Annotated in this window: 47 protein-coding genes, 1 tRNA gene, 1 pseudogene and 1 riboswitch (2 of these 50 only partly in view); of the genes and pseudogenes, 20 read left to right on the forward strand and 29 right to left on the reverse strand. The window is 70.5% G+C overall.

Translation table 11 applies throughout. The features are described 5' to 3' along the window. From ACZ4S3_RS26350 to ACZ4S3_RS26395, 10 genes are all read right to left on the reverse strand, one after another. Positions 1-408, reverse strand: partial view of a class I SAM-dependent methyltransferase gene (locus ACZ4S3_RS26350; protein WP_467938232.1) — the start only. Its footprint begins 912 nt before the window's first position; 408 of the gene's 1,320 nt are visible here — the first part of the coding sequence; the start codon lies at positions 406-408; its stop codon lies off the left edge, out of view. A gap of 199 nt (positions 409-607) precedes the next feature. Next, positions 608-1,996, reverse strand: coding sequence for an NAD(P)/FAD-dependent oxidoreductase (locus ACZ4S3_RS26355; protein ID WP_467938234.1), 1,389 nt, complete (start codon positions 1,994-1,996; stop codon positions 608-610). A 616-nt stretch (positions 1,997-2,612) separates the two neighbouring features. Beyond that, on the reverse strand, positions 2,613-3,617 hold the full coding sequence (locus ACZ4S3_RS26360; RefSeq protein WP_467938236.1) for a Ppx/GppA phosphatase family protein: 1,005 nt from the start codon (positions 3,615-3,617) through the stop codon (positions 2,613-2,615). After that, entirely contained in the window at positions 3,614-4,174 is a 561-nt protein-coding gene (locus ACZ4S3_RS26365) for a DUF501 domain-containing protein (protein WP_467938238.1), read from the reverse strand. Before ACZ4S3_RS26365 ends, ACZ4S3_RS26360 begins: the two co-directional genes overlap by 4 nt. A 135-nt stretch (positions 4,175-4,309) precedes the next feature. After that, positions 4,310-4,777: an FtsB family cell division protein gene (locus ACZ4S3_RS26370; protein ID WP_467938240.1), complete on the reverse strand. Its 468-nt coding sequence runs from the start codon at positions 4,775-4,777 to the stop codon at positions 4,310-4,312. Positions 4,778-4,989: 212 nt separating this feature from the next. Continuing rightward, entirely contained in the window at positions 4,990-6,270 is a 1,281-nt protein-coding gene (gene eno / locus ACZ4S3_RS26375; protein ID WP_467938242.1) for a phosphopyruvate hydratase, read from the reverse strand. A gap of 307 nt (positions 6,271-6,577) precedes the next feature. After that, complete coding sequence (locus ACZ4S3_RS26380) at positions 6,578-7,222, reverse strand: transglycosylase family protein (protein WP_467938244.1); 645 nt, start codon at positions 7,220-7,222, stop codon at positions 6,578-6,580. A 6-nt stretch (positions 7,223-7,228) separates the two neighbouring features. Continuing rightward, a riboswitch (cyclic di-AMP (ydaO/yuaA leader) is annotated at positions 7,229-7,397 on the reverse strand. Positions 7,398-7,650: 253 nt separating this feature from the next. Next, positions 7,651-8,859, reverse strand: a complete 1,209-nt coding sequence (locus tag ACZ4S3_RS26385) for a transglycosylase family protein (RefSeq protein ID WP_467938246.1) — start codon at positions 8,857-8,859, stop codon at positions 7,651-7,653. A 70-nt stretch (positions 8,860-8,929) separates the two neighbouring features. Beyond that, positions 8,930-10,243: a cytochrome P450 family protein gene (locus tag ACZ4S3_RS26390; protein ID WP_467938248.1), complete on the reverse strand. Its 1,314-nt coding sequence runs from the start codon at positions 10,241-10,243 to the stop codon at positions 8,930-8,932. A 65-nt stretch (positions 10,244-10,308) separates the two neighbouring features. Then, positions 10,309-11,193, reverse strand: a complete 885-nt coding sequence (locus tag ACZ4S3_RS26395) for a LysR family transcriptional regulator (RefSeq protein ID WP_467938250.1) — start codon at positions 11,191-11,193, stop codon at positions 10,309-10,311. A 153-nt stretch (positions 11,194-11,346) separates the two neighbouring features. Here ACZ4S3_RS26395 and ACZ4S3_RS26400 point away from each other — a divergent pair, with 153 nt between their 5' ends. Further along, entirely contained in the window at positions 11,347-12,609 is a 1,263-nt protein-coding gene (locus ACZ4S3_RS26400) for an MFS transporter (RefSeq protein WP_467938252.1), read from the forward strand. On the opposite strand, the gene ACZ4S3_RS26405 is transcribed toward ACZ4S3_RS26400, so the two are convergent. Continuing rightward, positions 12,552-12,776, reverse strand: coding sequence for a DUF397 domain-containing protein (locus tag ACZ4S3_RS26405; RefSeq protein ID WP_467938254.1), 225 nt, complete (start codon positions 12,774-12,776; stop codon positions 12,552-12,554). The two genes, ACZ4S3_RS26400 and ACZ4S3_RS26405, sit on opposite strands and share 58 nt — an antisense overlap. After that, a complete protein-coding gene (locus tag ACZ4S3_RS26410) occupies positions 12,763-12,975 on the reverse strand; it encodes a Scr1 family TA system antitoxin-like transcriptional regulator (RefSeq protein ID WP_467938256.1) in 213 nt (70 codons plus the stop codon). Before ACZ4S3_RS26410 ends, ACZ4S3_RS26405 begins: the two co-directional genes overlap by 14 nt. Positions 12,976-13,289: 314 nt before the next feature. Between ACZ4S3_RS26410 and ACZ4S3_RS26415 the strand changes: the two genes are divergently transcribed. Continuing rightward, positions 13,290-13,787, forward strand: coding sequence for an anthrone oxygenase family protein (locus ACZ4S3_RS26415; RefSeq protein WP_467938258.1), 498 nt, complete (start codon positions 13,290-13,292; stop codon positions 13,785-13,787). Here the strand turns inward: ACZ4S3_RS26415 and ACZ4S3_RS26420 are convergent. The 5 genes from ACZ4S3_RS26420 to ACZ4S3_RS26440 form a co-directional block, all read right to left on the reverse strand. After that, positions 13,784-14,797 (reverse strand): nucleoside triphosphate pyrophosphohydrolase, encoded by a 1,014-nt coding sequence (locus ACZ4S3_RS26420; RefSeq protein WP_467938260.1) that lies wholly within the window; start codon positions 14,795-14,797, stop codon positions 13,784-13,786. The genes ACZ4S3_RS26415 and ACZ4S3_RS26420 overlap by 4 nt on opposite strands. A gap of 79 nt (positions 14,798-14,876) precedes the next feature. Further along, a complete protein-coding gene (locus ACZ4S3_RS26425; RefSeq protein ID WP_467938262.1) occupies positions 14,877-15,515 on the reverse strand; it encodes a SurA N-terminal domain-containing protein in 639 nt (212 codons plus the stop codon). Between the two features lie 175 nt (positions 15,516-15,690). Beyond that, positions 15,691-17,331: a protein kinase domain-containing protein gene (locus ACZ4S3_RS26430; protein WP_467938264.1), complete on the reverse strand. Its 1,641-nt coding sequence runs from the start codon at positions 17,329-17,331 to the stop codon at positions 15,691-15,693. Then, positions 17,328-18,056, reverse strand: a complete 729-nt coding sequence (locus ACZ4S3_RS26435; RefSeq protein ID WP_467938266.1) for a hypothetical protein — start codon at positions 18,054-18,056, stop codon at positions 17,328-17,330. The genes ACZ4S3_RS26430 and ACZ4S3_RS26435 overlap by 4 nt, the downstream gene beginning before the upstream one ends. A 284-nt stretch (positions 18,057-18,340) precedes the next feature. Next, positions 18,341-20,431 carry an N-6 DNA methylase gene (locus ACZ4S3_RS26440; RefSeq protein ID WP_467938525.1) on the reverse strand — a complete coding sequence of 697 codons (2,091 nt, stop codon included), beginning with the start codon at positions 20,429-20,431 and terminating at the stop codon, positions 18,341-18,343. A gap of 278 nt (positions 20,432-20,709) precedes the next feature. Here ACZ4S3_RS26440 and ACZ4S3_RS26445 point away from each other — a divergent pair, with 278 nt between their 5' ends. Beyond that, positions 20,710-21,474 (forward strand): DUF4190 domain-containing protein, encoded by a 765-nt coding sequence (locus ACZ4S3_RS26445; RefSeq protein WP_467938268.1) that lies wholly within the window; start codon positions 20,710-20,712, stop codon positions 21,472-21,474. A gap of 149 nt (positions 21,475-21,623) precedes the next feature. On the opposite strand, the pseudogene ACZ4S3_RS26450 reads toward ACZ4S3_RS26445, so the two are convergent. Continuing rightward, positions 21,624-21,887: pseudogene (locus ACZ4S3_RS26450) on the reverse strand (HNH endonuclease family protein); the annotation flags it as partial. A 39-nt stretch (positions 21,888-21,926) separates the two neighbouring features. Between ACZ4S3_RS26450 and ACZ4S3_RS26455 the strand changes: the two are divergent. Genes ACZ4S3_RS26455 through ACZ4S3_RS26470 form a run of 4 tightly spaced genes read left to right on the forward strand, consistent with a single transcriptional unit; the run spans position 21,927 to position 27,866 of the window. Next, on the forward strand, positions 21,927-23,459 hold the full coding sequence (locus ACZ4S3_RS26455; RefSeq protein WP_467938270.1) for a tyrosine-type recombinase/integrase: 1,533 nt from the start codon (positions 21,927-21,929) through the stop codon (positions 23,457-23,459). Next, positions 23,456-25,264 carry a hypothetical protein gene (locus ACZ4S3_RS26460; protein WP_467938272.1) on the forward strand — a complete coding sequence of 603 codons (1,809 nt, stop codon included), beginning with the start codon at positions 23,456-23,458 and terminating at the stop codon, positions 25,262-25,264. Before ACZ4S3_RS26455 ends, ACZ4S3_RS26460 begins: the two co-directional genes overlap by 4 nt. Beyond that, complete coding sequence (locus ACZ4S3_RS26465) at positions 25,261-27,387, forward strand: hypothetical protein (protein WP_467938274.1); 2,127 nt, start codon at positions 25,261-25,263, stop codon at positions 27,385-27,387. The genes ACZ4S3_RS26460 and ACZ4S3_RS26465 overlap by 4 nt, the downstream gene beginning before the upstream one ends. Continuing rightward, a complete protein-coding gene (locus tag ACZ4S3_RS26470) occupies positions 27,384-27,866 on the forward strand; it encodes a hypothetical protein (protein WP_467938276.1) in 483 nt (160 codons plus the stop codon). Before ACZ4S3_RS26465 ends, ACZ4S3_RS26470 begins: the two co-directional genes overlap by 4 nt. 33 nt (positions 27,867-27,899) lie before the next feature. Here the strand turns inward: ACZ4S3_RS26470 and ACZ4S3_RS26475 are convergent, their stop codons facing one another. The 3 genes from ACZ4S3_RS26475 to ACZ4S3_RS26485 all read right to left on the reverse strand — a co-directional run bounded on the left by ACZ4S3_RS26475 (position 27,900) and on the right by ACZ4S3_RS26485 (position 30,102). Continuing rightward, a complete protein-coding gene (locus tag ACZ4S3_RS26475; RefSeq protein ID WP_467938277.1) occupies positions 27,900-28,631 on the reverse strand; it encodes a hypothetical protein in 732 nt (243 codons plus the stop codon). Between the two features lie 79 nt (positions 28,632-28,710). Then, complete coding sequence (locus tag ACZ4S3_RS26480) at positions 28,711-29,487, reverse strand: HNH endonuclease family protein (RefSeq protein ID WP_467938278.1); 777 nt, start codon at positions 29,485-29,487, stop codon at positions 28,711-28,713. Between the two features lie 105 nt (positions 29,488-29,592). Further along, on the reverse strand, positions 29,593-30,102 hold the full coding sequence (locus ACZ4S3_RS26485; protein WP_467938280.1) for an HNH endonuclease family protein: 510 nt from the start codon (positions 30,100-30,102) through the stop codon (positions 29,593-29,595). Between the two features lie 100 nt (positions 30,103-30,202). Here ACZ4S3_RS26485 and ACZ4S3_RS26490 point away from each other — a divergent pair, with 100 nt between their 5' ends. Beyond that, positions 30,203-31,693, forward strand: a complete 1,491-nt coding sequence (locus ACZ4S3_RS26490; protein WP_467938281.1) for a DUF2079 domain-containing protein — start codon at positions 30,203-30,205, stop codon at positions 31,691-31,693. Between the two features lie 17 nt (positions 31,694-31,710). After that, positions 31,711-32,268, forward strand: coding sequence for a chloramphenicol phosphotransferase CPT (cpt, locus tag ACZ4S3_RS26495; RefSeq protein WP_467938282.1), 558 nt, complete (start codon positions 31,711-31,713; stop codon positions 32,266-32,268). Positions 32,269-32,280: 12 nt separating this feature from the next. Here cpt and mfd read toward each other — a convergent pair whose 3' ends face one another. After that, a complete protein-coding gene (gene mfd / locus ACZ4S3_RS26500) occupies positions 32,281-35,922 on the reverse strand; it encodes a transcription-repair coupling factor (protein WP_467938284.1) in 3,642 nt (1,213 codons plus the stop codon). 292 nt (positions 35,923-36,214) lie between these two features. On the opposite strand from mfd, the gene ACZ4S3_RS26505 reads away from it, so the two are divergent. Beyond that, positions 36,215-37,867 (forward strand): MFS transporter, encoded by a 1,653-nt coding sequence (locus ACZ4S3_RS26505; RefSeq protein ID WP_467938286.1) that lies wholly within the window; start codon positions 36,215-36,217, stop codon positions 37,865-37,867. 45 nt (positions 37,868-37,912) lie between these two features. Here the strand turns inward: ACZ4S3_RS26505 and ACZ4S3_RS26510 are convergent, their stop codons facing one another. The 4 genes from ACZ4S3_RS26510 to ACZ4S3_RS26525 form a co-directional block, all read right to left on the reverse strand. Further along, complete coding sequence (locus ACZ4S3_RS26510; protein WP_467938288.1) at positions 37,913-38,917, reverse strand: cellulose-binding protein; 1,005 nt, start codon at positions 38,915-38,917, stop codon at positions 37,913-37,915. Between the two features lie 155 nt (positions 38,918-39,072). Further along, on the reverse strand, positions 39,073-40,119 hold the full coding sequence (locus ACZ4S3_RS26515; protein ID WP_467938289.1) for an LCP family protein: 1,047 nt from the start codon (positions 40,117-40,119) through the stop codon (positions 39,073-39,075). 187 nt (positions 40,120-40,306) lie between these two features. Further along, positions 40,307-43,186 (reverse strand): SUKH-4 family immunity protein, encoded by a 2,880-nt coding sequence (locus ACZ4S3_RS26520; protein WP_467938291.1) that lies wholly within the window; start codon positions 43,184-43,186, stop codon positions 40,307-40,309. Between the two features lie 7 nt (positions 43,187-43,193). Next, positions 43,194-44,174, reverse strand: coding sequence for an HNH endonuclease (locus ACZ4S3_RS26525; protein ID WP_467938292.1), 981 nt, complete (start codon positions 44,172-44,174; stop codon positions 43,194-43,196). A 319-nt stretch (positions 44,175-44,493) separates the two neighbouring features. Between ACZ4S3_RS26525 and ACZ4S3_RS26530 the strand changes: the two genes are divergently transcribed. Both ACZ4S3_RS26530 and ACZ4S3_RS26535 read left to right on the forward strand, forming a co-directional pair. Then, the gene (locus ACZ4S3_RS26530) at positions 44,494-45,012 is read left to right on the forward strand and encodes a YwqJ-related putative deaminase (RefSeq protein ID WP_467938293.1); all 519 of its coding nucleotides are present in this window, start codon (positions 44,494-44,496) and stop codon (positions 45,010-45,012) included. A gap of 8 nt (positions 45,013-45,020) precedes the next feature. Beyond that, positions 45,021-45,569: an SUKH-3 domain-containing protein gene (locus ACZ4S3_RS26535; RefSeq protein WP_467938295.1), complete on the forward strand. Its 549-nt coding sequence runs from the start codon at positions 45,021-45,023 to the stop codon at positions 45,567-45,569. 21 nt (positions 45,570-45,590) lie between these two features. Here the strand turns inward: ACZ4S3_RS26535 and ACZ4S3_RS26540 are convergent, their stop codons facing one another. Both ACZ4S3_RS26540 and ACZ4S3_RS26545 read right to left on the reverse strand, forming a co-directional pair. Further along, positions 45,591-46,310, reverse strand: a complete 720-nt coding sequence (locus ACZ4S3_RS26540; RefSeq protein WP_467938296.1) for a class I SAM-dependent DNA methyltransferase — start codon at positions 46,308-46,310, stop codon at positions 45,591-45,593. A 100-nt stretch (positions 46,311-46,410) separates the two neighbouring features. Then, positions 46,411-47,796, reverse strand: coding sequence for a sensor histidine kinase (locus ACZ4S3_RS26545; protein ID WP_467938297.1), 1,386 nt, complete (start codon positions 47,794-47,796; stop codon positions 46,411-46,413). Between the two features lie 156 nt (positions 47,797-47,952). On the opposite strand from ACZ4S3_RS26545, the gene ACZ4S3_RS26550 reads away from it, so the two are divergent. The 7 genes from ACZ4S3_RS26550 to ACZ4S3_RS26580 all read left to right on the forward strand — a co-directional run bounded on the left by ACZ4S3_RS26550 (position 47,953) and on the right by ACZ4S3_RS26580 (position 53,714). Continuing rightward, positions 47,953-48,834: a hypothetical protein gene (locus tag ACZ4S3_RS26550; protein WP_467938299.1), complete on the forward strand. Its 882-nt coding sequence runs from the start codon at positions 47,953-47,955 to the stop codon at positions 48,832-48,834. 8 nt (positions 48,835-48,842) lie between these two features. Then, positions 48,843-48,913: transfer RNA gene (locus ACZ4S3_RS26555), tRNA-Gln, on the forward strand. A gap of 133 nt (positions 48,914-49,046) precedes the next feature. Then, the gene (glmU, locus tag ACZ4S3_RS26560) at positions 49,047-50,504 is read left to right on the forward strand and encodes a bifunctional UDP-N-acetylglucosamine diphosphorylase/glucosamine-1-phosphate N-acetyltransferase GlmU (RefSeq protein ID WP_467938300.1); all 1,458 of its coding nucleotides are present in this window, start codon (positions 49,047-49,049) and stop codon (positions 50,502-50,504) included. Positions 50,505-50,603: 99 nt separating this feature from the next. Further along, on the forward strand, positions 50,604-51,578 hold the full coding sequence (locus tag ACZ4S3_RS26565; RefSeq protein WP_393908514.1) for a ribose-phosphate diphosphokinase: 975 nt from the start codon (positions 50,604-50,606) through the stop codon (positions 51,576-51,578). 217 nt (positions 51,579-51,795) lie between these two features. Further along, positions 51,796-52,392, forward strand: coding sequence for a 50S ribosomal protein L25/general stress protein Ctc (locus ACZ4S3_RS26570; protein WP_467938302.1), 597 nt, complete (start codon positions 51,796-51,798; stop codon positions 52,390-52,392). 113 nt (positions 52,393-52,505) lie between these two features. Further along, positions 52,506-53,096 carry an aminoacyl-tRNA hydrolase gene (pth, locus tag ACZ4S3_RS26575; RefSeq protein ID WP_467938304.1) on the forward strand — a complete coding sequence of 197 codons (591 nt, stop codon included), beginning with the start codon at positions 52,506-52,508 and terminating at the stop codon, positions 53,094-53,096. 93 nt (positions 53,097-53,189) lie between these two features. After that, a complete protein-coding gene (locus ACZ4S3_RS26580) occupies positions 53,190-53,714 on the forward strand; it encodes a hypothetical protein (RefSeq protein ID WP_467938306.1) in 525 nt (174 codons plus the stop codon). Between the two features lie 95 nt (positions 53,715-53,809). Here the strand turns inward: ACZ4S3_RS26580 and ppc are convergent, their stop codons facing one another. Then, complete coding sequence (gene ppc, locus ACZ4S3_RS26585) at positions 53,810-56,584, reverse strand: phosphoenolpyruvate carboxylase (protein WP_467938308.1); 2,775 nt, start codon at positions 56,582-56,584, stop codon at positions 53,810-53,812. A gap of 350 nt (positions 56,585-56,934) precedes the next feature. Between ppc and ACZ4S3_RS26590 the strand changes: the two genes are divergently transcribed. Beyond that, positions 56,935-57,671, forward strand: the 5' portion of a protein-coding gene (locus tag ACZ4S3_RS26590) for an acyl-CoA desaturase (protein WP_467938309.1). The gene runs 244 nt beyond the window's last position; only the first 737 of its 981 coding nucleotides appear in the window; the start codon lies at positions 56,935-56,937; its stop codon lies beyond the right edge, outside the window.

The following is a 57,671-nucleotide window of genomic DNA, read 5'->3' on the forward strand; positions in this document are numbered from 1 at the left end:
GCGTCTGGCCTCTTCGGCGGGCGGCGCGGGCGGCAGGGGGGCGCCGGCCAGAGACAGCAGTTCCTTGGCGGCGGCGCGGATCTCCGGGCGGGCCAGGGCGCGCAGCGCGGCGGCCCGTTGCGGCTTGGCAGCGGGCTCGGGCCGCTCCCAGATCATCCCGGCGAGCCGGTCCAGCGCCTGATAGAGGTCGCCCTCGATATCGATGTCGCCGGCCACCCAGGCGCGGGCCAGGCCCAGCTCGCCCGGCTTGAACAGCATGCGGCGCAGCGCCCGGCGGTTGCGGATGACGAGTGTCGGTGCCCCCGGCGGGCCGGACTCGCTGAGGTCCCAGGCGCGGATACGGACCGGGAGCGGCGCTCCCAGCACCTCCTCGGCGAGCTTGGTGAGCCGTCCCGCGGCGTCGGCCATGTCGCACACCTCCGTGTTGACGAGTCGGGCAAAGAAGATTCACCCACCACGTAAACGCCAAGTGGGCGCCCAGTTAGTCCCGTTCGCACGTAAGAGAACCGCAAACCGCCCGCTTTTCGCCAGTGCGGACACGCCAAAGGGCGCCCGCCCCACGGATGGCGGACGCCCTTCGGGCTGGTCGGAGTACCCGACCGGGGATTCAGGAAGCCTTGGCCTTCGGCTTGTCGCCGGAGCCGGCCGCGGCCGGAGCGGGGGCCGGCTTGGCCGCCTCGTAGAACTCCTCGCGGGGGTTCTCCATGGCGCCGAGCGAGACGACCTCGCGCTTGAGGAACATGGCCAGCGTCCAGTCGGCGAAGACCCGGATCTTGCGGTTGTACGTCGGCATCGCCATGCCGTGGTACGCGCGGTGCATGTACCAGGCGAGACGGCCCTTGAGCTTGATCTTCATCTTGCCCATGACGATCATCGCGACGCCCTTGTGCAGGCCCAGACCGGCGACCGCACCCTTGTTGGCGTGGCTGTACTCCTTCTGCGGGAAGCCCCGCATACCGGAGATCACGTTGTCGCCGAGGACCTTGGACTGCCGCAGCGCGTGCTGGGCGTTCGGCGGGCACCAGGCGTTCTCGTTGCCGGCCCGGCGGCCGACCATGTCCGGAACCTGGGCGTTGTCGCCCGCGGCCCAGATGTAGTCGGTGCCCTGCACCTGGAGGGTGGCACCGGTGTCCACGTGGCCGCGGGGGCCCAGCGGCAGACCGAAGCGGGACAGCGCCGGGTTCGGCTTGACGCCGGCGGTCCACACGATGGTGTTGGAGTCGACCTCGAGGCCGTTGTTCAGCGCGACGTGGCCGTCGACGCAGGAGTCCATACCGGTCTTGAGGTAGACCTCGACGCCGCGGCTCTCCAGGTGCTCCTTGCCGTAGGCACCGAGCTTGGGACCCACCTCGGGGAGGATCTTGTCGGCGACGTCGACCAGCAGGAAGCGCATGTCCTCGCGCTTGACGTTCTTGTAGTACTTGGCGGCGTCGCGGGCCATGTCCTCGACCTCACCGATGGTCTCCGCACCCGCGAAGCCACCGCCGACGAAGACGAAGGTCAGCGCCTTGCGGCGGACATCCTCGTCGGTCGTGGAGTCGGCCTTGTCCAGCTGCTCCAGGACGTGGTTGCGCAGGCCGATGGCCTCTTCCACGCCCTTCATGCCGATGCCGTTCTCGGCCAGGCCCGGAATCGGGAAGGTACGGGAGACCGCACCCATCGCGATGACCAGGTAGTCGAAGGGCAGCTCGTACGCCTCGCCGACCAGCGGGGCGATCGTGGCGACCTTGCGGTCCTGATCGATGGTGGTGACCCGACCGGTGAGGACCTCCGCCTTGGGGAGCACGCGTCGCAGCGGGACGACGACATGCCGAGGGGAGATGCTGCCGGCGGCGGCTTCGGGGAGGAAGGGCTGATAGGTCATGTACGACCGCGGGTCGACGACCGTGACGGTCGCCTCGCCGTAGCGCATCTTCTTGAGAATGCGCCGAGCTGCGTACAGGCCTACGTACCCACCGCCTACTACGAGGATCCTGGGACGCTCCGTGGTGCTCATGCAATCGAGTATCCACCCCCACATGGGGGGTCGCTCGTGAGCCCCTTCACAAGCACCCCGGGGGCATCTGCTACACTCCGCCAGCTTCGTGACCGACGCCATAGCGTGGAGGGGGAACCACGGTATATGGCGAGGCGTTGAGACCCCTGCTGATCAGGGATTGCGGGCCTACGGGCGGCCGAACCACACCCCACGGAAGCGCGCCCGCAACACGCGTGAAACCGCGCATCCCCTGGGTCGATGAGTCCTAGGACCTTCGAATGAGCGCCCCTCGGCGGGAATCTTCAGTCGTGAGGCGGTTTTTTCATGTGAAGGATTTCACGAACTTTTTTTCCGGACGCCCGCGACACCCCCTCCCGAGCCCCCCGAAAGCCGCTCAGAAAGCATTCCTCCCGCTCAAAAGCCACGACGCCAAAGGGCGTTGCCGGCGTTTTCGCATGGCTTGGCGTGCCAGGGCTGAACTCATCGATCGTCGGAGGCCGTTGGGCGGAAGCGGTCCTCGCGTTTCGGTTCAGCACAGCGGCACAGCGGCACAGCGGCAGCTCCGAGCCATCGACCGGCCTGCCGCCATGCGCGCGACGTCTACCGCAACATCTGAGAGCGGGCCGCCGGAGGCTTACTCGTCATCCAGCGCGGCGTGCCAGGCGATGCCGTCCAGGATGTCGTGCTCGCTGACCACGACCTCCTCGGCGCCCATGCGTTCCATGATCGACAGGAGGACGAGCGCGCCGGCGGCGATCACATCCACCCGGCCGGGGTGCATGACGGGGTTGGCCGCGCGTTCGGCGTGGGTGGAGGTGAGGAGGCTGCCGGTGATGTCGCGGACCTGGGCGAGGGAGATCCGGGAGTGGTGGATGGCCTCGGAGTCGTAGTGGTCCAGGCCCAGGGCGATGGCGGCGACGGTGGTGACGGAGCCGGCCAGGCCGACGAGGGTGGCGGCCTGGGTGAGGGGGACGGTTTCCTCGGCGTGGTCCAGGGCCTTGGCGATGTCGGCCTTTATGGCGGCGATCCGGTCGGGGGTCGGCGGGTCGCTGATCTTGCCCTCATGGACGAGGTGGCGCTCGGTCATACGGACGCAGCCGACATCGACGGAGCGCGCGGCCCGCACGGAGCCGTCGCCGAGGACGAATTCGGTCGAGCCGCCGCCGATGTCCACGACCAGGTAGGGCGGCGCTACGCCCACCCGTCGCCCGCCACCGCCCTTCGCGGGAAGGCGCTCCGCGCCTGCAGCCTCGTTGCCGGCCAGTTCCTTCGTGGCGCCGTTGAAGGAGAACTCGGCCTCCTGGTCGCCGGTGATCACCTCGGGCTCGACGCCCAGGATGTCGACGACACCGCGGACGAACTCCTCGCGGTTCTCGGCGTCGCGCGAGGCCGAGGTGGCCACGAAGCGGATCTTTTCGGCACCCAGTTCCTTGATCAGCGCGGCGTACTCGCGGCAGGCGGCGAAGGTGCGCTCCAGCGCCTCGGGGGCCAGGCGGCCGGTCCGGTCGACGCCCTGGCCCAGCCGGACGATCTGCATCCGGCGGTCCAGGTCCTTCAGTTCACCGGTCGCCGGGTCCAGGTCCGCGACCAGCAGCCGGATGGAGTTCGTACCGCAGTCGATGGCGGCGACCCGCTTCACTTGGCGTCTCCTTCAGGGGTGTCCTGAGCTTCGGAGGTGTCCTGGCAGGGGCTCACGCACGGGCCCTTCTTCCACCATTCCGGGAGCATGGCGATGGCCTCGTCACCCAGCGGGTTGACGCCGGGGCCGGCCGCGAGCGAGTGGCCCACGAGCACGTGCAGGCACTTGACCCGGTCGGGCATGCCGCCCGCGCTCGGGAAGCCCTTGAGCACGTCGATGGCGTCCCGGCGCCGGATGTAGTCCTCGTGGGCCGCGCGGTAGGCGGCGGCCAGCTCCGGGTCGGTCTTCAGCCGCTCGGACATCTCCTTCATCACGCCGTTGGCCTCCAGCGTGCCGATCGCGGAGGCCGCACGCGGGCAGGTGAGGTAGTAGAGCGTGGGGAAGGGCGTGCCGTCCTCCAGGCGGGGCGCCGTCTCGACGACGTCCGGCTGCCCGCAGGGGCAGCGGTGCGCGATGGTGCGCAGGCCGCGCGGCGGGCGGCCCAGCTGCTCCTTGAAGGCGGCGATGTCCGCGGCGGTGGGCTCGGTGGGCTCGGTCTGGGGCGGGGCGGTGTCCATGTGCGCTTTCGATGGGAGAAGGGAGTGGGGAGAGAGGGGCCGGGAGGTGAGGCGGGCGGGTGGCGGGGACGAGCCCCCGTTGTCGACAGTACGGCTACGGCGATGGCCGGGGCCACGGCTCCGTGACCGTACCGGCTACCGTCTGTCCGCGGAGTCGACCGAGGCCCACAGGTTCTCGTACCAGGGGCGCCGGGCGGCCTGGGGCGCCCGCTTGGCCGTGCCGGTGCCGGAACCGTCCTGCACGATATAGCCGGTCTCGCCCGGCATGACGAAGTGCAGATGGCGCCGGGCCTGCTGCTCGACGTACGCGGGGTCCTGCCAGCGGGCCTTCTGGTCGCGCAGGTTGTCCAGCGTCCGGGCGGCGTTGTCGGCCTTGCGGCGCTGGTCGGCGATGTCCGAGCGCTGGGAGACGTACTGCCTTATGGGATAGGCGAGCGCGACGACCAGCGAGCACATCACCAGGGCCAGCAGCGCGGCGCGGCCGGTGAGGCGGTTACGGCGGGCCGGGCGGGCGCGGTAGACCCGGGCGGCCGCCCGGGACTCGACAAGCGCAGTGCCGAGCGCCTTGAGCCGGGTCGCGGTCGAGAACCGGTCCGCGGGCACGTCGCCTCCCCTTCCGTTCCGACGCCTTCCGGTGCCGGCGTCCGCCGTCCCGGCGTGTGCCGGCCCGACCTCTGCCGTCCTGGCGTCCTAACCACGTACGTCCCCGGCAACGGTACGGGACCGTTGCCGGGGACGCAGGAAGCTGGAGCTCTTGGCCGTTGGCCGAGCGCCCTCAGCCCTTACTGTGCTTACTGGTTCGCAGAGCGCTGCATCTACTTACCGAAGCGCGGGAAGGCGCTGCGGCCCGCGTACACCGCGGCGTCGTCGAGGATCTCCTCGATGCGCAGCAGCTGGTTGTACTTGGCGACGCGCTCGGAGCGGGCCGGGGCGCCGGTCTTGATCTGGCCGCAGTTGGTGGCGACGGCGAGGTCGGCGATGGTGACGTCCTCGGTCTCACCGGAGCGGTGCGACATCATGCACTTGAAGCCGTTGCGCTGGGCCAGCTCGACGGCGTCCAGGGTCTCGGTCAGCGAGCCGATCTGGTTGACCTTCACCAGCAGCGCGTTGGCGGAGTTCTCCTCGATGCCGCGGGCCAGGCGCTCGGGGTTGGTGACGAACAGGTCGTCGCCGACGAGCTGCACCTTGGCGCCGAGCTTCTCGGTGATGACGTGCCAGCCGGCCCAGTCGTCCTCGAACAGCGGGTCCTCGATGGAGACCAGCGGGTAGGCCGCCACCAGCTCCTCGTAGTACTCGGTCATCTCGGCGGCCGAGCGGTCCTTGCCCTCGAACTGGTACTTGCCGTCCTTGTAGAACTCGGAGGCGGCGACGTCCAGGGCGAGCGCGATGTCCTGGCCGGGGGCGTAACCGGCTTCCTTGATGGCCTCGAGGATGAGGTCGAGGGCCTCGCGGTTGGAGCCCAGGTTCGGGGCGAAGCCGCCCTCGTCGCCCAGGCCGGTGGCCAGACCCTTGGCCTTCAGGACCTTCTTGAGGGTGTGGTAGACCTCGGTGCCCCAGCGCAGCGCCTCGGAGAAGGACTCCGCGCCGATCGGGGCGATCATGAACTCCTGGATGTCCACGTTGGAGTCGGCGTGCGACCCACCGTTGAGGATGTTCATCATCGGGACGGGCAGGACGTGCGCGTTCGGGCCACCGAGGTAGCGGAACAGCGGGAGGTCGCTGGCCTCGGAGGCGGCGTGCGCGACGGCGAGGGAGACGCCGAGGATGGCGTTGGCGCCCAGCGAGCCCTTGTTGTCGGTGGCGTCCAGGTCGAACATCGCCTGGTCGATCAGCCGCTGCTCGGTCGCGTCGTAGCCGACGAGCTCCGGGCCGATCTGCTCGATGACGGCCAGGACGGCCTTCTCCACGCCCTTGCCCAGGTAGCGGTTCGGGTCACCGTCGCGGAGCTCGATGGCCTCGAAGGCGCCGGTCGAGGCGCCGGACGGCACGGCGGCACGGCCGGTGCTGCCGTCGTCGAGGCCGACCTCGACCTCGACCGTGGGATTACCTCGCGAGTCGAGAATTTCGCGGGCTACGACGACGTCGATGGACGGCACGTTGTCTCCTTCATGAGTGTCTGGAGTTCTGCAGCACGAGCCTAACGGCCCCGGGCAGGTCCGCTTGCCGTTGGCCCGCTTCGTGGGACGAAAAGAGGCCCAAAGGCCCGGTTCACGGGACGTTTGGGTGCATTGTTCGCCAGACGGTTAAAAGCACGGGAAGCCGCTGGTGGGCGCGGTGCCCCGGATTGGCGTACGGAGAAGCCCCGCCCGGCGCGCTGGGGGGAGTGGCGCGCCGTGACGGGGCTGTCCGGGGGAGGAACGGGCCCGTCGCCCGGGCCCGCGGGAGTCCCGGTCCGGGGACGGCTCAGATGCTGAGCTGCTGACCCGGGAAGATCAGGTTCGGGTTGCCGCCGATGACGGACTTGTTGTTCGCGTAGACCGACTTCCAGGTGGTGCCATGCGCCTTGGCGATCTTGGCGAGGGTGTCACCGGACTTGACGGTGTAGTTGCCCTTGCCGTGCGACGGCTTGGGGGCCGGCTGGACCTTCTCCTGCTTCGGGGCCTGCTGGGTCTGCTTCGGCGCGGGCTGGGCCTTCTTCACCTCGACCTTGGAGGAGGTGTTGAGGTCGGGCGAGGGGCCACCGGCGGTCAGGTTGCCGGCACCGGCGCAGGACCAGGCACCCGGGCCCTGGATGGCGAGGAGCTTCTCGGCCGCGGCGATCTGCTGGGCCTTGGTGGCCAGGTCGGCGCGCGCCGCGTACTGGGTGCCACCGGCGGCGGCCCAGCTGGAGTTCGAGAACTGCAGGCCGCCGTAGTAGCCGTTACCGGTGTTGATCGACCAGTTGCCGCCGGACTCGCACTGGGCGACCTTGTCCCAGGTGGCGACGGAGGCGGCGGAGGCGGAGGTGGCGCCCATCATCGGGACGGCGACAGCGGCACCGGCGACACCGGCGAGGGTGGCGATGCGGACGGCCTTGGACGGACGACGGTGCTTGCCCTTGATCAGCATGTTCGTTCGTTTCCTCACCGACGCCTGCGAGGTGAGCTGTCGGGTTCGGGCCGTGTGAGTGCCCGGCCGCGTGTGCTGTACACGCGGCTTCACCCCAAGCCGGTTGACCCGCTTTCGCGGGCGGGGCCGGCGCTTACCTTGGGTCCCCCGCTCCTGCCTTCGGCGCTTGCGCGTCAAGTGCCTCCGACCACCGGCAGGATTCGGCGTGTGATCGAAGGGCCCGCTTTGGCGAGCGGTCCCGACCGTAAGCAGTAATCCCCTTGGTGTTCAAACCCCACTATCTGAACCCAGTTGACCGTTTTTGATCACTAGAGATTCATATTTCCGCAGGTCGGCCGTGGTGCGGAATCCGGCGGACCAGCCGGACACCGCACCACGGAACGAGACGCTTGTCTCACTTTCGCCAAAAGGGGCCAAACCGGCGGTAACTACCCTGCCACGTGCCCGAGATCGAGCAGCTGACCGGGCTGGATCAGGTCCGCGTCGGACCCGATCGTCTTCTCGTTGCGGTCATAGAGCGCGGGCCAGCCGCCGGGCAGATCGTGGGCCTGGGCGATGGCTGACAGGCTGTCACCGGCGCGGACGGTGTAGTCGCCGGCGGGGGCGGACGGGTCCGTACCGGGGTCCGTACGAGGCGCGTCGCCGCCGCGGGAGGCGTGGCGGCCGGAGGGCCGGTCGCCGTCGCCCGCGTCACCCTCGCCCTTGCCGCCCTTGCCGTCCTTGCCGCCCTTGCCGTCGCCGCTCTCGTCGGCGTCGCCGCGGTGCTTGCCCTTGGCGGGGGTCTGGGTGGGCGCGGGGTCGTCGGAGCCGTCCCGGCGGCCACTGTCGTCACCCGAGGGGTCGGACGGGCCGGACGGATCCGCGGGGTCCGACGCCTCGGGGGACGAAGGGGACGGCGTCGGCGTCGCGTCATCGGACGGGCCGGCGGAGGGGTCCTCGGACGGTCCGGCGGACGGGTCATCGGACGGGTCATCGGACGGGGCGGACGGATCGGAATCCGACGGGTCCGTGGAATCCGACGGCGCGGGCCGCGGCGTGCTCGTACTGCCCGGGTTGACCTCCGGCGCACGGCCGTCCTTGGTCAGCCCGGCATTCACCGCGCAGCTCGGCCAGGCGTCCGGGCCGCGGTCGTCGAGCATGGACTCGGCGACGGCTATCTGCTGGGCGCGGCTGGCGAAGTCGGGGCGCGAGGCGTACGAGATGCCGCCGTACTGCTCCCACATGTCCTGGGTCAGCTGCAGGCCGCCGTAGAAGCCGTTGCCGGAGTCCGAGCTCCACATCCCGCCGCTCTCGCACTGCGCGACCCTGTCCCAGGTCGCGGTGTCGGCGGCGTGCGCGCCGCTCGCGCCGAGCAGCGGCAGTGCGATGCCGGCGCCGGTCACTCCCGCCGTGACAAAGATGGCCGGTGCCTGACGGGGGCGACGGTGTCGGCCGTTCCCGGAGCGCATGCGGTTGCCTTTCGAGCGGCGGTTGAGTTGTCGGCCGAGCCGGTGTGGTACGTCGAGCACGTCGAGCATGGCGTGTACGACGAAGAGGTCGGGCACGTCGAGCACGTCGCGTACGCCGGATACCTCGCGTACGTCGAACCGGTGAGCGACTCGGTGGGTCGAAAGGTAGCCGGGGTTACGGGTAGTCACAAGTCGGTGTAGCGGAGATCACGCAAAGGTCACGTGACTGACGCCTCGTCAACTCTTTGGTAATCGCTGGTCAGCCCCGCTCCGGTGTGAACTCCACCGGCAGGGACCGCAGTCCGCGCATGATGAGCCCGCCACGCCAGCGCAAATCGTCAGGTTCCGCGGCAAGCCGGATGTCCGGGAGCCGGGTCAGCAGCGTCGCGAGGGCGGCCTGCCCCTCCAGCCGGGCGAGCGGTGCGCCCAGGCAGTAGTGGATGCCGTGCCCGTAACCGAGGTGCTGGTTGTCACGGCGGGTGAGGTCGAGGACGTCCGGCTCGGCGAAGCGTTCGGGGTCGCGGTCGGCGGCGGCCAGGACCACCAGGACCGGGTCGCCCTCGGCGATCCGCTGCCCGCCCAGCGTCAGTTCCTCGGTCGCGAACCGCCAGGTCGCCAGCTCCACGGGGCCGTCGTAGCGCAGCAGTTCCTCGATGCCGGTGGCGAGCAGATCGGTGTCGCCCGCCGCCATCGACTTCTGCAGCAGTTCGCGCTGGGCGGGGTGGCGGAGCAGCTGATAGGTGCCGTTGCCGATGAGGTTGACGGTGGTCTCGAAGCCGGCGAAGAGCAGGATGAACGCCATCGCGGCGACCTCGTTCTCGGTGAGGTGCTCGCCGTGGTCCGAGGCCCGGATGAGCCCGGAGATCAGATCCTCGTCCGGCTCCGCGCTCTCCCCCAGGGACTCGCGCTTGCGGTGGATCAGCTCGGCGAGATAGCCGCGCATCTTCTTCACGGAACGGGCGACTCCGCCGCGCGGCCCTCCGCCGTGCCGGATCATCATGCCCGCCCAGTCGCGGAAATCGTCCTGGTCCTCGCGCGGTACGCCGAGCAGATCGCAGATCGCGTAAATGGGGAGGGGGAAGGCGAACTCATGGATCAGATCCGCCTCCCCGCGCTGCGCGAACCCGTCGATGAGGCGGTCGGTCAACTCCTGTACGCGCGGGGCGAAGGCGGCGACCCGGCGCGGGGTGAACGCCTTGGAGACCAGGCGGCGCAGACGGGTGTGGTCGGGCGGGTCGATATTGAGCAGATGCGTCATGAGATTGGCGCTGCGCTCGCCGGGGATGCCGACCTTGCCCTTGCCGTGTGCCGCCTCGCTGTGATGCACCGGGTTCTTGGAGAGCCGGGCGTCGGCGAGCGCCTGGCGCGCGTCCCCGTAGCGGGTCACCAGCCAGGCCTCGACGCCGCTGGGCAGCTCGGTCCGGTGCACCGGCGCATGCTCGCGCAGCCAGGCGTACGCGGGGTACGGGTCGGCGGCGAACTCCCAGGTGAACAGCTCGGGCCGGTCGGCGGGGCAGCCGGTGGCCGCGGCGGCGGTGGTGGCGGGGACGGTGGCGTCTGGCTTGTCGTGCACGTCCCGACCGTAACCCGTGCCCCGTCCGGCGCATGCCGTCCCGCAGGGCCCGCGCTCACCTGAGGTCACCCCGGATCCACGCCCAGCCCCTCCAGAAATGCCGCGGCCGCCGGCGACGGTCCGAGTCCGCTCCACACCACCCGCTCGGTACGCTCCGGTGCCGGCCGTACGCGGACAACGGCCAGCCCCGCCAGCCTCGCCAGCTCCGAGGCGACGGCCTCCGGCACCATCCCCACCCCCAGCCCCGCGCGCACCAGCTTCGCCAGAAACTCCGCGGTGGTCACCTCGAACGCCACCTCCGAGGTCAGGCCCGCCGCACGGAATGCCTCATCGCGCTGGCGCCGGGCCGCGGACCCCGCCGTGAAGTCCACGAAGGTCTCCCGCGCCAGCCGCGACAAGGTCGTCCGCTCCCGCCCGGCCAGCGGATGCTCCGGCGCCACCACCGCGACCAGCTCCCCACGCGCCAGCTCCTTCTCCCGTACGCCGGTGGTGCGCGCACTGGGCGCCAGCCCGACGAAGGCGACGTCCAGCGCCCCTTCCCGCACCTTCTCGATCAACGCATCGCTCATCTCCATCAGCAGGCTGATCCGCACCCGGGGGTAGCGCGCACGGAACGCGCCCAGCTCCTGCGCGAGATCGACGGCCGCGACGGTCGAGATCGCGCCCACCGCGAGCCGCCCGCGCACCTCCCCGGTCGCCGCCTCCACCTCCGCGCGGGCCCGCTCGGCCGCCTGCAGCGCCTGCCGGGCGACGGGCACGAAGGCCTCGCCGGCGACGGTCAGCCGGACGCTGCGGCTGGTCCGGTCGAAGAGCCGGGCACCGAGCTCCTTCTCCAGCCGGGCGATCTGGTGGCTGAGCGCGGACTGCACGACATGGCAGCGCTCGGCGGCCCGGGTGAAGCCGCCGGTCTCGGCGACGGCGACCACATAGCGCATCTGCTGAAGCTCCATGCCGGCCGATGGTACGGCTCATCCATCTCATTTCACGATGGATGCGATGAAAACTATGTGTTGGACTCATTGATGGGGTGGGGCGCAGGGTGGGTTGTGCCCGCCGCCGCAGTGGCCGCGGGCGGCGTGACAGAAGTCAGGGGAGGACCCACGATGAGATCCGAGCAGCTCGGCTCCGGAGGGCTGGGACGCGGCACGCTGCTGCTGATGTCCATAGCCGCCGGACTGTCCGTCGCCGGCAACTACTTCGCCCAGCCGCTGCTGGACCTCATCGGCCGCGATCTCCATCTGTCCGCGTCCACCGCCGCGCTGGTGGTGACCGTCGCCCAGACCGGCTACGGCCTCGGCCTGCTGCTGCTCGTCCCGCTCGGCGACCTGCTGGAACGACGCCGGCTGACGGTGACCCTGTACGCGCTGACCGCCGCCTTCCTGACCGTGACGGCGAGCGCGCCGAACGCCGCCCTGCTGCTGGCCGGCACCGCGCTGACCGGCCTGACCTCGGCGTCCGCCCAGATCGTCGCCCCCTTCGCGGCAACCCTGGCCACCCCCGCCGAACGCGGCCGCACCATCGGCACCGTCATGACCGGCATCCTGCTGGGCATCCTGCTGGCCCGTACCGCCGCCGGCCTGCTGGCCGAACTGGGCGGCTGGCGCACCGTCTACTGGGTCAACGCCGGACTGATGCTCCTGATGGCCGTGTTCCTGCGGCTCCGGCTGCCCGCGCTGCGGACCACGGCCGGACTCCGCTATCCGGCGCTGCTGCGCTCCACGCTGGCGCTCTTCGGCCAGGAGCCGGTACTGCGGTGGCGGGCGGTACTGGGCGCGCTGACCTTTGCCGGCTTCAGTGCGCTGTGGACGGCGATGGCGTTCCTGCTGTCGGGACCCGCGTACGGCTGGCAGGAGTCGACGATCGGACTGCTGGGGCTGGTCGGGGCGGCCGGTTCGCTCTCCGCGTCGGCGGCCGGGCGGCTGTCGGACCGGGGGCTGGCGCACCGGGTCACGGGCGTCATGGCCGTGGTGCTGCTGGGGTCGTGGGGATTGCTCGCCCTCGGCGGCGGGGGCGGGGGCTGGTCACTGGCGGCGCTGCTGGGCGGGGTGGTGCTCCTGGACCTGGCCGTGCAGGCGGTGCATGTGAGCAACCAGAACGTGGTGTACGGGGTGCGGCCGGAGGCGCGTAACCGGCTCAACTCGGCTTACATGACCAGTTACTTCGTAGGCGGGGCCATGGGGTCGGCGCTGACGTCGGCGGTGTGGAGCGCCGGCGGGTGGGGCGCGGTGTGCGCCCTGGGCGCGGGGCTGGCGGGGGCGGCCTTGGCGGTGTGGGTGGCCGAGCGGGTGTGGCATCGGCGTCCCACAGCTCAGCCGGGGAACTCCCCGCGCTTTACCGCCGAGACGAACGCGGACCAACTCTCGTAAAGGAAAACCAGTGCGGTGCCGGTGGGGCGCTTGCTGTCGCGTACGGGCACGCCGACGTGGCCACGGGCGACCTCAAGGCATTCGCCCTGATCGCCGCCGCTGTAGCTGGACTTGTACCACCCGGTGAGGGAGGACGAGTCGGAGACGGTGTGCTCACTGCTGACCATGTGCGTGTTCCTCTGCTGCCGCCCTGACGAGGGCCAATGACTCCTGCTGCGACAACGCGTCGCTCAGGGCGAGAGCGTAGGCCGTCTGGCTGGCGCTCACCAGAGCCGGATCATCCATCAGGTTCCCGGTCAGGAAGCCTTCGACATAGGCCACTGGGGCGGAATCCTCGAAGCTCATGAGCGTGAGCAGGCTCTGCATGTGGCCACGCGCTACGACAAACGCGGCTACGTCTACCTCGGCACCGCGACCGTCGCGGCCCTTGGCATCTGGCTCCGTACATGATCGACCGGACGCAAGTCCCAGGGCTTGCGTTCGGCGCCACAGTGGCGAATTACCCCCGCTGCCGATGGTTCAGAACAGATGGTTCTGGATGACAGAAGTACAGGATCTTGGACTTCTGACGGATACCCGGCCACCCTCGAAGCCAGCCTCGGCTCCCGGCTCATCGCCTATCGGGGCCGACCCCATGGGCAACTCATCCGCCCCAAACCAATGCACCGGAGCCGACGAACATGCGCATCAGACTCGTCCATGGATTCGCCCTGCTTTCCACCGGCCTCCTCGCCGGCGCGTTCGGCTACGGCGCAGCTAATCTCGTCCCCACCTTCAACGCCGTACCACTTGCGATGCGGCTGTCATTCCACGCCGAACTGATGAAGATGAACGGCATCACCATGCAGGCGGCGATGGGCGCGTCGATCCTGAGTTCCCTCACGCTCGCCGTCCTGACAGCGGGGCGCACCCGACTGCTCGCGGGTGCGGCAGGTCTACTGGGCCTCGCGTCCTTCCTGATAACCCGGTTCGGCAACGTGCCGATCAACGGACGGATCAAGCAGTGGGCGCTCACCTCGGCCCCGGCCGATTACGCGGAGATCCTGCGACGCTGGGAGCTGTTCAACAACATGCGTACGCTCACCGCCTTCGCAGCGTTTGTTCTACTGATCGCCCTCGCCGTCGGCAGACTGCGAGTGGCTGTCCGCCCCGTACATGATCGGGCGGACAGGTCCTAAGCGGCCCCGCCCTCAGCAGCCAAAACCGCATCCCGATAAGCACGGGCCGCCGCCCGCAGCGCGGCCTCCGGGTCGACCCCGTCCCGCTCGGCCCGCACCGCCATCCCCAGCAGCTCGTATCCGATCCCCTCCCCCACCGGCAGCGCCACGTCCAGCCCCGCCGTCCGCACCCGCGACGCCAGCTTCGCGGCCAGTGCCAGACCGGGCTGGCCCAGCGGTACGCCTTCGGTCACCGAATCCCGCTGCTTTTCCTCCGCCTTGGTGCGCTGCCAGTGCGCCTTGACGTCCTCGGGGGTCTCGGCCGCCTCCTCCCCGAAGACATGGGGGTGGCGATGGACCAGCTTCTCGACGATCGTGCCCGCCACGTCGTCGATGGAGAACGGCTCCTCCGGATCGTCCTGGGCGATCCGGGCGTGGAAGACGACCTGGAGGAGCACATCCCCCAGCTCCTCCCGCAGCTCCTCCCGGTCGCCCGCCTCGATCGCCTCGACCATTTCGTACGCCTCCTCCAGGCCGTACTTGGCGAGGTCCTGGTGCGTACGGATGCTGCTCCAGGGGCATTCGGCGCGGATCTGGTCCATGACCTGGACGAGATCGAGCAGCCGGGCGCCGGGCAGGTCGTAGGAGCCGGGCAGCAGCTCCAGGTCGGGCATGGTCTCGCGGCCGGAGCCGGCCAGCCGGGCCAGGCCGTCGGTGAGCGCGCTCTCGCCGTCGGCAGAGGTGATGACGACGGCGGTACGCGCCTGCGGGACGCAGTAGTCGACCAGCTCGCGGGCGGCGGGGGCGGCGATCTCCACCTGGATGCCGGCCTCCCGCAGATAGGGCAGCTGCGGATGGTCCGGGTCGGCACACAGCACCCGGTCGCCCGCATGCAGGATCTGCCAGGCGGGCCAGGACAGCAGTCCGGGGGCGACCCGGTGGCTGGTGGTGAGCAGGACCAGGCGTCCGGTGCCGGTGCCCGCGGGGCGGGCGTCGGCGCCGGAGTCGGCAGGAGAGGCGTCAGCGTTCACGTATCGAACGTAACGCACCGCACTGACAACGCCCGGCGCCGGTGGAGCGGGCCCGGTGGAACACGGCCCGGCCGGTCGGTCAGGTCTGCTGCTTCGCGGGCTGGGTGGTGATCCACGGGTCCTTGGTCTCGCCCAGGATGACCTGCTTGTCGTCCCACTTGCCGAAGCGGGGGTTCACGTCGATCCCCATGGACCGGGACGTCTTGGCCAGCGCCTGGGCGAGCTGCTGCTGGCCCTGCGGCTGACCGCGGTCGGCACCGAGGTGCTTGGCGAGGCCGTCCAGCAGCAGCTGGTTACGGACCATGGCATCGATGTCGTCGGGGGCGATGCCCTGCTGGAGCCACATCGCCTTCAGCCGCTCGGCGCCGCCGGCCCGCTCCTCGGCCGTCGCCCGCCACTTCTGGATGCCGTGCCGGGTGACCGTGACCCCGGCGTCCTTGGCGCTGCGCGCCAGCACCTCGTCGAAGATCATGCCGTTGAGGGTGGCCAGGCTCAGCCGCCCGGTGTTCATGATCAGCTGGGCGCCCTGCGGGGACTTCCCCTGCGCCTGACGCACATCCTTCACCTTGGCCTGCAGCTGTGCGACGGTGATCCGCTTCCCGTCCACAATGGCCGCGGCACCGGGATGCGCGGCGCTGCCACAGGCGGCCAGCAGGGGAACCGCGGCCACCAGGGCGGCGGTGGCGGATACGGAGAGCGCTGTCCTACGGCGGAACACTGGGCCTCCCGGCAGATCGTGCGACGGACTTGCGATGGAGTCTCGAAGAGTCGACCTTGAGTGATCGATGCTATGGATTCGGCGTGGCTCGGGCCACTGCTTCGGGCAACGATCTGCCGCGATGACGGTTCCGCCCCGGTCCGCCATCGTTGCCGTCACTCCGGCACCTCCTGCCTCACCCCTGCATCTGCCCCAGCCACTGCAGCGTCCGCCGTACCTCCCCCGGAAACGCATGATGCGGGCCGTGCAGCCGTTCGGCGTCGTACAGAAGGCGCGCGAGGCATTCCTGGGCCGCGCCGCGCTCGCCCTGGGCGAGGAGCAGATGGCCGATGGCGCGGCGGATCTCGAGGGGGCGGGCGGGGTCGTCGGGGTAGCGCTCGAAGTACGGGAGGAGGGCGCGGTATTCCTCCAGGGCCTGCGCCACCTCACCCAGCTGTTCCAGGCACTGGGCGGCCTCGTAGTGGAACTGGAGGGCCTGGCGGGTGGCTCCCGGGCCGGTTTCCTTGGCGAACTCCTCGGCCAGCAGGCGGAGTTCGGGGAGTGCGCGGCGGTACTGGCCGTCGTCCATGAGGGTGGCGGCGTACTGCTTGCGCAGGGTGCGCACCACCGGGGAATTCTGGCCGTGGCGGGCGGCGGCGGCCGGGAGGATGCCGCCGAGGATGTCGACGGCGCGGGTGATCCGGCCCTGGTCGAGCAGGCTTTTGACCTCGTCGACGGCGGCGGCGACGTCCGGTCCGGGGGAGGGAGAAGAAGCCGACGATGACGCTCCGGCCGGTCGGCTCGGGGTGGGCGGGGCGGTTCGGGGGGCGAGGGCGGCCAGGGAGGTGCGGGGGTCGGCGGCCGGAGGCGGGGGTGCGGCGGCCGGGGGCGGCGGTGTGACGCGTACGGGCCAGGGGGCGTGGGGGCGGCGGAAGGGGCGGGTGGGGTCCATCGGGGCGAGCGAGGCGGGCGGCTGGTGGGCGCCGTGGGGGCCGGCCTCGGAGGGCGGGAGGAGGGGCGCCAGCGTCTGGTAGACCTCCTGGGCGTCGGCGGGGCGGGCCGCCGGATCCTTGCGCAGCAGGTGGAGGACGAGGGCTTCCAGGGGTTCGGGGACGTCGGGGCGCAGCCGGCGTACCGGGACCGGGTCCTCGTACAGATGGCGGTGCAGGACGCCGAGGGCCGTGGAGCCGGCGAACGGGACCTGGCCGCTGAGCAGTTCGTGCAGCAGCACCCCGAGGGCGTAGAGGTCGGTGTGCGGGCCGACGGTGCCGCCCATGGCCTGTTCGGGCGCCATATAGGCGGGGCTGCCGATGGGGGATCCGGTGTGGGTGAGGCGGGTGGTGTCGGTGTCCAGGGCGGAGGCGATGCCGAGGTCGAGGACGACCAGGGTGCCGTCGGGGCGGACCATGACATTGCGGGGTTTGAGGTCGCGGTGGACGATCGGCACGGCGTGTACGGCTGCCAGCACGGCGCAGAGCTGGGCGGCGGCGCTGACCGCCCAGGGCCACGGGTACGGGTCGTGCTCGGCGAGGTGGTCGGAGAGGTCGGCGCCCTCGACGTACTGCATGACGAGGAAGAGGTCTTCGTCGTCGCTGCCGGCGTCGTGGACGGTGACCAGTCCGGGGTGGTCGACCTGCGCGGTGACCCGGCACTCGCGCACGAAGCGGCGGCGCATCTCCTCGCCGTCGGGGGTGCCCGCCACCCGGTCCGGGCGCAGCAGTTTGACGCCGACCCGGCGGTCCAGACGGCGGTCGTAGCCGATCCAGACCTGGCCCATGCCGCCCTGGCCGAGCAGTACGGAGAGTTCGTAGCGTCCGGCGATGACCCGGCCGTTCACCGTTGGTCCTCCTGGCGGAGGTAGTCGCTGAGCTCATCGAGCTCGGCCCGTACCTGGTTGATGCGCTGCGGCCGCGGGCGACCCTGGGGCGGTGGGGCGGGCGGGGTGTGCGGGACGGGCGGGGTGTGCGGGAGGGGTGCGCTGTAGGGGTTCTGGGTGTACGGGTGCGCCTCGTTGGCGTACGGGCGGGTCTCCTGGGCGTGCAGCAGCGGGGCCGGGGCGGGCGGCTGCGGCGGACCGTACGGATGCGGGGCGGCCCCGGTGGGCGGCGGCGCGGCCGGGCGGCCGGGCGGGGTGTGGACCGGGCCATACCCCTGCCCGTGCCCCTGCCCGTGCCCCTGCCCGTGCCCCTGCCCCTGCCCGTATTCCTGTCCGGGTCCCTGCCCGTATCCGGTTTTCGCGGCCGCGCGGATGTCGACGACCAGGTAGTACGCGATCGCGCCCGCTATCTGGAGCAGCAGGAGCGCCACCCCGATATTGGGGCGCCAGTCCGTCTCGGGGAAGGAGACGATCAGGACGCAGGCGCCGATCATCGCGATCAGGTCGGCGCCGAACAGCCACCAGCCCAGCGGCCGTCGCTGCACGATCGCGGCCCGCAGCATCGCCACCCAGGCCAGCAGGCCCAGGCTGCACACCGCGGTGGCCACGAAAATCACGCGCAGCAGGACCACCACCCCCGTCGCCGGGGGACGGTGCGGCGGGGGAGCCGGGGCGGGGCCGTGCATTGCTGCTCCTGGTGGATCATCGGTCGCCGTCGCGAGAACGGTCGCGGTCGCGGTTCCGGATACGCGTAGGGACCTGCGAGCGTATAGACGACAGCGCCGCCGCGTGAGGGGTTGCACGGAATGGGCCGGGCGATCTGCCGCCTCGTTGCCGCTCCGGAGGCCGCGGCACCGGCGCGACGCCGACGGGAGTGGTGCCGCGACGCCGCCGAGGTGGCGTCACCACGGCGCGGCAACGCCCCAGGCCGCCCCAACTCCCCATATCCACCGGACAGTTCGGCCGGTGGTCAGTCCGGCGCCACCGACCCGTCGGTGAAGCCGTCGTACAGCCCCTGGACCAGCTGTTCGCCCAGCCGGGAGGCGAGCCGCAGGGCCTCCTCGAAGGCGGCCAGGTCGCGGAACCGCGCGCCGTAGCGCCGCTGCTCGGCGAGCGGGAGGCGGGGCAGCTGGAGGCGGCGGACGTCGAGGCGGGTGGCGGTGGAGGCGTAGCTGCTGGCCTGGCGGTTGTTGGCGGTGCCGCGCAGGAAGCCGGCGAGGAACCAGGGGTCGAGAGCGGCCGGGTCGGGCCGCAGCAGGGTGAGGTTGCGGCCGAGGGCGGCGCCGGCGGTGGCGTCGTCGACGACCCGGGCGATCGCGCCGCCGCCGAGGACGGGGACGACCACATCGCCTTCCTGGACGAGGACCGGCTCCTCCACGGGGCCGGCCGGTGCGGCTTCGGGGAGGGTGCCGGAGGGCGCGGCCGCGCCCATGACGTCGTGGTCGGTGAGGACCGCGAGCGGCGCGCCGGGGGGTGCGGCGCCGGGGCCGCCGGCGCGCAGCACCAGGGCGCCGGAGCGGGCCAGTTCGCCGACGGTGGTCAGCGGCCAGCGGGCCGGGCCCGGGTCCTCGGCGGAGTCCTGGGGCGCGGTGCGGGGGGTGAGCTGGGTGGTACGGGCGAGGGTGTCGGTCAGCCGGTCGCGGACCCGGGCCAGTTCGGCGGGGCCGCCGGCCGCCGCCGGCGGCGGGAGATGGCGGGCCGGGGCGAGGTCGACATCGTCGCCCAGGAGGTCGATGGCGGCCAGCGACCTGCGTACGCCGGGCATTTCCTCGACGCCGCCGTCGCGGTCGAAGGCCTGCCAGGCGTCCATGGCGGTGGCCCGGACGGCCTGCCAGTCGAGCTTGTCGCGGCCCCCGGACACGGCGGGGGCCAGGCCCGCGGTGTCGACGACGAGGAGGTGTGGCGCGGGCCGTGCGCTGCCGTCGGGCTTGCGCAGGACCCAGAGGTGGAGGGGGATGCCGTTGGGCGGGGCGGCGCCTGCGGGCAGCGCGATGACGGCGCGCAGAGCGCCGCGGCGCAGCAGATCGGCGCGGATCCGGCGGCCGGAGCGGCGGGAGGCGGCGGCGGGAGGCATCAGCAGGACGGCGGTGCCGCCCGCGCGCAGCCGGGCCAGCGCGTGCTGGACCCAGGCCAGTTCGGATTCGGTGCGGGCCGGGAAGCCGTACTCCCAGCGGGGGTCGTAGGCCAGCTCGTCATGGCCCCAGTTGCGTTCGTTGAACGGCGGGTGGACCAGTACGGCGTCGGCGGCCAGCTCCGGGAAGGCGTCGGCGCGCAGGGTGTCGGCGGCCCGCACCCGGACCTGGGCGTCGGGGACGCTCAGGGCGAGGCGGAGCGCGGTGAGCGCGGCGAGGTCCGGGTCGGCCTCCTGCGCGTGCAGGGCGAGTGGCGCCGCGTCCGGCTGTTCGGCGGCGCGTTCGTGGGCGGCGGTCAGCAGGGTGCCGACGCCGCAGGCCGGGTCGAGTACGGATACCGACGGGCCGTCCAGGGCGGCCAGTTCGGCCATCAGGGCGGCCGGCCCCGGCGGGGTGAGGGTGTACTGGCGCGGGTTGGCGTCCAGGTGACGGCCGAGCAGGAAGGCGTACGCCTCGGGGGCGCCGTCCAGGGCCGCCAGCTCGGCGGTGGCGCGTACCAGGGCGGCGGAGGGGGCGAGCGCCTCGCGGGTCAGCCCGTGGACGGGGTGGCCGTCGCCGAGCCGGGCGGTCAGGACGGAGTCGAGCATCGCGGGCAGGACGCCGGTGAGGTCCGCGTCATCGGAAGCGGTGCGCAGCTGCCGCCAGGCCGCGGGGCGGTCGCGTACGAGCAGGAGCACGGCGCCGGCCTGCCGCAGCGCGCCCGCGGCGCCGGCCGGATGCCCGACGAGCTGCTGCCAGACCCGCTCACGCAGGGGCACCTCGGCGAGCTTGCCCTGGTCGCGCAGCCACTGCTCGATGGCGCGCAGGGCGAAGGCGGGGCTCGTCTCCGTACCGCCCACCGGCTTGGGGAAGTCGGCGTGCCGGCGGCGCCAGTTGCTGACGGCGGCCCGGCCGACCCCGGCCAGTCGCGCGATGCCGGCGGCGGTCACCTCGGTGGGGCGGTCCGTGGCGCCGACGGCCAGGCCCTCACCTGCGGCGACGTCATCCGTCGCGTTCTGCGTTGGTGCGATGTCCGGCACCTGGCTGGCTCCCGTCCCGATGCGTGACCACTGTGTTCGCAGCATACCCATCCCCACTTGAGTCACCCCTTCACAGCGTGAACTCTTGTGAATCGAGTACTCGTGTTGACTCGATTCACAGCCTCTGTTGTTATTGACCCATCGCTTCAGCGGAACTCGATTCAGCGCCCGGAAGGGGCCACTCCCGCATGTCTCAGCAGATGCACTACCAGCCAGCCCCGCAGGCCCCGGCCCCTCAGACGGCCCGTAACGGCCTCGGCGTCGCCGCTCTGATCCTCGGCATCATCGGCGCGCTCAGCGGCATCCCGATGTTCCTGTTCTGGCTCGCCGGGCCGCTCGGCATCCTGGCCCTGATCTTCGGCCTGGTGGGCATGAGCCGCGCCAAGAAGGGTCAGGCCACCAACAAGGGCGTGGCGGTGACCGGCACGATCCTGGGCGCCCTCGCGATCATCCTGGCGATCGTCGGCGTCATCGTCTCCGTGCTGCTGTTCAAGGGGGCGGTCGACAAGGTCAATGACGAGTACAAGAAGCAGAACGGCAGCAGCGACGTCATCAAGAACCTCGGCGCGGGCGCCGCGGCGAAGTACAACAACGGCCTGCAGGTGACCGTCTCGAAGCCGAGCCCGTACACCGTCGACCCGAACACCCTCATCACCGGCCACACCGACGGCAACAAGGCGTACAAGGTCACCATCACGCTCAAGAACACCGGCAGCAAGGACTTCGAGAACCCCCTCATGACGACCAAGGCGGAGGCCGACGGCAAGAACGCCGAGGAGGTCGACGACGACAAGCACGGCGTGCTCCACCACGACTTCGAGAAGGTGCTCAGCCCCAACGAGGCCTCCAGCGTGGAGATGGTCTTCGACGCGCCGCCGTCCACCAAGGAACTCAACATCAAGATCACGCCGGACCTGATGCTCGACCCCGCGAACTGGAAGCTGTCCCTCTGACCTTCCGCCCTTCCGCCCTTCCGCCCGTAAACGCCGTCGGCCCGGAACCGCACCTACGCGGTTCCGGGCCGACGGCCGTGTACGGGCTACTTCATGCGGCTCCTTCATACGCGCTACTTCATACGCGCATACGCGCTACTTCATACGCGCTACTTCGCCGAGAAGCGCGCCGGCGCCTCCGTAGGGTTCCCGCCGCCCGGCAGCCGCTCCTGCGGGCAGGAATTCAGCACCCGCACCATCGCGTCCTTCTCCGCCCGGGTCACCCACAGCCCGTACTTCTTCTTCACGGCCACCTGGTGGGCGACATAGGTGCAGCGGTACGGCCGGTACGCGGGCAGCCAGGTCGCCGCGTCGCCGTCGCTCTTGCGCCGGTTCGCCGAGGCGTCGACCGCGATCAGGTTCAGCGGGTCATTTATGTGGGCACCCGTAACTGTCTCAAAGGTCACGCCGTTATGCGTACGTACTGCTTGTCTCACGATGGGGAGAGTGGCTTGCGTACTTCAGAAACGACAAAGGCGGGTACTGCTGCTGAAGCAGTCGTCGTCCTCCACCGGACCGCCAGCCGATCGGCTTCGCCAGAAGGGCTCCCCTTCGACGCGAGCGAGGTGCTGAAGAGGGCTTCGGTGCGCGAAGGCCGACCATTCATTCTTGCGCCGGATGGCAGCTACGACCTCGAACTGAACCGGTTCTTGCGGGACATGGAGAACTGGGGCGTGAGGTCGGAGAACGGCGTCATCGGCTACAGCACCGACATCATGCTGTACTGCCGATTCCTGCACGAGTCCCGTGGCGGCAAAGCCATCTGGGAGACGGACAGCGCCGACCTCCGGGCCTACAAGGCGGTCCGGTTGAGGGGCGAGGGCCCGGGCCAGGTGTCGGTGAGCACGTGGAACCGCTCCGTGGCCGCGCTCGACAAGTGGGCGCAGTGGTCCCGGTACGAGCAGTTGCTGAGCGACGAGCCGTTCCGCTACGTCGACAAGACCGTCATGTCGCCACAGGGGCCAAAGCGAGTACGGGTGAACGCGGACGCGGAACCCGATGCCCCGGAGAAACCGATCGCGTTCCTCTCCCACGAGGACTTCATGCTCTGGCGGGACGTGGGACTGCGCGGTCTGCTGCCGAACGGTGCCCCCGATCCTGGCTGGAAGGGCCAGAACGGTGAGCGCAACGCCCTCTTCGCCGACCTGCTCGTCTGCACCGGCATGCGTCTCGGCGAGGCGTCGAGCCTGCTGACGACGGAGCTTCCGCCGGTGCACGGCCGGCGGATTCTCGGCGACATCACGGTCTCGGCCGCTGTGGCCAAGCGGCGCAAGGCCAGGACTGTGTACGTGCGCCGAAGGGTGGCCCGGGATCTGCACCACTACGTCGACATCGAACGCGACGAGCTGGTACAGCGACGGCGTACCCAGGGAACGTACGAGGCAAGCGCGGACTCGATGCTCGTGCGGCGCGCGAACCGGAACGCCCTGGCAGTCGAGGGCGGATCCTCGTGGGCGTACTCCCGAATCGGCGCATCGGACCGCCGACGGCTCACGCAGGTCGACGGGCAGGGCGCGCCGGTCGGACCGCTATGGCTGTGGCTGGGAGAGAACGGGCTACCGCTGCGGAGCTCGACCTGGCAGTCGGCCTTCCGGAGGGCGAACGAACGGTGCGCGAAGTTCGGCCTCGACTTCGACGTACATCCTCATACGCTGCGGCACACCTTCGCCGTCCACATGCTCGGGCTCCTGCTGCGGCAGACCGTCAAAGCGCTGGGGATGCGCGAGGACCGGCGGTTCACGCACGCAGAGGTCAAGCGGCTGCTAATCGGCAATCCCATGAGGAAACTCCAGTTGCTGCTCGGCCACAGCCACGAGGCGACGGTCTACACCTACCTCGATGTCCTCGACGAGGCCCAGGAGATCGTGCTGGCCGCGTTGGACGAATGGGATGACCAGGCTGCCGCGTTCGATCGGGTCCAGGCAGCTGAGGGAGGCGAGGAGTGAGCGCGCGCCGCGTCAGGTTCCCCGCCGGCGCCGAGCCCCCCACCCCGGCAGAGCCCGTGCCGTCGATCGGCCCGGTGGTCTTCACCGTCGACCTGAACGGAGTCGCCGAACACACCGATCTGTCCGACCTCCCCTGCCGCCGTCTGGCGCGGGCGCTCGCTGCGGCACTCGCCCTGGTCGTCTCCACTCCCGGCACACTGCGCGACCGCAGCGCGTTTCGCTACGTCGTCAAACGCATCAGGGAGTTCGTCGAGTTCACCGCCGCCGCACTGCCCGACCAGCGCGAGGCCCTCACCCTCGACGAACTGGAACCGGAACTCCTGGACGCGTTCGAGCTGCGGCTGACTGTCCAGTACGGGGAAACCAGCAAAGAGCCGTATCTGACCATGACCTATCTCGTGCGCCTGCTGAGGCTGGTGCACGAAGCGCACCCCGGCGCCTTCGACACCGCGTTCCACGCCCGGCTCGGATTCACCTCGGCCACCGCGCAGCGCGCGACCAAGCCCCTGGACGCCTATCCCCTGCCCGTGCTCGACGCGCTGGAGACCGCCGCCCGGTCCGACATCGCGAGAATCCGCGACCGGATTCTCGAAGGCGAGAGCCTTGCCGCAACAGGCCGGGATCCCCTCCTCTTCGGCTGGGACCGGCTGGAGAACGTTCTGTGGCGCATCCAGCACCGTGGTCCGCTGACCGCCGACGACGTCTCGTACAAGGTGCTCCGCCCCTGGGGCGGCAGGAAGGAACTCAACGGCCGCCTGCATCTGACACCTCGGGACCTGGTGCCGTTCCTGGTTCTGCTGGCCTGCCAGACCGGGATGGAGCCCGAGTGCATCAGGCAGTTGCGGTCCGACTGCCTGGGCAATCCCGCTCGCGGCTACATCAGCGTCGCCTACGTCAAGAAGCGTGCTCACGGGGCCTCGAACAAGACGATCAGGGTTACTGACGGCGGATCGCTGCGCTTCCCGGGAGGGGTCATCCGACTGGCCCTGCGCCTGACGCGGCGTACCCGGGAACTGACCGGGAGCGAGGCGCTCTGGTGCGACGTCGACGGACTCGGCAGGGCCCGTGCCCCGTTCTCCGCGCTGCACGCCTGGTCGGCGGTCACGCGCGAGTGGATGACCCAGCACGGGTTGGACGCGCTGAAGGACCGTGGAGGCGTGCAGGTCCGGCTGGACCTGCGCCGTGTGCGCAAGACCTACAAGTCCCGCCAGTATCTGCAAGCTGGCGGGGTGCTGGAGGACTTCGCCACCGGCCACACCCGCAAGGTCGCAGCGAAGCACTACGCGGACATCGACGCCCACCAGGAGACCCACGAGCAGGCGGTGGAAGCAGGGCTGGAGCAGGCGCTGGGTGCCACTCTGGCCCCGCCTGTGGTGATGTCCGACGACGGCACCCGCCTGGATGGGGGCGCCACCGAGCTGGAGCCCCAGGAGGTAACGGCGGCGCTGTCCGGTGAGAAGGACGTGTGGCTGGCATCGTGCCGGAACTTCTTCGCCTCCCCCTTCGCGCTCAAGCCTGGTTCGGCGTGCCCGGTTCCGGCCTGGGGCTGTCTGGAGTGTCCGAACGCGGTGTTCACGAGCCGCCATCTGCCGAGCGTGCTGTCCTTCCTGGACTTCATCGAGCGGCAGCGTGAGGAGTACTCGACCGCCGAGTGGAGCGCACGCTACGGGCTCGCCAGGGAGCGCATCGTCCACGGGATCCGTGCCCGCTTCAGCACGCAGCAGATCACGGAGGCCCAGTCCATCGCGGAAGGCGACGGGCCACGGCTGGCACTGCCTTCCTCCTTCCTGGAGGTGATCGCGTGACCACCGCTCCACAGCCCTCACCCCGGCAGGCCGAGGCGGTCGCGCATGATGCATACGTCCTTCCCGAGCAGCTGACGGTCGGCAAGGACAGCAGAGGCCCGCTCTTCGCCGAGGACATCTGGGACCTGCGGTGTGTACTGCCCCGCACCTGGCGCACCTGGCGGCTGGACTTCACTCAGCTCGCCGATCCCGTCGCCCGCAGGACGGCGAAGGAGTACATCCACTCGCGTCTGCATCGTGGAGGCAACGGAGCCGGGCCACTCAAAGCCACAGCGGCAGCGGGCGAGTTGAGAGTGCTGGTCGCTGTTCTGCGGGATCTGCGCGAGGCCGGCGCCGCCTGTCTGGCCGATGTGGAGCGGACCCACTTGGACACCGCGCTGGAGAAGTGGAAGTCCAGCCCGCATACCGCAGTACAGAACGTGACCCTGCTCAAGCATCTGTCCGCGCACGGGGGGTTCCTGTCTCAGGACCGCCTGGGTGTACTTCCGTGGAACGGCCGCAGCGCGTACGGCGTCGCAGGCGTTCAGCGGGTCATGGGCGAGAACTCGACCCCTCGTATCCCCGAGGAGGTCCTCGTGCCCCTGCTCAAGGCTGCCGTGTTCTACGTGGACACAGCCAGCGCGGACATCCTCGCCGCGCAAGGGGAGGTGGAAGCGCTCGACGACATCCGGGACAGATCACCGCTGGGCCACGGACAGGCGAAAGAGCGCGTGCTGGACTTCATCGCGACGCGACGGGCTCACGGCCGCGGCATCCCCGCCACCCCCCGTCAAGTGGCGCACACCGTTCCGACTGCCGCCATCATCGATGGCGTGGTGCAGGCCCCCAACCACACCCTCATCTCGCGTCTCGCCGGCTGCGGTCGCGCGGAGCATCTGCGTCCGCTCATGAACCAGGCCGGTGAGGAACTCGGCTACGAGGAAGGCGGCCTGGACACACTCATGTCGGAATGGCCTGATTCCGGAGCATGCTGGCGGCCCCGGCTTGATCAGTTCAGCCTCCAGAACGAGCTGTCGTTCCTGCGCACGGCATGCTGGATCGTCATCGCCTACCTGTCGGGGATGAGAGACGTCGAGGTGCGGGAACTGGGCCGCGAGTGCGCGTTCACCGAGCCGGGTGCGGACGGCCGGACCCGCTACAAACTCCGCGGCCGCGTCTACAAGGGCCGTGGCCGCAGACTCAGCGGTGACGAGGCAGAGTGGGTGGTCCTGAAGATCGTCCACCGAGCCGTCGACGTACTCCTGCAGATCAACGACGACCCCGGCCACCTCTTCGGATTCGACGGCGGCGGCAGTAACGGATACGTCCTGCTGAGCAACATGCCCGTGCGCATCCGTGCCTTCCGTGACCACCTCAACGAGCTGTTCAGCGACGGAGGAACCCTCTTCGTGCCGTCTGTCACAGCGATGCCTGCCGATGACGCCACGGACACCGACGGCGATCTGACGGAACACGTTCTTCCCTGGGCGTTCGATACCCAACAGTTCCGCCGCACGTTGGCCTGGCACATCGCCCATCAGCCCTTCGGGGTCGTCGCCGGTGCCCGGCAGTACAAACACGCCGCGATCACCATGTTCGAGGGCTACGCGGGCACCTCCGCCTCGGGCTTCGCCGACGAGGTCGCGGCCGAGGAGGCCGTCGCCAAGCTTGACTACGTCGAGGACCTCTACCACGACTGGAACGAGGGGGGCCCGTCCGCCGGCGCAGCTGCCCAGCGCATCGAGGCGGAGTTCGACCGCATCCGCAATGAGCTGGGCGACCTTCCCGGTGCAGTGGCCAGCTCAGCCCGGTTGCGGACGCTATTGCGGCACCTGACCAGGACCCTCCATCCCGGCGTCCTGAACGACTGCTTCTACCAGGCCGAGACGGCCGTCTGCCGCAAGCGTGCGAAGCCTCTGGGTCGACCTGTACCGATGCTCGACATGTGTATGCGCTGCCCCAACTCCCGTCGCTCCACGGTCCATGCGCCACGTCTGGAGCATGCCCGCGACATGGCACAGGCCGAGCTCACGGACACGGGCTGCCTGCCACCCCTCCAGCAGCTCGCCATCACCGAGCACCTGGCCACGCTCACCCGCCTGATCGCCGAGATCCACCACGAGGAAGCTCCCGCATCGCTATGACCGACGACACGCACCGGACCGTCCAGGTCGCCTTCGACCGGCTGGCCCGTGAGCACCCGCACCTGGGCGACATCGACCGCAAGATCATGCGCGCCTTCGAGCAACTGATGCTCGGATACCCCGAGATCACTGACGGCCGCACCTCGGCGGTGAACATCTGCACCGAGGCTGGCGTCTCCCGAGCTTCGTACTACCGCTCTCCCGTCTCCGCCGTCATCAAGGAGATCATCGCGGCCCCGGAGACCAGACGTCCCGAAGCCGACGAGCTCAGCCAGGAGGTCGCACGCCTGAAGAAGGCAGAGCGGGAACTCCGTAGCGAGAAGGCGAGCGAGATCCGGGAGCTGCGATCCACTGTCACGACGTACGCCAACCAGATCCAAGTCCTCACGCTGAGGAACGCTGAGCTGGAAGCAGACGCTCGCAAGCTCCGCCAGGCGCTGTCGGAAGAGTGCCACAGCACCGTGAGGCCCCTGCGGTGAGACCCCACAGCCTGGAATCCGGTACTCGACCGCTCATGGTGAGCGGTCGAGTACCGGATTCCAGGCGAACCAGTCCAGTACCTCGGCACCCAGGTCATAGGGGGCACTGAGAAGCGCTCGCTCGACCTCAGGCAGGTCGTCATGGACAATGGCAGGCGCTTTCTCCATGATCTCGGAGAAGTCCATCTCATAGACGGTCTTGAGGCGCTCGACGAACTCGGGATCCGCGCCGCGAAGACGGTCGATCGCGGCACGTACGCGAGGCTCCCAGGCTGGCATCCCGAAGTGGTCGGACCCACCCATGCTCGATACCGCGGCCAAGAGCGTGAACTCCTCGGGCGAGAACTCTTCCTCAAGAAACATCAGGTAGTTGATGCGTTGCTTCGCATGCTTCTTGATCTCACCCAGGGCGCCGTATCCGAACTGCGTCAGTGTGCCGGACGTACCGGGCCAGATGAGCTCACGGTCGAGGATGCGCCTCTCGAATCGCAGTAGGGCATAACTCGCGTCGCTCTTCACCGCTTCAAGTGCCTGGTGGTAGACCCACGTGTTCCGCGCGAACATGACGCCGTCGTGCAGGCCGTTGCGACGCCCTCGCGCGCCCGCATGGGCGTCCTCGATGGGGCCGTTACGCCACACCAGTTGAGTGATGCCGACCGCAGCTGCGTTGGCGAGGTTTCCCACCTCTGGAGTGACTCCAAGGGAAGCCAGGTGTTTGCGTGCATACGAGATGGCAGTTGCGTAATCGAACTCAGTCTCCGTCACGGATTTCTCCAGCACTCAAGATCCGCCGCGAGGCGGCAGATGCTCATCCCCCGCGCCGGGCTGCGTCACGAACACTGCCTCACCCGCCGCACTGAGCCATCATCGCTCGCTTGTCCGTCGGCGTCACCGAAAGTTCGTACTTCTCCGCCACCTGCGCGAAGCGCACCGCGTACGAACAACGGATCTCCTTGCTGGGGGGCAGCCAGGACGCCGGTCCTGAGTCCCGCTTCGAGGAGTTGGTGGAGCCCGAAACCGGCAGAAGATTCAGAACATCATTGGCCAGCCGTTGCCGCTTTGCCTTGCCCCAGCGGGCGGCGCCCATCTGCCAGGCGTACGAAAGCGGCACCATGTGATCTATCTGGACCTCCATTGCCTCCGCCTTCTTCCAGGCGATGTCCGTGCCGGTGTACGGATCGTGCAGGGTCATCGAGACGACCACACAGTCGGAGCCCACTCGGAAGCTGAGACTCTGACCATCGCGTTGGATCAGATCGTTTCGCGTGTCACAACCATTCCGCGCCAGCGGTACCCCGTCGGCAGTGTCCATCCACGCGTAGCCGAACTCGTCCCGCGCGTACCCCGTCTTCGGTCCTCTTCCCTTGGTGGACACCTTGGCGATCAGGTCGCGGGCCGCCGACTCGTCCTCCTCGGAGGTGATCGAGGCCAGTCCCGACTTCGTGCCGTCCGGGTTGGCCAGGGGGCTGGTTCCGTGCCCGCCCGATGCTGACGAGCCGCCGCCCGGCGAACCGCTCTCGTCGGAGAGGTCGCTTCCCGTGCAGCCTGCCAGCACTGCCCCGAGTACCAGCACGACACAGCCGGTAGCCCTCCCACGAGCAGCCCGGATCGCGCATCCCATCGCTTCCCCACCCCTCCGTCTGCTACCGAGTCGAAACATGCTCCGCGTGAGACACAGCTCGGGCGTTCGGACACCCTGCCCATGAGACACATCAGCATGAGACATCTACGCCGCCAACATAAGGTCATTGGCGAGCGCGATCCGCTTACGGGCCGGCCACCGCCCCGCCCCCTTCTGCCAGGCATCCGACAGCGCGACGACGTGATCGATGTCCACCTTGCTGCGGCCCCGCGTGTAGCCGATCGCCTCGCCCGTGTACGGGTCCTTGCCCAGCGTCCCCGAGAGGACGACGCACCGCCCGCCCCGGAGGGTGACGCCCTGCAGATCGCGCCGGAGGATGTCGTCGCGGGTGTCGCAGCCGTTGCCGTCGGTGTCCGCCCAGGCCGTGCCGAAGCGGTTCCGGGCGTAACCGGTTTTCGGGGCGCGGCCCTTGACCTCCAGTGCGGCGGCGGCCCGCAGCGCGCTGCCCCGAGCCGCCGGACCCGCCTTGCCGTCCGCGGCCCGGCCGTCGCGCGTTTCGTCCGGGGAGCAGCCGGTGAGGGTGAGCAGAGCGGCCAGTGCGGTGGCGGTGGCCGCGGTCAGGGGCGGCGCGGCGCGGCGGGCGGTGGGTATCACGGCAGGAGTCCAATCCGGGAGCGTGGCCAGGGGCGGGCGCCCGGTCCGGTCCGGTTCGCCGCTTCGAGTATCTTTTCGGAAATTGAGAGTGAGGACCCCCATGGACACGGCCGCAGCAACGGCCGCGGGCGGCAGCCCCGGACTCCCGCACCAGGCCGCCGACACCGGCTCCGCGACCGCGGCCACCGGCGTACCGGACACCGCCCCCGGCCGCCTGCGCAGCGCCGCGCACCGCTTGCGCGCGCCGCACCTGGACCCGTACTGGACCGCCGCGTTCTTCTTCGTCGCGTTCGCCGTGCTGTCCATCTGCCACTACCGCACGATGTCCAACTCGTCCTGGGATCTGGGCATTTTCGAGCAGGCGATACGGGGCTACGCCCACCTACAGGCGCCGATCGTCGACCTCAAGGGCCCCGGCACCAACGTCCTCGGCGACCACTTCAGCCCCGTACTGATCGTGCTCGCCCCGCTCTACCGCCTGCTCCCCTCACCGCTGACCCTGCTCCTCGCGCAGGCCGCGCTGTTCGCGGTGTCCGCGATCCCGGTCACACGCGCCGCCGCCCGCTCGCTGGGCCGCCTCCCCGGACTGGCCATCGGCATCGCCTACGGCCTCTCCTGGGGCGTGCAGAAGGCCGTCGACTTCGACTTCCACGAAATCGCCTTCGCGCTGCCGCTGATCGCCTTCGCCCTGGAAGCGGTGCTGCGCGGGCGCTGGACCGCGGCGGTGTGCTGGGCCGCGCCCCTGGTGCTGGTCAAGGAGGACCTGGGCGTCACCGCCGCCGCCATCGGCGCGCTCGTCCTGATCCGCACCCGCCGGGCGGCGCCGCTGCCCATCGCCCTGGTCGTCTTCGGACTCACCGCCACCGCCCTCACCCTCGGCGTGATCATCCCCGCCTTCAACGGCTCCGGCTCGTACGACTACTGGACCAAGCTCGGCGCCGCCGGCGGCGCGGCCCCCACCATTCCCCCCGACACCGCCGTACGCACCATCCTGTGGGTCCTGCTCCCCACCACCGGCCTGCTCGCGCTCCGCTCCCCCCTTCTCCTGGCCGCGCTGCCGACCCTGGGCTGGCGGTTCCTCTCCCACGAACCGCACTACTGGGGCATCGACTGGCACTACAACGCCGTCCTGATGCCGGTGGTCTTCCTCGCGCTCATCGACGCCCTGCCGCGCACCCGCTTCTCGCCCCGCCCGTGGCTGCGCGCGTACGCCCATCACCTGCCGGCCGCCGCCCTGGCCGCCGCGCTCGCGCTGACCACCACGCTCCCGCTGTCCCGCCTCACCGACGCCGCCACCTACCGCATACCGCCGGGCGTCGCGGCCGCCGAGCGGCTGCTGCAGCGGATACCCGACGGCGCGAGCGTGGAGTCCGACATCCAGCCGCTCAGCCGCCTCACCAGCCGCACCCGGGTCTTCTGGACCGGCGACACCCCCGGCATCTCACCCGACTACATCGCCGTCCGGCGCCCCGCCGACCGCACCCCCCGTCAGGCCCTCGCCGACGCCGCGGCCCGCCACCCCCAGTCCGCCTACGTCCTCCTGGGCGGCGCCGGGGACCTCCTGGTATTTCACCGGACATCCGCCCGCTGACTGTTTACGGTGACGCGATGACCCGTCACACTTCCCGCCCGACCGACGTGATCGTCCTCAACGGCGGCTCCAGCTCCGGCGGCTCCACCCTCGCCCGCGCCCTCCAGGAAACCCTCCCCCGCCCCTGGCTGACCTTCGGCGTCGACACCTTCGTGGACGCCCTGCCGCCCGCCCTGATGGCCTCCCCGGACGGCCTGGTGCTCACATCCGACGGCGGAGTATCGGTCGGACCGGCCTTCCGCGCCCTGGAGAACGGCTGGCTCCACGGGATCGCCGCCATGGCCCGTACCGGCACCGGCGTCATCGTCGACGAGGTCTTCCTCTCCGGCCACGAAGGCCAGGCCCGCTGGCGGGCCGCACTGGACGGCCTCACGGTGCTGTGGGTCGGCGTCCGCTGCGCCCCCGAGGCCGCCACCGCCCGCGAACTGGCCCGCGGCGACCGGGTGGCGGGCATGGCCGCCGCCCAGGCGGAGCTGGTCCACAACGGCGTCATCTACGACATCGAGGTGGACACCACGCACACCGACGCCCTCACCTGCGCCCGGCACGTCGCGGCTCATGTGGTGGGGCCCTGAGGGCCCCTCCTCCTACGCCCCCAGGATCGTCGTCAGGAACTCCCCCACCCACGACAGCAGTTCCCGCCCCACCAGCGGCTTGCCGCCGATCTTGCCGGTGGTCGGGCGCGGCACCAGGATCTGCTTGGTGGCCGGCTTGAGGACCGTGCGGGGATACAACCGCTTAAGGCGCAGCTCCTGCGACTCCCTCAACTCCACCGGCCCGAAGCGGATGTTGGAGCCCTGGAGGGTGATGTCCGAGACGCCGCAGGCGCGGGCGAGCATGCGCAGGCCGGCGACCAGGAGGAGGTTCTCGACGGGCTCGGGCAGCTTGCCGTAGCGGTCGGTCAGCTCCTCGCGGACGGCGGCGATGTCCTCCTCCGAGGTGGCGGAGGCGATCGCGCGGTAGGCCTGGAGGCGCAGCCGCTCGCCGGGGGCGTAGTCGTGCGGGACGTGGGCGTCGACGGGAAGCTCGATCTTGACCTCGAGCGGCGGCTCCTCCTCCACACCGCCCTCCAGGGAGGCGCGGTAGTCGGCGACCGCCTCGCCCACCATCCGTACGTAGAGGTCGAAGCCGACGCCGGCGATATGGCCGGACTGCTCGCCGCCGAGGAGGTTTCCGGCGCCGCGGATTTCGAGGTCCTTCATCGCGACGTACATGCCCGCGCCCATCTCGGTGTGCTGGGCGATGGTCGCCAGCCGCTCGTGCGCGGTCTCCGTGAGCGGCTTCTCCGGCGGGTAGAGGAAGTAGGCGTAGCCGCGGTCGCGGCCCCGGCCGACGCGGCCGCGCAGCTGGTGGAGCTGGGAGAGGCCGAAGTTGTCGCCGCGCTCGACGATCAGGGTGTTGGCGTTGGAGATGTCGATGCCCGATTCGACGATCGTGGTGGAGACCAGGACGTCGAACTTCTTCTCCCAGAAGTCGACCACGACCTGCTCCAGTTGGGACTCGCCCATCTGGCCGTGTGCCGTCTGGATGCGGGCCTCGGGGACGATCTCGCGCAGGCGGGCGGCCGCGCGGTCGATGGACTCGACGCGGTTGTGGATGTAGAAGACCTGGCCCTCGCGCAGGAGTTCGCGGCGGATGGCGGCGCCGATCTGCTTCTGCTCGTAGGGGCCGACGAACGTCAGGACCGGGTGGCGCTCCTCGGGCGGGGTGGTGATCGTGGACATCTCGCGGATGCCCGTGACCGCCATCTCGAGCGTACGGGGGATGGGGGTGGCCGACATGGTCAGGACGTCGACGTTGGCGCGGAGCTTCTTGAGCTGCTCCTTGTGCTCGACGCCGAAGCGCTGCTCCTCGTCGACGATGACCAGGCCCAGGTCCTTGAACTTGGTCTCGGCGGAGAACAGGCGGTGGGTGCCGATGACGAGGTCGACCGAGCCTTCCCGCAGCCCTTCCAGGACGGCCTTGGCCTCGGTGTCGGTCTGGAAGCGGGACAGCGCCTTGACGTTGACCGGGAACTGGCCGTACCGCTCGCTGAACGTCCCGTAGTGCTGCTGGACGAGGAGGGTCGTGGGGACCAGGACGGCGACCTGCTTGCCGTCCTGGACGGCCTTGAAGGCGGCGCGGACCGCGATCTCGGTCTTGCCGTAGCCGACGTCGCCGCAGATCAGACGGTCCATCGGGACCGACTTCTCCATGTCCTCCTTGACCTCGGCGATGGTGGTGAGCTGGTCGGGCGTCTCCGCGTACGGGAAGGCGTCCTCCAGCTCGCGCTGCCAGGGGGTGTCCGGGCCGAAGACGTGGCCGGGGGCCGCCATCCGGGCGGAGTAGAGCTTGATCAGATCGGCGGCGATCTCCTTGACGGCCTTCTTGGCGCGCGCCTTGGTCTTGGTCCAGTCGGCGCCGCCGAGGCGGTGCAGGGTGGGGGCCTCGCCGCCCACGTACTTGGTGACCTGCTCCAGCTGGTCGGTGGGGATGTAGAGGCGGTCGCCGGGCTGGCCGCGCTTGGCGGGGGCGTACTCGACGAGGAGGTATTCGCGGGTGGCGCCCTGGACCGTGCGCTGCACCATCTCGATGTAGCGGCCGACGCCGTGCTGCTCGTGGACGATGAAGTCGCCCGCCTCCAGGGTGAGCGGGTCGATGGTCTTGCGGCGGCGGGCCGGCATCCGGGCGCCGTCCTTGCCGGCCGCCTTCTGGCCGGAGAGGTCGGTCTCGGTCAGGACGGCGAGCCTGAGCTGCGGGTCGACGAAGCCGTTGTCGAGGGAGCCGCAGGACACGTGCACGAGGGCGGGCGAGATCTCGGCGAGCTCGCCGTCCAGGCGGGCGGGGATGCCCTCGCCGCTGAGCACCTCGACCGTACGGGCCGCGGGGCCGTGCGCCTCGGTGACGTACACCGTGCGCCAGCCGTCGGCGAGCCACTGCTTGGTGTCGGACAGCGCCCGCTGGGTGTCGCCGCGGTACATCTCCGGGGCGTGCATGGCCAGCTTGAGGGTGTCGCCGTCCAGCTCCATCGCCTCGTCCGCGGCACTGCTCCCGACGTCACCGGAGGTGCTGCTCCCGACGTCACCAGAGGTGCTGCCACCGATGTCACCAGAGGTGCTGCCACCGATGTCACCAGAGGTGAACTGCGAGACGGACCACCACATCATGCCCAGCTCGCGGGCCCGGTCGCGGACGTCCGCGATGCCCCGCAGGGAGGCCGCACCGACGTCGATCGGGGCCTCGCCGCCGCCGGCGCTCGCCGCCCAGGACGCCTGCAGAAACTCCTGGCTCGTCGCCACCAGGTCGGCGGCCCGCGTACGCACCCGCTCCGGGTCGCACACCACGGCCATCGAGCCCTCGGGCAGCACGTCCAGCAGCAGCTCCATATCGTCCACCAGGACCGGGGCCAGCGACTCCATGCCCTCGACGGCGATCCCCTCGGCGATCTTGCCGAGGAGTTCGCCCAGCTCCGGGTGGAGCTCGGCGAGCGCCGCGGCCCGCTCGCGTACCTCGGCGGTCAGCAGCAGCTCGCGGCACGGCGGCGCCCACAGGCCGTGCTCGGCGACCTCCAGGGACCGCTGGTCGGCGACCTTGAAGTAGCGGATCTCCTCGACGTCGTCGCCCCAGAACTCCACCCGGAGCGGGTGCTCCTCGGTGGGCGGGAAAACGTCCAGAATGCCACCGCGGACCGCGAACTCGCCGCGCTTCTCGACCAGTTCGACGCGCGCGTACGCGGCCGCCGCCAGCCCTTCGACGATCTCTTCCAGGTCGGCGCTCTGCCCCGTCCGCAGGCTCACAGGCTCCAGGTCGCCCAGCCCCTTGACCTGCGGCTGGAGTACGGAGCGGATGGGCGCGACAACGACCGAGACGGGGCCCGCCGTCGGGTCGTCCTTGCGCGGGTGGGCGAGCCGGCGCAGCACCGCGAGGCGGCGGCCGACGGTGTCCGAGCGCGGCGAGAGCCGCTCGTGCGGCAGCGTCTCCCAGGACGGGAACTCGACGACGGAGTTGTCCTCACCGGCCGGCATCAGCGTGCGCAGCGCCGCGGCCAGGTCCTCGGCCTCGCGCCCGGTGGCGGTCACCGCGAGCACCGTGCGGCGGGACTCCCTGGCCAGCGCCGCCACCGCGAAGGGGCGGGCGGCGGGCGGCCCGACCAGATCCACATGCGGCCGGTGGCCCTCGGCCGCGGCCTGCACCGCTTCGGCGAGCGCCGGGTCCCGTACGACGGCGTCGAGCAGACCAGTCAGGCTCATGAAAAGGCTTCCGTCCCAGGAGGCGAGAGCGCTGTCGATCGCAAGAGACCGCGGTGGATCGCAAGTGATCAACGCGCACTGAACAACGCGAGCAGCCCGACACGTCGCACGTGCCGGGGTTGCCCACCATACGCCCGGTCACCGACAACCGGCCGCCCGAGCGGATGACGGAGGGCCCGGCCCCGCCAGGGCCGGGCCCGGCTGTCCACGTAGCGGGAAACCGCGTTCCGCATACCGACCCCGCGTGGAAGGGTGTGGGCTACATGCAACGGTCGGCGGCGGAGGGGGCCCGGTGAGCGGCACCACGAAGGACAGTGACAGCGCTACGGACATAGCCAGGGGCGGCGCCCCGGGGCCCAGGCGCGGGCCCGTGGTCGCCGCCCTGATGCTCGCCATGGCGCTGGCCGCACTCGACTCCACGATCATCTCCACCGCCATCCCCCAGATCGTCGGCGACCTCGGCGGCTTCGCCGTCTTCTCCTGGCTCTTTTCCGGCTATCTCCTCGCCGTCACCGTCACCCTGCCCGTCTACGGCAAGCTCTCCGACACCTTCGGCCGCAAGCCCATCCTGATCGCCGGCATCGTGCTCTTCCTCGTCGGCTCGCTGGCCTGCGCGGGCGCCTGGAACATGGCCTCCCTGATCGCCTTCCGGGTGCTGCAGGGCCTGGGCGGCGGCGCCCTCCAGGGCACCGTCCAGACCATCGCCGCCGACCTCTACCCGATGAAGGAACGCCCCAAGATCCAGGCCAGGCTCTCCTCGGTGTGGGCCACCTCCGCGGTCGCCGGGCCCGCGCTGGGCGGGCTGCTCGCCACGTATGCCGGCTGGCGGTGGATCTTCCTGGTCAATGTGCCGGTGGGGGCGGTGGCCCTGTGGCTGATCGTCCGGCACTTCTTCGAGGACACGGAAGACAAGAAGGAAGACGCGAGGGGCCGGGCACCGGCAGGCCCGTCCCGCACCCGCCGCCCCCGCGTCGACTGGCCCGGCGCGCTCGCCATCTTCGCCTGCGGCGGCCTGCTGCTGACCGCGCTCGTCCAGGGCGGCGTCGCCTGGCCCTGGACCTCCGCCCCGTCGCTGCTGCTCTTCGCGGGTACGGCGGTGTGCGCGGCGGCCACCGTCCTGATCGAGCGCCGCGCCGCCGAGCCGATCATCCCCGGCTGGGTCTGGCGCCGCCGCACCATCTCGGCCGTCAACCTCGCGCTGGGCGCGCTGGGCCTGCTGATGGTCGCCCCGACCGTCTTTCTGCCCACCTACGCCCAGGCGGTCCTGGGCCTGGGCCCGACAGCGGCCGGCTTCGTCCTGTCCGTGATGACCCTGAGCTGGCCGGTCTCGGCGGCGTTCAGCAGCCACGTCTACAACCGCATCGGCATCCGCAACTGCGCCCTCGTCGGTATCGGCGCGGCCGCCCTGATCATGCTGGCCTTCCCGCTGCTGCCCTATCCGGGCGCCGCCTGGCAGCCCGCCCTGATCATGCTGGCGCTCGGCGCGGCCCTCGGCCTCTTCCAGCTGCCGCTGATCATCGGCATCCAGTCCTCCGTCGGCTACGCCGAACGCGGCACCGCCACCGCCTCCATACTGTTCTGCCGCCAGGTCGGCCAGTCGGTCGGCGCGGCCCTCTTCGGCGCGATCGCCAACGCCACCCTCAACGACCGTCTCGCCCACGCCCCGTCCGCCATCCGCCCCGGCCTGCCCGACGACCTCGACGCCGTCTCGCACGCCCTGGAACACGCCGGCGCCCTCACCGCCCGCGCCACCGACTACCTGCGGCGCGCCGTCGACACCACCGTCGACCACGTCTACCTCGGCGCCGCCGCGGCCGCCGCCCTCGCCCTGCTCGCCCTGCTCCTGCTGGCGCCCCGGCGCTTCCCGGTTCACGCGGATGCCCGTACACAGCGGGAACGGGACGGCGAGGCCGGGGGCGCCGAGGACGGCAGCAGGGCGAAGTAACGGGGCGCGGCAGGGACGAGGCGGGGGACGCGGACGGCGCCGGGCTCAGCCCTCCAACCGGGGGAGTTCGGTCTCGAGGGTGTCCTCGTTGTCGGGATCGGCGCCGTCGGGATCCGGTCCCTCAGGATCGGAGCCGGGGTCCGAGCCGGGGTCCGAGCCATCAGGAGTCCGGCTGTGCGGGACCTCCTCGGACCCCGGGCCCGGCTGCGGCACCACCAGCGGCGGCTCGTCCTCCAGCGCCTCCGGATCCTTCCCCGTCAGCGCCGCCAGGCTGTTGCGTACGTGCGCCATATGGGCACGGACCTCCGTGCGTTCCTCCTCGTGTTCGCGCAGCAACCGCTCCGTACCGCGCTCGATGCGCTCCACCGCCACCCGGGCCTGGGCGAGGATCGCCTTGGCGCGGTCGGCCGCCTCCTCTTCGCAGTGCCGGGCGGCCTCCTCGACCTCCGCGTGCCGGCGCCGCCGTTCGGCGAGCAGCGCATCGCCGCGCGCGTCCAGCTCGGCGACGAGCGGGGCCATCTCCGCATCCAGGCGCGCCAGTTCACGCCCGACCGCGTCCCACTCCTCGGCCTGCCGCTTCTCCTGGTCGTGCCACTGCTGCTCGGTGCGGTGCCGCATATCGGTCAGCACCGCGGCCGCCTCGCCGCGCCACTGCTCGGCATCCTCGGCCGCGGCGGCCGCCAGCTCGGCGGCCTCCGCCCGCGCCGCCGACTCGACGCGCCGAGCGTGCTCCTCCACCTCGGCCCGCAGCTCCCGCGCCGCCCGGTCCGCCACATCGCGGACCTGATCGGCGTAGCCCATCGCCTCGTCACGGACCTGCTCGGCCTCCTCCTGCGCCGCGGCCCGCAGCCGTTCGGCCTCCGACTCCGCGGTCGTCAGGATCAGCCGGGCCTGCTCGCCCAGGGACTCGAAGGTCTGCGGCGGCAGCTGCGCCACATACTCCGCCAGCTCCGCCAGCTCCGCCAGCTCCGCGGTCATCTCGTTGGAGAGCACGGTCAGCCGCGCCGCACGCTCCCAGCACGAGTCACGGTCTATTGAGAGTCCCTCCACGCGCCGATCGACGTCCTCCGGACGGTAACCGCGTCCTCGTACGGTCTCGAACCCATGAGGCGAAACCGGTGCACTCATCCCTCAAAGCCCCTTTTCTGGATCAGTCCGAAGCCGCCCTATCGCGACACTTCACCCCTCTCCCACACAAGGATGCGTCAATCGGTGCCAGAAGTCGGAATGACGGCATCGGCGCGCAAAGCGCCGAACAGCCTCTTCGCCCCGTTCTCGTCCCACAGCAGCACCTCTCCGGAGCCGCCCATCGACACGCCGGGACTGGCCACCGGGACGGTGATTGCCGCTCCGCCGCCCCCGGCTATCTCCTTCATCGACCGCGCCATTGCCAGCAGTTCGGCCGTCCCCGACCTCTCGTCCACGGCAAGCGCGGCGAGCCCCGCGCCCATCACGGGCACCAGGTGGAACGGATCGAGCAGCACCTCGGGCCCGGCCATCTCGTCCGCGACCGCACCGATCAGCTGCCGCTGCCGCTTCACCCGTCCGAGGTCACCCCGCGGGTCGGCGTAACGGGCCCGTACGAATGCCAGCGCCTGCCGCCCGCCCATCCGATGGCAGCCCGCCGCGAAGTCCGCGCCCGACCTCGTGTCCCGCAGCGGCCCGTCCAGGCACAGCCGCACCCCACCCAGCGCGTCCACGATCCGCACGAGCCCCAGAAAGTTCACCTCGGCATAGCGGTCGATGCGCAAACCCGTTGCCCGCTCGACCGTACGGGTCAGCAACCGGGGCCCGCCGTCCCCGTACGCCTCGTTGATCTTCCCCCGGCCGTGCCCCGGCACCCGGACATAGCTGTCGCGGGGCAGGCTGACCAGATAGGGGCCGTGCCGGCCGGAGTGCAGCACCATGATGGTGTCGGTGTTACGGACCACGTCATTGCCGACGTGCAGTTCCTTGCGCTGCCCGGGTGTCAGCTCGGCGCGGCTGTCGGAGCCGACCAGCAGCCAGTTCGTGCCCTTGCCCCGGGGCGGCCGACCGGCGTACTCGTCCACCGCGGCCACATGCCGGACCCGCTTCCCCGCCCATCCGTACAGCGCGGCCCCGGCCGCCACCACCAGCACCACCAGGGCCAGCAGCGTCACCAGAATCCGCCGGCGCCACGACCGCCGGCGGCGGCGCCGGCGGGGCGTCCGCCCGCCGGCCCGGTAGAGCGTCGTCGAAGACGGCAACGGTGACCGACCTATGTGCGCCATATACGCATGGTCATGGCGCCCGCCCCGTTCCGCAGGTCGAGCGCCCCGCCGTCGCGGGAACATCGTCCCGCCCCGCCGTCACGGGAACAGCGCGCCGTCCCGCCGTCACGGGAACAACGTCCCGCCCCGCCGCGTTGTGGCCCCGCAGGGGGGCTCGCACCCCCTAGGGGATCCGTTCGCCCGCCCCCTAGAGGAGCCCGTCCCACATCTGCTCGAGCAGCACCGACCACCAGGTCTCCGGCGACCCGAGCGCCGGCGGGTCGAGCGCGACCAGCTGCGCCTGGAAGTCGACGGTCCAGCGGCCCGCCTGCTCCGGCGTCAGCCCGTACCGCAGCCGCCACATCCGCCCCAGCATCGCCAGACAGCGCACGAACTCCGGCAGCCCGCTGTTGACGAACTGCGGCGTGGCGGGCTGCCCGCCCGGCCCGGCCTCCATCGGGACGGCCACGATGTTCGCGGTCCCGTACTGGACACACAGCTGACGGCCGAAGTCATTGCCCATGACGAGATACGAACCGGCATCCGGCGCCGGCTGCACCATCCGCTCCGCCGCCAGCTCCGCCAGCGTCGGCACCGGCCGGCCCGGCTGCGCCTGCGCCCAGAAGAACGGCCCGAAGTCGACCGGCAGCCCGGCCCACACCAGCATCTGCGCGACCACCTCGGGCACGCCGTGCCGCGAGACCGCCCGCTGGTCGAACCGGAAAATCCCCTGCGGCCCGAAGGACTGCTCCAGCTCCTGCCCGATCACCTGCGGCGGCACCGGGGGCACCGGCTGCACCTGCGAGGGATGCGGCAACGGCACCCGCACCGGCGCCGGCCGCGCCGGACCGTCCGCCACCTGGTGCAACTCACCCTGATGCTCGACGAGATGCCGTACGCCCTGCTGCCGCGACGCATGGTCCTTGCCGTACGCGGCGGTGTGGCTGATCCGCACCTGCGGCCAGTTGTCGCGGATCATCCGGGCGCAGTAACCGCCCGGCAGATCGCAGCACTCCAGCTCGGTGTGCAGCTCCAGCACCTGCTGCGGCGGGATGTTCATGGCGCGCAGCTCGTGCAGCAGCTGCCACTCCGGGTGCGGGGTGCCGGGCGCCGAGCGGCGCACGATCTTCTGCTCGGAGCCGTCCGGTGCGCGATAGCTGAGCACGGCCATGTAGCCGGGGCCGACGGTGGGCTGGCCGCTGGGGGCCGGGGGATAGCCGTACGAGCCCTGGGCACCGGGGCCACCGGGAACCGGCACGCCGGGCGGGGGCATGGCGGGGCCGGCGGGCGGGGGCATGGCGGGGCCGGGTGCCACCGGGGGCATCCCCGGCGCACCGGGGCCGGGACCGCCGGGGCCACCGAGGCCACCGGGACCGCCGAGCGCCGCACCGCCGGCGAGCATCGTCGCGGCGGCATGCACCCCGCCACCGCCGGTGCCCCCCGCGACGGGCGGGGCGGGCGCCGGCGGATGCGGACCCCCTCGACCACTCTGTCCGGCCTGGCCACCCGCGCCACGACCGCCCGCGCCCGGCTTTCCGGGCGGGCCGGGCGGCTTGGGCGCACCGGGCGGGCCGGGCGGCGAGGGCGGCGGCGGCGGCGGTACGGAGCCGGGCCCACCGGCACCGCCGAGGCCGGCCTGCAGGGCCGCACCGTCGGCGAGCATCGTCGCCGCGGCATGCACACCGCCCGCGGGCGGGGCAGGCGGCGCCCCAGGACCGGAGCCCTGCGCACCGTCGGCGCCGGACGCACCCGCCTCACCCCGCGGCCCGTCCACCGCACTCAGATCCAGCTCCGCCGCATCCAGCTGCGAGACCAGCTGCGTCGGTACGTAACCACCCGCCGGCGCACCGGGCGCACCCGGGCCGGACGCCGCAGGGCCGCCGGCCGGCCGCGCCGCGGCCTTGCCCGTCACGGCGTCCGCGATCTCCGCGGGGTCGGGCCGCTGCCCGGCCCGGCCCGCGCCGGGCGTACCGGGCGCGCCAGGGGGCGGCGGCGGACCACCGGCGCTGCTTCCCGCACCCCCGGCGCTCCCGGCGTTTCCGGCGTTTCCGGGCAGCGAGGAGCCGTCGGCGAGCATCGTCGCCGCGGCATGCACACCGCCGCCCACGGGCGGCGCGGGCGGCGGCATACCGGGGCCGGGAGCACCGGGCGCACCGGCGCCCGGCGGGGGCGGTACATCGGCGGCCGGCGGACCGGACGGCGGCGGCATGTCCGACAGCCCCGGCGCCACGGGCGGGGCGGGCGGCATCGGCGGCGGCGCGGGCAGCCCACCCGGACGGCCGTCCGCGCCACCCGGCGCCGGCACCGCCGGAGCAACCTGCGTACGAGGCAACTGACTGCCGCCATGCAGCAGTTCGGTCTTCGCGTCCGGCCGTGCGCGCGGCGTCGAGGGCGGGGTGTCGTCCGACTCGTCGAAACCGGATAGCGGAGCCGCGAACACCGTCTCGGGCAGCCCCACCGACCGGTCCTCGGACCCGCCGTCGCCGGTGGTGTCCGCCTCGGCCCACGGGGTCGACGGTGCCGACGCGGCGGCACCCGCCACGGCGCCGTCCGCACCCCCGGCCACCGGCGCCGAAGCCGGCACAGAAGCAGAAGCAGGAGGTGACACAGCGGCCGGCGCAGGAGCGGGATCCGCCGACGGGGCCGGAACGGACGAGGGAGCGGGCGCCGGAGCCGGAGCCCCACCACCGCTCTCGCGCCGCCGGTCCGGAATCCCGATCGCGTCCGCCGCCTCCTGCAACCACTCCGGCGGCGTCAGCAAAAACGACGTCGCCTCCAGATCCACCCGCTGCGGCGACGGCTCGGCCGCCCCGTACCCGCCGTCGACCGGCGCGGCGTACTCCTCCTCGTACCGGCGGATCACCTCACCCACCGGCAGCCCCGGCCACAGCGTCGTCTCCCCGCTGTCCCGCGCGATCACCAGCCGGCTGCGGCCCCCGTCACCACTGGGGCCCCCGTCGCGGTCCTCGGCCCAGGCCACAAAACCCAGATCGAACTCCCGCACCCGCACCTCACGATGCTGCGGCGCCGGCACATCGCCGTTGACCCAGCGCTCCGCGCGCTCCTGCGCCTGCGCGAACGTCACCATCGCGCGCTCACCCCTCCACCGGAACGGCGTGCGCAAAGCCACCGTCCACCATCAGGTTCGCCACGGTCTCCAGCTCCGGCGGATTGCCCGCCAGCCGCTGCAGGAAATCATCGAAATCCGCACCACACGGCAACAGCAGCCGCTCCACCCGCTCCTGCACCGACAGACCGTCACGGTCCCGGGCATCGTCGTACGGACAGAACCACACCGTGCCCAGCGCCTCACCGCGCACCTTCACCGCGACCACACCGCCCTGCACGAACGTCACACCCAGATAGTCCTTGGTGAAGTGATCCCGCAAGCACTTGTTCACATACACGAGGTCATTGACCGCCGCGTCATCGCGCACCGTGAAGAACGGCTGGTCCACCAGCAGCCCCAGCTCCGCATCGAGCGCCGCCCCCACCGGCGCACACCCGCCCGCCGCCTTCAGGAACGAGCGGTACGCACCGGGCAGGCGGTAGCCGAGCGTCTCCTCGGCCTGCGCCACCTGCTCCTCGCCCACCGACAGATCACGGCGCGGCAGCCCGAAATGCACCGGCCGGGTCTCCTGCAGCGGCCGCGTACCCCGCTTCTCGTGCTCGACGTGGGCCGTCGCCAGCCCACCGTGATGCCGCAGCAGCGCCTTCACCTCGGCGGGGACCAGCTCCATCCGCCGCGTACCGGGCACGTGATGCCAGGTCCAGCCGTGCGGCGTCGCCACCGACGGTACGTCTATCCACAGCTCATGCCCCTGCGCGTGCAAGGCCGCATTCGCCGACACATAGTCCGTCAACCGCAGCTCATCGACACCGAAGCCCTCCGGCGGCTCGGCGATCTCCGCCGCCGCCCGCGCATACGGCGAGAACTCCGGGAAACCGTTCCCGTCCACCCGCACCCCCGCGGGATACCGGGCGGCCCGCACCGGGTCCGGGAAATGCACGACCTGCCCGGCGTAGGCCGTGTTCGGTGGCGCGGCATGCTGCTGCCCGAGCCGACCTGTCGTCATCGCGGTTGCCCCCTGGCTGGATCTGGCTTTGAGGCACAGCCTATGCCGTGCCGCAACACCCTCCCGCCGCCCCCGGGGCCACCCACGTCAGCCCGCATACACACCACCCACACCCCCTCCCGGGTGTCCTCCGACCGTCGTAAGCCACCCCGCCCGCCGACCCCGCTTCCCCCGCCGACCAGCCCTGTTCCACCCCCGGCCGACGAACCGTCACACACCAGTGACATCGCCGACAGCACGCCCGACTACCGCAACACCCAGCACATTTGGCAGGCTGGCCCCGCAACCGGGGGGATTGCAGGGAGGGAAAGCACCAACCATGAGCACCACCGCACATCAGCACACCGCCGCCAACGGCGACCCCCGCGTCGGCTGGAGCGCCACCGCCGACGCCGATCGCGCGCCCGGCCTTGCCCACCGCCGCGACGGCATCCTCCCCACCGTCGGCGCCGCCCTGTCAGTACGCGGACAAACCCTCACCTGCACGGCAAGCAAAGCCGAACAGCCCCCCGCCCTGCACCCCCTCGTCCAGGACTTCCTCGACACCCTCGGCACCGCACAACGCGAACGCTTCACCGGCCGCTGCCCCGAAGCCGTACTGCTCTCCCGCCACCTCACCGCGGTCGAGGCAAACCGCAGCAAACGCGCCTCCCGCAAACCCCTCACCAACGGCGAAGCCCGCCGCTCCCTGAAACACTCCAAGATCACCGCACGCCATATCCGCGAGGACGGCGACCCCCGGCACGGCAGCTACGCCCCACCCTGCCGCTCCTGCGACGCGCTCCTCGCCCACTTCGGCGTCATGCCCATCGGCGGCACGACGCCCACAGGGAGCTGACCGCCACCATGCCCGCCACCACCCCGCCCCCCGGCCGGGAGCGCACCGACTCCACCCGCTTCCCCGCCGCCGTCGACGTCGCCCTCCAGCAGGCCGGCTGGGAACCGGGTCGCTGGGACATAAAGCAGGCCGAACACTGGGCCGACACCCTCCGCGCCCACGCCTCCCCCGCCGGCCACCGCCACACCGTCTTCCCCGCCGCCGTCGAAGCCTGGGCCGAATTCGGCGGCCTGCGCATCACCGGCCCCGGACCCGGCCGCCACATCGCCCCCACCCCCTTCACCATCAACCCCCTGCACGGCCTCCACCTCGCCCGCACCCTCGGCGACCTCGGCCGCGCCCTCGACACCGACGTCGCCCCCCTCGGCCAGGAAGAAATCCCCGACGCCAACGGCACCCCCGCCGGCCAGGCCGTCCTCGCCATCGACGCCCAAGGCCGCATCTACAGCCTCGACCACACCGGCGACTGGTACCTCGGCCCCGGCATCGACCACGCCCTGGGCACCCTCGTCCTGGGCACCCGCCCGGCCCGCCTCGAGGTGGCACCGCAAGGGTGACCCACCCGGGACGGGCCCGCCCTAGCCGACGGGCTTACCCGCCAGCAGATACGCCTGCGGCACCTTCTCCGACTTCTCCGACCGGACCGGCTCCCGCACCAGCCGCGCCTGAACATCAAACCCGGCCGCCCGCAGCTGCCCGGCGACACGGTCCGGCGAGAGCCGATGGAAAACCAGCGACACCTCGCGCCCGAACGCCTCCGAGAAGCGCAACGGCTCCTCCCCCACCTGGAACGCCAACACAAGCCAGCCCCCCGGCGCCAGCACCCGATAGAACTCCGCCAGCACGCCCGAAACCGCCTCCGGCGCGATGTGGATCAGCGAATACCAGGCCATCACACCGGCGAGCGCCCCGTCCGCCACATCCAGGGCCGTCATCGACCCCTGCTCGAAACGCACCCCCGGATGCTCCCGACGCGCCAGCGCCACCATCTCCGGCGACAGATCGACCCCGGACACCTCCAGCCCCAGCCCGTGCACATAGGCCGTCACCCAGCCGGGCCCGGACCCCACATCCAGCACCCGCCCCCCGCCACCGGCCCGCACGAACTCGGCAAACGCCCCGAGCATCGCCCGCCCCAGCGCCTCGCGCTCGAACTCACCCCGGAAGTGGTCGGTGTACGCGGTGGCGATGGCGTCGTAGCCCGCGCGGGTGGTGCGCAGGTAGGAAGGCTCGGCCACGGAAGGCTCGGTTGCAGAGGGGCCGGCCGCAGACGGGCCGGTCACGGAAGCATCGGTCATGACCATGACCGTAGTCCGCCGCGCTGACCCCGCAGCCGACCTTCACCACACCACTACGACGCCACCCGCCACGACGACACCGGAGGCGACCACACCGGCATCACCCACCGGCACCGGCCCCCACCGGCACAACAGCCGACACCCGAAAGCCCCCCGCCTCCGTCGGCCCCGACACAAACACACCCCCAAGAGCTGTCACCCGCTCCCGCATCCCCACCAGGCCATTGCCCCCACTGGGCAACCCCGCATCCGTCGCCCCCCGCTCCGACGGACCGTTCTCCACCTGAACCGCCACCTCATCCGCCCGATGCGCCAACCGCACCCGAGCCCGCGCACCCGGCGCATGCTTGTGCACATTCGTCAGCGCCTCCTGCACCACCCGGTACACGGTCTGCTCCACCGCCGCCGCATACCGACGCCCCGCCACGGCACCCTCGTCACCGTCGTCCGACTGCTCCGACAACTCCACCGCCATCCCGGCCGCCCGGGACTGCCCCACCAAATCCCCCAGCTCCGCCAGACACGGCCCCTCACCATCCGGCCCCGCCGACGCCGCCACCTGCGGCCGCGACCGGGGCTTCGCCTTCTCCGCCATCGCCACCAAACGCTCCGGCGCATCCGACCCCGAAGCACCCCGCACCGCCGCCCCCTCGGCCGTACGCAACACCCCCAGCATCTCCCGCAGCTCCGTCAACGCCTGCCGCCCCATATCCCCCACCAGCGCGGCATTCTTCGACGCCTTCTCCGGATCCTTCAACGCCACCGCCTGCAACGCCGCCGCATGCACCACCATCAAACTCACCCGGTGCGCCACCACGTCGTGCATCTCCCGCGCGATCCGCGTCCGCTCCTCGTTACGGGCCCACTCCGCCCGCTCCTCGGCCCGGTCCGCCAGCAGCGACAGCTCCCGCTCCAGACCGTCCGCCCGCTCCCGCAAACTCTCCACAAGCCGCCGCCGGGCCCCCACATACAGACCCCACAACACCGGCGGCGCCGTCATCACCAGCCCCACCGCAACCGACATCGCCGGCACCACCCACACCGGTGGGCTGAACTCCTCCCGCGACACCACGTCGTGCTGCAGGCTGAGGTACGTCGTCACCAGTGTCCCGACCACCGTCATCCCGGCCAGCAACGCCGTGATCCGCCGCGGCACATCCGACGCCGCCAGCGTGTACAGCCCGATGACCCCCAGCAGCGCACCCATCTCCGCCGGCATCACCGCAATCGACACCAGCACCACCACGACCGGCCACCGCCGCCGCAGCAACAAAACCGGCCCCGCCACCAGGCCGAGCAACATCCCGACCAGCTCCGGCAGCCCCGCCCCGTGCGCAAAGGGAATCCCCTCGAACACGCACTCCACCGTCGAAGCGGCCGCCAGCGCCACATCCAGCACGGCACTCCGCCGCCGGGCCCACCACCACGGCCCACCCCCGGGCGCGCCCCGCGCCCGCACACCTTCACTTGCCCCCGTCGCGCTCATACGGACCAGCGTAAGGGCGCCCGACCGGGTCGCTTCGGTGAGTGCACCAGCACACGCCAGGCCCATTACGCGCCACTACCGCCATATATCGCTCGAACCAGCGAATCGCCCGAATTTTCGACCCTTGCACGGCGTGACGGACGACACCCTGTTCCCATGACGCACACACGTCGGGATCACCCCGACTACGAAGCCTTACGAGCGCAGGCGGTGCCCCTGCGCCGGGCGGGGCTCAGCCGCCGGCAGATCCGCGATCGCCTCCACGTCCACAACAACGACATCCTCAACCGCCTCCTGGAGGGCGTCCCGGTCCCGGAGGGGACCAAGCGCCCGAACGCCAAGGACGACCTGCGCGACAAGGCCCGCGAGCTCCGCAAGCAAGGAAAGACCTACGACGAGATCCAGGTCGAGCTGGGCTGCTCGAAGAGTTCGATCTCGCTGTGGGTGCGGGATCTGCCGAAGCCGGCGCCGCGCCGCACCCCCTCGGAACAGGCGCGACTCGCCGTCCGAAAGCGGTGGGAGCACGAACTGACGGTGCGCGACGAGGAACGCCGGCAGACAAAGACCGCAGCAGCCCGAGAAGTCGGCGCACTGTCCGACCGGGAACTCCTCCTCGTCGGAGCCGCTCTCTACTGGGCCGAGGGATCCAAGGACAAGCCCTACGACCGGCGGGAGTACGTCCTCTTCGTCAATAGCGACCCAGGCGTCATCCAGCTCTACCTCGCATGGCTGCGCCTGCTCGAGGTGGAACCGGAGCGAGTGGGCTACCGCGTGATGATCCACGAAACAGCCGACGTGACGGCGGCCGAGCGCTACTGGGCCGACCTCGTCGGTGTCGACGTCGCCACGTTCCAGAAGACCACCATCAAAAAACACAACCCCAAGACCGTCCGCAAGAACGTCGGTGACGCCTACCACGGCTGCCTAGTGGTCCGAGTGCTACAAAGTGCAGAGCTATACCGTCGCATCGAGGGCTGGTGGTACGGCATAGTGTTGGATGCCAAGCGGGCGGACGAGCGAAACGATCGGCCCGCTTGACTGTACCCTCCCCCATGGTGTAAGGGCAGCACAACGTCTTTTGGTGTCGTCGGTCGAGGTTCGAATCCTCGTGGGGGAGCAACTGCTACGACTAAGCAAAGTTCGGGTCCTGACCGCTCGGTCAGGACCCGCGTTCGTTTCGGCAGTCCTACGCCCCGGTATCCTTCGGATGACCACCACCCGAAGTAGCCAAGAAGCCGAAGGGCATCCCCGTGAGCGCCAACCGCCCGGCAGCCGTCGTCGTTCTCGCAGCGGGTGAGGGCACCCGCATGAAGTCGGCGACCCCCAAGGTCCTGCACGCGATCTGCGGCCGCTCCCTCGTCGGACATGTCGTCGCCGCCTCGCACGAGCTCGACCCCGAGCATCTCGTCGTGGTCGTCGGCCATGCCCGTGCGCAGGTGCAGGCGCACCTCGCCGAGGTCGACCCGGCCATCCGTACCGCCGTGCAGCACGAGCAGCGTGGCACCGGTCACGCCGTACGCATCGGTCTGGAGGAGCTGGCCGGCGAGGGGGTCACCCTCGACGGCACGGTCGTCGTCGTGTGCGGCGACACCCCGCTCCTGACCGGCGAGACCCTCAAGCAGCTCAGCGACACCCACGCGGCCGACAAGAACGCCGTCACCGTCCTGTCGGCCGAGGTTCCGGACTCGACGGGTTACGGCCGCATCGTGCGGGACGGGACGAGCGGTGCCGTCACCGCGATCGTGGAGCACAAGGACGCGACCGAGGCGCAGCGGGCGATCCGGGAGATCAATTCCGGGGTGTTCGCGTTCGATGCCAAGTTGCTGGTGGATGCGCTGGGCAAGGTGCGTACGGACAACAGTCAGGGTGAGGAGTACCTGACGGATGTCCTCGGCATCGTGCGTGAGGCGGGGCATCGGGTCGGCGCGGCCCTGGCGGGCGATCATCGCGAGATTCTGGGGATCAACAACCGTGTGCAGTTGGCGGAGGCGCGTCGGCTGCTGAACGAGCGGTTGCTGGAGCGGGCGATGCTGGCCGGTGTGACGGTCGTGGATCCGGCGTCGACGTGGGTGGATGTGACTGTCGAGTTCGAGCCGGATGCGGTGGTGCAGCCGGGTACGCAACTGCTCGGGGTCACGCGTATCGGTGGCGGCGCGGAGGTCGGGCCGAATTCCCGGCTTACGGACACGGTCGTCGGTGCGGGTGCTGTGGCGTCGTTCACGGTGGCGGAGGGTGCGCGTATCGGGGACGGGGCGAGTGTCGGTCCTTACGCGTATCTGCGGCCGGGTACGGATCTTGGCCCGAAGGCGAAGGCCGGTACGTACGTGGAGATGAAGAACGCGTCGATCGGGGAAGGTACGAAGGTGCCGCATCTTTCTTACGTGGGGGATGCGACCATCGGCGAGTACTCGAACATCGGTGCCGCGAGTGTGTTTGTGAATTACGACGGTGAGGCGAAGCATCACACCACGGTTGGTTCACATTGCAAGACGGGGTCGGACAACATGTTTGTGGCTCCTGTCACGATCGGGGACGGCGCGTACACCGCGGCCGGCTCGGTGATCACCAAGGATGTGCCCCCGGGTTCGCTGGCGGTCGCGCGTGGCCAGCAGCGGAATATCGAGGGTTGGGTCGCGCGTAAGCGGCCCGGAAGCGCCGCCGCGCAGGCCGCTTCGGCAGCTCGCCAGGAGTCCGAAGGCGAGCGGTGACCGGGGTGGGGGAACCTCCCAGCGTTAGCTGGGGGAGGGTGCGCCGTGCGGGGCGTACCGTGATGAGCGCACGCAAACAGGAATTCGAGGAGATTTGCTGTGACCGGGATCAAGACGACCGGCGAGAAGAAGCTGATGCTCTTCTCCGGCCGCGCCCACCCCGAGCTGGCCGAGGAGGTCGCGCACCAGCTGGGTGTGGGCCTGGTCCCGACGAAGGCATTCGACTTCGCCAATGGTGAGATCTATGTCCGCTATCAGGAGTCGGCGCGTGGTGCGGACTGCTTTTTGATTCAGAGCCATACGGCTCCGATCAATAAGTGGATCATGGAGCAGTTGATCATGATTGATGCGCTGAAGCGGGCTTCGGCCCGGAGCATCACCGTGGTTGTGCCGTTCTACGGGTATGCGCGTCAGGACAAGAAGCACCGTGGACGGGAGCCGATTTCGGCCCGTCTGATCGCGGATTTGATGAAGACCGCGGGTGCGCACCGTGTGGTGACGGTGGATCTGCACACGGATCAGATCATGGGCTTCTTCGATGGCCCGGTGGATCATCTTTTCGCGCTGCCGGTTCTTGCGGACTATGTGGGTGCGAAGGTCGACCGCGACAAGCTGACGGTGGTGTCGCCGGACGCGGGCCGGGTGCGGGTTGCCGACCGTTGGTGTGACCGTCTGGGTGCTCCGCTGGCGATTGTGCACAAGCGGCGTGACAAGGACGTGGCGAATCAGGTCACGGTGCATGAGGTCGTCGGTGATGTGAAAGACCGGGTGTGTGTCCTGGTCGACGACATGATCGACACGGGTGGCACGATTTGTGCGGCGGCGGATGCGCTGTTCGCGAATGGTGCGGCGGATGTGATCGTGACGGCGACGCACGGCGTGCTGTCGGGTCCGGCCGCGGACCGGCTGAAGAATTCGAAGGTGAGTGAGTTCGTGTTCACGAATACGCTGCCGACGCCTTCGGAGCTGGAGCTGGACAAGATCACGGTGCTGTCGATGGCGCCGACGATTGCGCGGGCGCTGCGTGAGGTGTTCGAGGACGGTTCGGTGACGAGCCTCTTCGAGGAGCAGTGATCTCGGGTCGATCGCGGGTGTGATCTGGGTGGTGATCCAGGTCGGCGCTTAGATCCATTTTGGGGCGGCCTTCCCGCCGGGTAGACTCATGGAGTTGCTCGGCGAGGGAGGCCGCACTTTTGTGTGGCTGGTCCGTTATCGACGCGCTCTTCGTAGCAGGTCTGTCGTGGGCCGGGTGACGCCCACCAGATTTTTCTGAGATACGAGGAGTGCAGTCATGGCTGAGGTCAAGCTCGCCGCTGAGGTGCGTACCAACTTCGGTAAGGGCGCTGCCCGCCAGACCCGTCGCGAGAACAAGGTTCCGGGCGTCATCTACGGTCACGGTGCCGAGCCGCAGCACGTCGCGATCGACAGCCACGCGCTGATGATGGCTCTGAAGACCCCGAACGTTCTGCTCAACCTGGACGTCGATGGCAAGAGCGCGCTGGTCATCCCGAAGGCTGTGCAGCGTGAGGCCATCCGTGGCTTCCTGGTGCACGTGGACTTCCTGGCCGTGAAGAAGGGCGAGAAGGTCACCGTCGAGCTGCCGATCCACATCGAGGGTGAGCTGGCCGCGGGCGGCAACCTGCTCGAGCACGTGCTGAACACCCTGCCGGTCGAGGCGGAGGCCACCCACATCCCGGAGTCGGTCACCATCTCCATCGCGGGTCTGGACGCCGGCAGCTCGGTGCTCGCCAAGGACATCACGCTGCCGTCGGGTTCCTCGCTGGCCGTCGATGGCGACGCCGTGGTGCTGCAGGTTGTCGCGGCGCAGGCCGAGGCGCCGGCCGAGGCGTCCGCCGAGGGTGAGGGCGAAGCGTCCGCCGAGGCCTGATCCTCTTTCGGGGCGGCCGGTGCCGGTGTGCCCCGGGCATTCGTTTTGTTTTGTGACCGTCGTTCCGTGCCCTCGGCACGGGGCGACGGTCGCGTCGTTGAAGGAGCATGCAGATGACGGATGCAGAGGGCCCCTGGCTGATTGTGGGTCTCGGCAATCCTGGTCCTGAGTACGCGGCGAACCGGCATAACGTCGGTTTCATGGTCGCCGACCTTCTGGCCGAGCGTGTCGGCGGGCGTTTCAAGGCGCACAAGGCGCGGGCGCAGGCGGTGGAGGGGCGGATCGGTGCGCCGGGTGCGGGGAGTCGTCGGGTGGTGGTGGCGAAGCCGATGTCTTTCATGAATCTGTCGGGTGGTCCGGTCACTGCTCTGCGGGATTTCTACAAGGTGCCGGTGGCCAACATCATTGCTGTTCACGATGAGTTGGATATTGATTACGGTGCGCTGCGCTTGAAGCTGGGTGGCGGTGACAACGGCCATAACGGTTTGAAGTCGATCACGAAGTCGTTGGGTGCGGAGTATCACCGGGTGCGGTTCGGGATCGGCCGTCCGCCGGGTCGTATGCAGGTGGCGGATTTTGTGCTCAAGGACTTTTCGTCGGCGGAGCGCAAGGAGCTGGATTACTTCGTGGACCGTGCGGCGGATGCGGTGGAGGCGTTGGTCGTGGACGGTTTGGAGCGGGCGCAGAGCACGTACAACACGTGATGCGGTGCGCGAAATGGGGCAGCGCGGGGCAGGGGCTGACGAACCGTATGCGGGAGGTTGACCGGGCGCTGTTGATGGCCAAGGATCGCCGCCATGCCCAGAAGCAGTACGCGTACCAGTTCGGTCAAACGCAGTCGCACCCGTCGGGTGGGTGAGAGCGCCTATGGGGCGTTGCTTGTCGCCAGGATGGGGTTGATGGGGCTGCTGGCGCTGCTGTTGTTGGTGGCGGGTGTGTGGACGTCGTGGAATACGGCGCAGTACGCGATGCTGGTGAAGGCGCAGGAGCGCGGCACGATGACGGTCAAGGCGTGCCATGACAAGCGGTGTACGGGTCCGTATGTGCCGACGGCGGGGGACGGCAAGCCGCGGCCTGAGGTGTCGATCGTGCAGGCTGCGGCGCCGGAGAAGGGTGAGCAGGTCGAGGTGACCGTCAAGCCGGGTACGACGCTTGCGGTGCGGACCGGGGCGGCCGGGATTTTGCATGCATGGGTGCCGTTTGCGGGGTCGTTGTTGCTGGCGGCGCTGGTGGTGGCGGGGGGCATGCGGCTGCGGCGTACGGCGTGGGTGATGGGGTTGTTCGGGGCGGTGTTGTTGGGGGCGGCGTTTGCCGCGCTGTAGGTGGCGGCCCGTTCTTCTTGTGAACGGCGGCGGCCCGCCCCTCTCGCGTATTTCGCGTGGGGCGGGCCGTCGTCGTGTGGGTGTGCCGGCGGGTGTCAGCCGGTGTTGCGGAGTCCGGCGGCGACGCCGTTGACGGTGAGCAGCAGTGCGCGGGCGAGTACCGGGTCGGCCTCCTCGCCGCGCTCGGCGGCGGTGCGCTGGCGGTGCAGCAGGGAGACCTGGAGGTAGGAGATCGGGTCGAGGTAGGCGTCGCGGATGTGGAAGGTCTGCTTGAGGACCGGGTTGGAGTCGAGGAGTTCGCTCTCGCCGGTGATGCGCAGGACTTCCTGGACCGTGAGTTCGTGTTCGGCCTTGATGACGTCGAAGACGTGCTTGAGGTCGTCGGGGACGAGGGTGTCGACGTAGTGCTGGGCGATCCGCAGGTCGGTCTTGGCGAGGGTCATCTCGACGTTGGACAGGAAGTTGCGGAAGAAGTGCCAGTGCTCGTGCATCTCGTCGAGCACGGTGTCCAGCCCCGCCTCGCGGGCGGCCTTCAGGCCCGTACCGACACCGAACCAGCCGGGGACGATCTGGCGGGACTGGGTCCAGCCGAAGACCCAGGGGATGGCGCGCAGTCCGTCGAGGCCGGCGCCGGAGTCGGGCCGGCGGGAGGGGCGGGAGCCGAGGTGGAGTTCGGCGAGCTGGTCGACGGGGGTGGAGGCGAAGAAGTACGCGGGCAGGTCGGGGTCTTCGACGAGGCGGCGGTAGGAGCCGTGGGCCGCCTCGGAGACGGTTTCCATCGCGGCGTCCCAGCGGGCGAGGGCCTCGTCGGACTGGCGGGGGGCCGTGTGCAGGGCGGAGGCCTGGAGGGTGGCGGCGACCGTCAGCTCCAGGTTTTCCCTGGCCAGGGACGGCACGAGGTACTTGTCGGAGATGACCTCGCCCTGTTCGGTGACCTTGATCTCGCCCTCCAGCGTCCCGTAGGGCTGGGCGAGGATCGCGTCGTGGGAGGGGCCGCCGCCGCGGCCGACGGTGCCGCCGCGGCCGTGGAAGAGGCGCAGCCGTACGCCGTGCCGGTGGGCGACGTCGCGCAGGAGCCGCTGGGCGCGGTGGATCTCCCACTGGGAGGTGGTGATGCCGCCGAACTTGGAGGAGTCGGAGTAGCCGAGCATGACTTCCTGGACGTCGCCGCGCAGGGCGACCAGGCGCCGGTAGGACGGGTCGGAGAGCATTTCGTCGAGCAGCTGGTCGGCGATCTTGAGCTCGTCCGTGGTCTCCAGCAGCGGGACGATGCCGATCTTGGCCCAGCCGGCGTGCAGGTCGATCAGTCCGGCCTCGCGGGCGAGGACGGCCGCCGCGAAGACGTCGTCCGATCCCTGGCACATGGAGATGATGTACGACTCGATGACCTCGGGGCCGAAGGTGTCCTTGGCCTTGAGGATGGTGCGGAAGACGCCGAGGGTCTTGGCGCCGGCCTCGTCGAGGGGGGCGGGGGTGGGGGCCAGCGGGCGGCGTGAGCGCAGTTCCTTGGCGAGGAGCTTGCGGCGGTAGTCGCGCGGCATGTCCACGTAACGCCAGGATTCTTCGCCGAGGCGGTCGAAGAGCTGGCCGAGGGCCTGGTGGTGGGCGTCGGCGTGCTCGCGGATGTCCATGGTGGCGAGCTGCAGGCCGAAGGCGGCGATGGTGCGCAGGGTGCGCTCGAGGCGGCCGTCGGCGACCAGGCCGCCGCGGTGTTCGCGCAGCGAGGTCTGGATGAGGGCGAGGTCGTCGAGGAGTTCGGCGGTGCCGAGGTAGTCGCGGCCGGGGACGTGGAGGGTGTCGCCGGCGAGGCGCTCGCGGGTGTTGAGGAGCTTTTGCCGGATGCAGGTGGCCTTGAGGCGATAGGGCTCCTCGGCGTTCAGCCGCTTGTAGCGGGGGCTGAATTCGGGGAGGAGTTCCAGGTCGCGCTTGAGCGAGTCCAGCAGTTCGTCGGTGGCGCCGCAGTTCCTGATCGAGTTCGACAGGGCGTTGCGCAGCTCATCGATGTGTTCCAGGGCGTCGGTGATCCCGTGCTCGTGCTGGAGGATCAGGACGTCCCAGGTGACCTGGGGGGTGACGTTGGGGTTGCCGTCGCGGTCGCCGCCGATCCAGGTGCCGAAGGTGAGGGGGCGGGTGCCGGCGGGCAGCTCGGTGCCGGCTCGTTCCAGCTCGGCGGCGAGGTCTTCGAGTACGTCGCCGACGGCGCCGCGTCCCAGCTCGTCCAGGTAGTAGATGGCGTTACGGGCCTCGTCGGTCGGCTCGGGGCGGGCCACCCGCAGCTCGTCGGTCTGCCAGATGAGGTCGATGTTCTCGGCGAGGCGGAGGTCGGTGCGGCGGCGCTCGGTGGCGTCCGCGTGGTCGAGGAGTTCGGCGACCTTGCGGAGCTTGGTGAGGACGGAGCGGCGGGCGGCCTCGGTGGGGTGGGCCGTGAAGACGGGCCGGACGCCGAGGTTGCGGGCGGTGGCGCGCAGGTGCTCGGGGTCGGCGTCCTTGAGCATGTCGGCGGTGCGGGCCAGGATGCCGCCTTCGGCGGCGCGCTTGGCGCGCAGTTCGCGGCCGCGGTGGACCTGCTCGGTGACGTTGGCGAGGTGGAAGTACGTGGAGAAGGCGCGTACCAGCTTGGCGGCGGTGGCCAGGTCGGTGTCGCCCAGGAGCTTGGCGGCCGCTTCGCCGTCGGAGCGGGTCAGGGCGCGTACGCGCTCGACGAGGTCGAGGAGCTCGTCGCCTTCCTGCCGGACGAGGGTTTCGCCGAGGAGGTCGCCCAGGCGGCGGATGTCGGCGCGCAGGGCGGTGTTGTCGCGGACGTCGCCGTCGGTGGGGTCCGTGTTCACGGCGGGCGCGGGCTCGGCGGCGGTGTTGTCGGCACTGCTCACAGGTGCGGCTCCTTGCAGCAATGGAGGGGCGTCGCGCCGTGACTCGTGCGAGTGCCGGCGGGCGACGGGTGGGCACGTCTGGGCTTGTGGGCGGGTTGCGGACCGCGCTGTCCGGCGTCCCCAGGATAGGTCTCCCCGAAATCGGCGGATCACACCGTCCGATTGCTGGGCAGCACGTGCGGTGAGTGACTGTGCGGGGCCTGTCACGGCCTTGCCCGGGGCGGTCTCACTGCCATACTTACGAGACCGTAGGTTACGGTCCCGTAGCCATAGCGGAATCCCCCACTCCGGGAGTGATCTTGCTTCCCGAGTTTTCCCGAGCCCCCGAGACCCCCGCCGAGGGACACCACATGACTGCTGGTCCAGAAGTCGCCGAAGAGTCACCGATTTCCACCGATTCGCCGCTTCCTTCGGCGACGCTGGGCGGCGACAGCAAGCGTTCGCTCGAACAGATCACCCTGCTGCTCTTCATCACCGTCCCGTTCGTGGCGCTGCTGGCCGCGGTGCCGCTGGCGTGGGGCTGGGGGGTGAGCTGGCTGGATCTGGCCCTGATGACGGCGATGTATTTCATCGGCTGCCACGGGATCACGATCGGCTTCCACCGCTACTTCACGCATGGCGCTTTCAAGGCGAAGCGGCCGCTGCGCATCGCCCTGGCGATCATGGGCTCGCTGGCCGTCGAGGGCCCCTTGGTCCGCTGGGTCGCCGATCACCGCAAGCACCACAAGTTCTCTGACGCCGAGGGCGACCCGCATTCGCCGTGGCGGTTCGGCGAGACGGTCCCCGCGCTGATGAAGGGCCTGTGGTGGGCGCATATGGCCTGGATGTTCGATGAGGAGCAGACCCCGCAGCACAAGTACGCGCCCGACCTGATCAAGGACGACGCGATCCGTACCGTCTCCCGCCAGTTCGTCCTGTGGACGACGGTGTCCCTCCTCATCCCGCCGCTGATCGGCGGCCTGGCCACCTGGTCCTGGCAGGGCGCCCTCACCGCCTTCTTCTGGGGCTCCATGGTGCGGGTGGCGCTGCTCCATCACGTCACGTGGTCGATCAACTCCATCTGTCACGCCGTCGGCAAGCGCCCGTT

The organism is Streptomyces sp. NPDC028368 (assembly GCF_055565615.1).

Coding starts and splice junctions, on each gene's coding strand:
- ACZ4S3_RS26355 (WP_467938234.1), bottom strand. CDS start 1,996: ATGAGCACCACGGAGCGTCCCAGGATCCTCGTAGTAGGCGGTGGGTAC.
- ACZ4S3_RS26365 (WP_467938238.1), bottom strand. CDS start 4,174: ATGGACACCGCCCCGCCCCAGACCGAGCCCACCGAGCCCACCGCCGCG.
- ACZ4S3_RS26380 (WP_467938244.1), bottom strand. CDS start 7,222: ATGCTGATCAAGGGCAAGCACCGTCGTCCGTCCAAGGCCGTCCGCATC.
- ACZ4S3_RS26395 (WP_467938250.1), bottom strand. CDS start 11,193: ATGGAGCTTCAGCAGATGCGCTATGTGGTCGCCGTCGCCGAGACCGGC.
- ACZ4S3_RS26400 (WP_467938252.1), top strand. CDS start 11,347: ATGAGATCCGAGCAGCTCGGCTCCGGAGGGCTGGGACGCGGCACGCTG.
- ACZ4S3_RS26405 (WP_467938254.1), bottom strand. CDS start 12,776: ATGGTCAGCAGTGAGCACACCGTCTCCGACTCGTCCTCCCTCACCGGG.
- ACZ4S3_RS26410 (WP_467938256.1), bottom strand. CDS start 12,975: ATGCAGAGCCTGCTCACGCTCATGAGCTTCGAGGATTCCGCCCCAGTG.
- ACZ4S3_RS26415 (WP_467938258.1), top strand. CDS start 13,290: ATGCGCATCAGACTCGTCCATGGATTCGCCCTGCTTTCCACCGGCCTC.
- ACZ4S3_RS26435 (WP_467938266.1), bottom strand. CDS start 18,056: ATGCACGGCCCCGCCCCGGCTCCCCCGCCGCACCGTCCCCCGGCGACG.
- ACZ4S3_RS26445 (WP_467938268.1), top strand. CDS start 20,710: ATGTCTCAGCAGATGCACTACCAGCCAGCCCCGCAGGCCCCGGCCCCT.
- ACZ4S3_RS26455 (WP_467938270.1), top strand. CDS start 21,927: ATGCGTACGTACTGCTTGTCTCACGATGGGGAGAGTGGCTTGCGTACT.
- ACZ4S3_RS26470 (WP_467938276.1), top strand. CDS start 27,384: ATGACCGACGACACGCACCGGACCGTCCAGGTCGCCTTCGACCGGCTG.
- ACZ4S3_RS26480 (WP_467938278.1), bottom strand. CDS start 29,487: ATGGGATGCGCGATCCGGGCTGCTCGTGGGAGGGCTACCGGCTGTGTC.
- ACZ4S3_RS26490 (WP_467938281.1), top strand. CDS start 30,203: ATGGACACGGCCGCAGCAACGGCCGCGGGCGGCAGCCCCGGACTCCCG.
- cpt (WP_467938282.1), top strand. CDS start 31,711: ATGACCCGTCACACTTCCCGCCCGACCGACGTGATCGTCCTCAACGGC.
- mfd (WP_467938284.1), bottom strand. CDS start 35,922: ATGAGCCTGACTGGTCTGCTCGACGCCGTCGTACGGGACCCGGCGCTC.
- ACZ4S3_RS26515 (WP_467938289.1), bottom strand. CDS start 40,119: ATGGCGCACATAGGTCGGTCACCGTTGCCGTCTTCGACGACGCTCTAC.
- ACZ4S3_RS26520 (WP_467938291.1), bottom strand. CDS start 43,186: ATGGTGACGTTCGCGCAGGCGCAGGAGCGCGCGGAGCGCTGGGTCAAC.
- ACZ4S3_RS26525 (WP_467938292.1), bottom strand. CDS start 44,174: ATGACGACAGGTCGGCTCGGGCAGCAGCATGCCGCGCCACCGAACACG.
- ACZ4S3_RS26530 (WP_467938293.1), top strand. CDS start 44,494: ATGAGCACCACCGCACATCAGCACACCGCCGCCAACGGCGACCCCCGC.
- ACZ4S3_RS26535 (WP_467938295.1), top strand. CDS start 45,021: ATGCCCGCCACCACCCCGCCCCCCGGCCGGGAGCGCACCGACTCCACC.
- ACZ4S3_RS26540 (WP_467938296.1), bottom strand. CDS start 46,310: ATGACCGATGCTTCCGTGACCGGCCCGTCTGCGGCCGGCCCCTCTGCA.
- ACZ4S3_RS26545 (WP_467938297.1), bottom strand. CDS start 47,796: ATGAGCGCGACGGGGGCAAGTGAAGGTGTGCGGGCGCGGGGCGCGCCC.
- ACZ4S3_RS26550 (WP_467938299.1), top strand. CDS start 47,953: ATGACGCACACACGTCGGGATCACCCCGACTACGAAGCCTTACGAGCG.
- ACZ4S3_RS26570 (WP_467938302.1), top strand. CDS start 51,796: ATGGCTGAGGTCAAGCTCGCCGCTGAGGTGCGTACCAACTTCGGTAAG.
- pth (WP_467938304.1), top strand. CDS start 52,506: ATGACGGATGCAGAGGGCCCCTGGCTGATTGTGGGTCTCGGCAATCCT.
- ACZ4S3_RS26580 (WP_467938306.1), top strand. CDS start 53,190: ATGCCCAGAAGCAGTACGCGTACCAGTTCGGTCAAACGCAGTCGCACC.